The sequence below is a fragment of the Mesorhizobium sp. WSM4935 genome (assembly GCF_029625735.1).
Lineage (GTDB): Bacteria > Pseudomonadota > Alphaproteobacteria > Rhizobiales > Rhizobiaceae > Mesorhizobium.
In genome coordinates this window covers 395594-451099 of sequence record NZ_JARTVR010000002.1, presented here as the reverse complement: position 1 = coordinate 451099, position 55506 = coordinate 395594, and the positions used below count along the sequence as shown (strand labels likewise).

Below are 55506 nucleotides of genomic sequence, written 5' to 3'. Positions count from 1 at the left end.
GACTGGACGGGCTACCGCGGCGATTTCGAGCGCGAGGCGAGCGCCATCCTCGGCCGCAAGGTGACCGTGAAGGGCGATGCCACCGCGCGACTGTTGCCATTTCCGTCGGTGACCTTCTCGAATGTCGAGGTCGCGGGCGGGCCGCAAGGCAAGCCCGCGATGACGGTCGAGACCTTTTCCATGGATGCGGAGCTCGCGCCGTTCCTGCGCGGCGAGGTGCTGATCTTCGACATGCGGCTGGTGCATCCCAGGGCTATCATCGATGTCGCCGGCGACGGCACCGTCGACTGGGCGATCCGGCCGTCGACGCCCTTCGACCCTGGCCAGATCGCCATCGAAAAGCTGTCGGTAACCGACGGGCAGATCGAACTTCGCCATGCCGCCGGCGGACGCAGCCATCTGATCTCGGAAATCAACTCGACCATTTCGGCCAAGGCGCTCACCGGTCCATGGCGCATGGACGGAACGCTGCGCTTCGATGGCCTGCGCACCGACGTCTCGGCCTCGACCGGCAAGGTGGAACCGGACGGCCAGATGCGGCTCAGGCTGAAAGCCGATCCCGATGCCTATCCGCTGATCATCGAAGCCGACGGCAATGCCGGCATCGTCAAGGGCGCCGCTGTCTATTCCGGCCAGTTCAAGATCTCGGGTGCGGACAAGAACGATGTCGACAGGAATTCGGTCGAGCTGCGCGGCAATGACGGCGAGCCGGTCAAGATCAGCACCGGCAAGCCCGACCCTGGCTTCCGGCTGAACGGCAAGTTCGCGCTCGACCACCAGAAGCTCAATGTCGACGAGTTCCGTTTCGAGACCGGGCCGCTCGACAATCCCTATACGGCCGATGGCAAGGCCTCGGTCGATCTCGGCCTGAAGCCGCATTTCGTGGTCGAGGCGAGCGGAGCCCAGGTGCAGTTCGATGAGGCTGTCGGCGGAGCCACCGGCTCAGGCTTCACGCTCGACCAGCGCATCGCGGCATTCGAGCAGACGCTGCAGCACATGCCGAAGCCGACGATACCGGGCACGCTCGAGGTTCGGCTGCCGGCGGTGGTGGCCGGTGACACGACGGTGCGCGACGTGCGGCTGTCGGCCGAGCCGGTCGCAGGCGGCTGGGCGGTCAAGTCGCTTGCCGCGACGCTGCCGGGCCGCACGACGCTCGAAGCCGACGGCATGCTGAGCGTCGAGGATCATTTCGGCTTTACCGGCTCGTTGCTGCTGGCCGTCGGGCAGCCTTCCGGATTTGCCGCGTGGCTGTCCAAGGATGTCGACGAGGCCATCCGCAGGCTGCCCGCGGCAGGTTTCAAGGCTAAGGTCGATCTCAGTGAGAACCGACAGTCTTTCGGCGATCTCGAACTCATCCTCGGCAAGGCGAAATTTTCCGGCAGCATCGATTCCAGCCAGCCGGATGGCGCCAGGCCATCGGTGCTGATGCGGCTCACCGGCGGCGAGATGGACCTGGATGGGCTTGCGGCCTTCGCCTCGATCTTCATCAGCGACAAGGGCGCCAACCGCTTTTCCGATCGCGATCTCGATTTCCAGATCAAGGCGGGACCGGTGAGCGCGGGCGGGCTCAGGGCCGACACTGTCGACACGGCGCTGCGGCTGCGCGAGGGCCTGCTCGAGATCGACCGGCTTTCGATCGGCGGCCTGGCCGGCGCCTCGATCAGCGCCACGGGCCGCATCAAGGATTTCCCGCAGAGCCCGACAGGCAAGCTCAACGCGTCCGTGGTGGCGGTCGATTTGAAGCCGCTAATCGATGTCGCGGCCCAGCACTATCCCGATAATGGCGTGCTCAAGGGACTGGCCAGCCGTGCGGCCGCCTATCCCGAACTGTTTCAGGACGCGCGCATCGATCTCTTGACCAGCGCCGCCGACAATGGCGACGGCACCACCGGCCTGGCGCTCTCAGCCCAGGGCAAGGCAGGCGGCTCGGCCTTCTCGGCCTCGCTTTCCGGCAGGGGGACGGCGGACAAGCTCTCCGAGGCGCCGGTGTCGATCACCTTCAACGCCGGCAACGACAATGCCACAACGCTGCTTGCGCTTTACGGCCTGCCGGCGCTGCCGCTCGGCATGCTCGGCCACGCGAACACCGACGTCTCGGCGAAGGGCTCGGTCGCCGGCGGTCTCGCCACCAGCTTCAACCTGACGGCCGACGATTTCAGGGCAAGCTTCGACGGGACCGTCGCCGACACCGCGCAAGGCCCCACCGCCAAGGGCAAGGTCAATCTCAATGCTGCCGATATCGAGCCGTGGCTGATGACGACGGGGGTAGGCCTGCCCGGCATGGGAACCGGAACATCGACGTCGCTGACGGCCGACGCCGATTTCGGCAACGGGCTCCTGGTGCTGAGCGGCCTCACCGGTTCGATCAACAAGGCGGCAGTGTCGGGCGACGTCAACATCGATGCCAAGGACGGGCTGCCGCATCTTGCGGGAGCGCTGGCGCTCGACGAGCTCGACCTCGATCCGCTGGCGGTCTCGCTGTTCGGCGACCAGTCCTTCGCTCCGGCCAAGGGCGGGTGGCCGACCACGCCGTTCAGCCAGAAGTCGGCCCTGCCGTTCAACGCCGATCTCGATCTCAACACCTCGGCGCTTGACGTCGGGTCCTTCGCCACGGCGCATGACGCTTCATTGTCGCTCAAGCTCGACCGCGAAGGCATCCACGTCTCCGACCTGAAGGCAAAGCTCTATGGCGGCGATTTAACCGGCCTGTTCGATTTGAAGAACACGGAGGGCACCGGCCTGTTCTCCGGCCAGATGAAGCTCGCCGGCGGCGATCTTTCCGCGGTTCTGCCCGGAGCCGGTATCGGCGGCCGCGGCGATCTTTCGGCGGCGCTGTCGACCAGCGGCAAATCGGTCGATGCCATGATCGCCGCCTTGTCCGGATCGGGCACCGCGGCGCTGAAGGGATTGAAAGTGGACGGCATCAATCCGGACGGCTTTGGCGCCATCATCGCCAAGGCTGATGCGATCGGACGCGATATCGACGCTGCCAAGACGGCGGAGTTCGCGCCGCAAATCGCCGGTGAGGGCAGCTTTGCCGCGGGGGACGCGGATGTGGCCTTCACCGTCGCCAACGGCACGCTGCGGGCGCCGCCGATCAGTCTCGACAATCCCGGCGCGACCCTGTCCGCCGACGTGACCGCCGATCTCAACACGAGCACCGTCACGGCGAAGGGGACATTAACCTATCGCCCCGGGGACGAGGCGCTGGTCGGTTCCGAACCGGCTGTCAATTTCAGCCTGGCCGGTCCGCTCGGGGCGGCCGCCCCCCAATTCGACAGCGGTCCGCTGGCGCAATTCCTGACGCAGCGCGCGCTGGAAAAAGAACAGCAGCGGGTCGAGGCCATGCAGGCGGCGCTGCTCGAGAAGCAGCGGCTGCGGCGCGAGGCGCGCTATTACGCGGCGCTGCAGACGGAGCGCGACAGGGCGGCCGAGGAGCTGCGCCGGCAAGAGGAAGAGGCGCGGCAGAAGGCCGAGGCGGAAGCCAGGGCGAAAGCCGAGGCTGAAGCCCAGGCTCAGGCTGAAGCCGAGGCAAAAGCCAAAGCCGACGAAGAGGCGAGGGCAAAAGCGGAAGCCGACGCCAAGGCCCAGGCCGAAGTGGACGCCAAGGCCAAGGCCGATGCGCAGGCGAAGGCCGAGGCAGAGCAGCGGGCCGCGGACGAGGCAGCCAAGGCGCAGGCCGAGGCCGATCGCAAGAAGGCGGAGCAGGCGAAGCTGGACGCAGCACGCAAGGCGGCCGAGCAAGCGCGGAAGGTCGACGGGTCGCTGCCCGGCGTCAATGACGGTTCGACCCCAGCACCGCCGAAGCCCAAGGCCAATCCGTTCACGATCGACAATCTGTTGAAGTCGCTCGACGGCGGTTGAGCTTTACGCCGCGCGCGTGGCGGAACTGATCCGAATATCCCGGGGAGCCTATGACTCTTCCTGGCGCGAGAGCAGGCGCCGCAGCATCGGCTCGATGCGCGACAGCTCGTCGAGATGCGCGGCCGACAGTTCTGCCAGGCGATCGTCGGCCAAAGGAGTGAGCTGCAGCAAGACGCGGCGATGGTCGCTCTTGTCCTGATCGCGCGTGACCAGACCGGCCTCGGCAAGGCGGTTCACCAGTTCCACTGCGCTGTGGTGGCGGATGCGCAGCCGCTCGGCGAGATCGCCCACAGCCACAGGTCCGCCGCTTGGAAATCCCTTGATCGCCAGCAGCGCCTGGTGCTGGCGCGGCGTGAGGCCCGCCTCATTGGCCTGGACCTGGCTGAATTCGAGAAAGCGGCGGATCAGGTAACGGAACTGCGACAGCCGCTGGTAGTCGGCCTGGCTGATGGCGGGGCGTGATTTCGGCGGCGTCATTCCCCGACTTATGGTCCTTTCCCGCAAAAGCTCAACAGCTCGTCGCGATCCCTCTCCAAAATGACGCGGAGCAGGTCACGAAAACGGCTTGAAGATTTATATCGTATTACGATATGAGGCCACCTGAAACGGACGGCCTTCGCGCCGCCAGAAAGTTCGGGCTCCCAACATGAAATCCGCTCATGCCGGCAACGGCCATCTTCGCGACTTCACGACCGATCCGCGCGTGCTCCTCATCGCAGCCATCGCCGTGGTGGTGGCGACCGCCGGGCTCTTCGCCGGCATCGTGCTCCTCCAGCTTATCAGGCTTGCCACCAACATCGCTTATTTCGGGCAGTTCTCCCTGGCCGAACTCAAGCTCGAGGACTCGCCCCTTGGGCTCGCCGCCGTGATCGTGCCTGTGATCGGCGCGCTGATCATCGGCCTGATGGCGCGCTTCGGCAGCGAAAAGATCCGCGGCCATGGCATTCCCGAGGCCATCGAGGCGATCCTGCTCGGGCGCTCGCGGCTCGACGCCAAGGTCGCGGTGCTGAAGCCGCTGTCGTCGGCGATCTCGATCGGCTCGGGCGGACCGTTCGGCGCAGAAGGCCCGATCATCATGACCGGGGGCGCCATCGGCTCACTGATCGCGCAGATGCTGCCGGTCAGCGACAATGAGCGCAAGACGCTGCTGGTGGCGGGTGCCGCGGCCGGCATGACGACGGTGTTCGGCACGCCGATCGCGGCCATCATGCTCGCCGTCGAATTGCTTTTGTTCGAATGGACGCCGCGCAGCTTCATCCCGGTCGCCGTCGCCGCGATCGTCGCGGAAGTCGAGCGCACCCTGCTGCACCTGCCGGGCCCGATCTTTCCGTTCTCCGGCACCATGGAGGCGTCGATCGCCGGGCTGGGCGGTTGGGTGCTGGTCGGCATTGCCGCCGGGCTGCTTTCAGGACTGCTGACGCAACTGGTCTATGCCTGCGAGGACGCTTTCCTGAAGCTGCCGATCCACTGGATGTGGTGGCCGATGATCGGCGGCCTGGTGGTCGGCATCGGCGGCTTGATCGAGCCGCACGCGCTTGGTGTCGGTTACGACAACATCGCCAACATGCTCGACGGCCGCACGGTCGCCGCCGCGGCGCTGCTGCTTCTGGTGGTGAAAGCCGTCATCTGGTCGGTCGCGCTGGGTTCGGGAACCTCGGGCGGCGTGCTGGCGCCGCTGCTCATCATGGGCGGCGCTATGGGCGCGGTGCTCTCGGGCATGCTGCCCGAGGCGAGCCCCGGCTTCTGGCCGCTGCTGGCGATGGCGGCGACCATGGGCGGCACCATGCGCGCGCCGCTCACCGCGACCTTCTTCGCCACCGAGCTCACCGGCAACACGCATGTGCTGGTGCCGCTGATCGCGGCCTGCGCTACCGCGCATGCCGTCACCGTGCTGTTGATGAAGCGCTCGATCCTGACCGAGAAAGTGGCGCGGCGCGGGCATCACCTGGTGCGCGAATACCGCGTCGATCCTTTCGCCCTGACCAGGGTCAAGGAGGTGATGACGACCAAGGTCGAGAGCGTGCCGGCGACGATGACGCTGCATGGCGCGGCGACCTTCCTGACCGCGCCGGACACTCGGCATCCGAGCTTCCCGGTGATCGATGAAGCGGGACATGTGCTCGGCGTCATCGATCCGCCGGCGATCCTGCGCTGGCGCCGTAACGGCAAGCACCGCAAGGCGACCCTCGGCGAACTGCTCGCCGGCAGCAAGATCACACTCGCTTATCCGGACGAGTATCTGGAGGCGCTTTCCGACAAGCTGCTCAACGCCAATATCTCGCACCTGCCGGTCGTCTCACGCGAGGATGAACGGCTCATCGGCTATATCGGCTGGAAAGACATGATGCAGGTAAGGTCGAAAAAGCAGGCGGAGGAGCGCGACCGCACCGCCTTGCTCAGCTTCGGCGTAAAGCGCAAGGCGCCCCAAGGCGTCAGCGACAGCGCGATTTAGGTCGCGCTACCGCCGCGTTTCGCCCAGGCCAGCACATAGAGCCTCAGCGCGGACGAAAGGTTCGCGTCCCGCGTACGCGTCTCGTCGATCTCGGCGACCAGGGCCGCGAGCGACAGCGAACGCTGCTCGGCGATGGCGATGAGGTCGTCATAGAAGGGCTGCTCCAGGGAAAAGCTGGTGCGGTGACCGCGGATCGTTACCGAACGTTTTTCGACCGCGGCCATTGCAGGATTCAGCGCTTGCCGGGGTCGTCGGGTTTTTCCCGGCGATGGCCGGCCACGAATTTCTCGGCCTTCTGCGACGTCAGCCGGTCACGCTCGCGCTCCGTCTTCGAGCGGCCGTGCAGTGCCCGGTTCTCGCCCGCCTGGCGTTCCTTCTCGATGCGCGCCTTCTGCTTGCGGGCCTGGCGGAGATTGACGACCTCGCCCATGACGCCGCGCTACTTCTTGCGGAAGGCGTCGAGCGAGACGACGTCGGCGCCCTTGCCGCCGGTCTCGGCGGCCGCCGGCTTCTTCTCGGCCTCGGCGGCCTTCTTCTTCGTTTCCGGCTTCTTCTCCGGAACGACGGTAACCGGCTCGGGCGCCGGAGCGGCAGCCTCGTCTTCGGCGTTCTCCGTCTTGACGTCGAATTCGAGTTCGAAATTGACCGACGGATCGTAGAAGCCGCGCACGGCGGAGAAGGGGATTTCGAGCTTTTCGGGAACGTCGGAGAAGGAAAGCCCGACCTCGAAGCCGGCATCCGTCACCTTCAGATCCCAATACTGGAACTGGATGACGATGGTCATCTGCTCCGGATAGCGCTCGCGCAGCCTCGACGAGATGCGCACGCCTGGCGCGCCGGTCAGGAAGGTGATGAAGAAATGATGATTGCCCGGAAGGCCAGTGCGCGCGACCTCGGCCAGGACCTTGCGCATGACGCCGCGCAGAGCCTCCTGGGCCAGAATGTCGTAGCGGATGTGGTCGTCGGCCATGTGATGGTCGGGTTCCGTTGAATCGTCCGCATAGCTGTAATCAAGCTTGAGCGCGGCGTAAACCGCATATAGGCGCAAAGGCGTGAGGCCAAGAGGGGTGCCGGCGATTTGATCGTTCAGGCGTGAACGAGCGCCGCCTGTTTGCCGGCTGGCGACTTCTTCCTGGCGAAGGCGCTGAGAAAGGTCCGCACGCCGTTGGTGGCGGAGCGCAGCACTTCTTCCTCGGTCGGCATCCCACCCAGCATGAAAGTGATCTGAAGTTCGGCGTTGACGAGGGCGAGGAACTGACGCGCCGCGACGTCGGGGTCGCCGATCGCGAGATGCCCGGCGAAGGCAAGCCGGGCGAAGCGCGCGGCAAGCGCCGACCAGGTGCGGCCCGGGCCCTGTTCGCGCCATTCGGCAAACAGTTCCGGATAACGCTCGCCTTCGGCCTGGATCAGCTTGCGCAAGAAACGGCCGTCGCGGTTGCAGATGCAATTGCGGTTCATGCGCACGGCAAAGGCGATCAGGTCGGCTTCCAGGTCCGTGGGCTGGTCGGGGAAGCTGGCGATGGTGGCGAAGATGCCGGCGTTGCAGCGCTCCGTCAGGTCGCGCACGACGGCCACGAAGAGCTTTTCCTTGTCGCCGTGATGATTATAGACGGTCTGGCGCGAGACGCCGGCCTCGGCCGCGATCAGGTCGATATTGGCGCCGGCATAGCCTTCGCGGCAGAAGACGGAAGCGGCGGCATCCACCACCGACACGCGTTTGGCCTCGTGGCTGCGTGGCGGGAAGGTGTCAGGAGAAACGCCGTGCTTCATGAAAATCTATATAGCGGTGATTGACGAATTGGACAAGCCTGTCTAAATTTGTGGACACAACAAAGGGGAATCCCATTGGAGAGACGAATATCATTCGCCCTGACAGGCGAATGAGTTCGCTCTGGAATGTAGGATTTCCGCGGGATGGAACGTCCTGGGTTCAGACGCCGGTATTCGCGGCGGCAACCAGATCCGAAAAGAGCCTTATCATGAGTCCCAAATTCCTCCGCATCGCGGTCGTGCTCGGCTTGTTGTCCGCGATCGGGCCGTTCGCGATTGATATGTATCTTCCCGCGCTGCCTTCGATCGGCCAGGACCTGCATGCCGGCACCGCCGCCGTGCAGATGAGCCTGTTGATCTTCTTCCTGTCGATGGGTTTCGGTCAGATCGTCGTCGGGCCGATCTCCGACATGGTCGGCCGCAAGGCGCCGCTTTATGCCGGCCTCGCGCTGTTCATGGTCGGCGGCGTCGGCTCGGCGATGGCACCTAACATCGAGTGGCTGATCGCTTTCCGCTTCCTGCAAGGCCTCGGCGCCAGCGCCGGCATGGCGGTGCCGCGTGCCATCGTGCGCGACCTGCACACCGGCAATGAGGCCGCCAAGCTGATGTCGCTTCTGATGCTGGTGTTCTCGGTTTCGCCGATCCTGGCGCCGCTGACCGGCAGCCAGATCATCGAAAGTTTCGGCTGGCGCGCCGTGTTCTGGACCGTCACGGGCGCCGCGGCGCTTGCAACGATCCTGCTTGCCACCTCGCTCAAGGAGACGCGACCGGTCGAAGAGCGCGCCGGCTCGTCGTTCGGCACGGCGCTTGCCGGCTACCGCTACCTGATGGGCGACCGCAACTTCCTCGGCCTGGTGGCGATCGCCGGCTTCGGCATTGCGAGCTTCTTCGTCTACCTGTCGAGTTCGTCCTTCATCCTGATCGACCATTACGGCCTGTCGCCGTCGGTCTATAGCGTGTTCTTCTCGATCAACGCGGTCGCCTTCATCGGCATGTCGCAACTGACCGGGATGCTCGCCGACCGCTTCGGGTTGAAGCGCGTCGTTTGGGTGGCGGTCACCGGCTATGCCACGGTTATGGTCGCGCTGTTCGCGATCATGGCCTCGGGCGTCGACCGGCTCGACGTGTTGGCCGCGCTGCTCTTCGTCGGCTACGGCTTCCTCGGCCTTGTCATCCCGACCACCTCGGTGTTGGCGATGGAAGAGCATGGCGAGATCGCCGGCACGGCCTCGGCGTTGATGGGCACGCTGCATTTCGCCATCGGCGCGCTGGCGATGGGCGTCGCCGGCATCTTCTTCGACGGCACGCCGCTGCCGATGGTGGCGGGCATCACGCTCTGCGCCGTGATCTCGTTCACGCTGGCCAAGCTCACGCTCGGCCGCTCACGCGAAGCGGTGGAAGCGCCGGCGGAGTAGGGCGCCTCGAAACAACCCCCAAAGGCCGGCTTGTCCGGCCTTTTTTATTGCAGGCCTGTTTGATCGATAACGAAGCGCACCCGCTCTTCGAGCGAAGCAAGGGGCAAGGTGGCCAATTCGTAGCCGAGCTCCGCATAGGCGCCGGTGACGAAACGGAACGTGCGCTCGGCCTCCTCGAGCGTCTGCTTGCGCTCCTCGTCCTGGGTGAAGATCTCCGGCCATGGCGGCGCGACGAAGACACGGGGCGCGTAGCGGAATTTTTGCGCCGCGCTTGTGACGTGATCGGGCACCGGCAGGCCGCAGAGCCTGAGATAGCCGACCGTGTCGGGCACGCCGCGATCAAAGAAGACCGGGCCGGGTTCGGCATGCGCGGCGTGCCAGGAGCGCAGCTCCCACGCCAGCATCAGCTCGGCAAAAAGCGCGCGGTCCTGCCAGGGAAGGGCGGGGCCGCCGATCGCCATCTGGTCGCGGATGATGCCGCGCCCGGCCTCGGGGACCGTCGCAAAGCCTTGGGTCCGCAGCGCCTCGATCAGCGTGGTCTTGCCCGAGCCTGGGCCGCCGGTCAGCACGAAGAATCGGTCGGAATCGTTTTGCATCGCTTCTCCATGGGTGGTGAGCGGCAAGGCTGTGCGCCGCGCATCGAGCGCCGGACCAGGCTTGGCCGTTCGGTCGATTGGGAAGAAGCAAAAGGAGGGGGAAGGTGGAGGTTTCTGTTGCCAGGTACCTCCGAACCCCGCCTAGAAGTGCGAACCGCTAGGACTTGATTTGAAGCGTTCGCGCCGCATTAAGCAGCGAGACGAGCTTCCGCATAGTTGTCGTTGGCAACTATAAGTTTAGCCCGATGACGGTGGTACAATGCCGGGCGAAAGTACGATCTTTACACCTTCGTCGATCCTATTTCGCCCCCAGCAAAAGCCGCTCCGTCAGCCAGAGCGGTTTTTGGTGGAGGCGCCGGGTACCGCCCCCGGGTCCGAACGGCTTATTTCATCGCCTGTTTATCGCCATAGTCGGTCAAGCCGACGAAGCGAATATAGGGAGCGATGAGGGAAAAATAAAGGCCAAACCGGCGCTTATCCGGTTATGCCAAACTGTGCAGCCAAGGGTTGACTTGCGCGCCTGCTCAATCAAATCTCGCTCCCGGTGAGGAGTCTCTGACCTAGCGCACAGGTTGCGCGGCGCGCCACAACCCTCACCGATCGGATCGGTGGCGCCGACGAGGGGAAGTTTGATGGCCGACTATCTTGCGGATGTGAAGAAATACGATGCCGGCGCCAGCGCCGAGGCGGTCGATAAGATCGTCAAGCATCTGGGTATTGCGCTGAGGAACCGCGATTCCTCGCTGGTGTCCTGCACCGACCCGAAGGAACTCGACCGCGTGCGGGAGAACTGGATCGGCAAGAAGCTCGGCGTTGCCGATGCCGCAAAGGCCAACGCCTCGATCGAGAAAACCTGCAAGGCGATGCATGCCGACAACACCAAGAGCCGCGTGACCTTCTACTATCTGGTCGCGAAGGACCTCGGCAAACTCGGCTCTCTGTAAGCCACAGGCACCCGGCGGCCGGCACGAAACCGTGCCGGCACCCTGGATTTTTGGGTGCGATCCGCATCCGGAGCCTGCTTTGCGGTGTTCGACCGGCTGTCGGTCGGGTATGATTGCCTGTCACCCGAATCGAGGCAGAGCCGATGCGCCAATATCTCGACCTGTTGAAGCATGTGCTGGAGAACGGCGTCGACCGCGGCGACCGTACGGGCACCGGCACGCGCTCGGTGTTCGGCTATCAGATGCGCTTCGACCTTTCGCGCGGCTTTCCCGTCACGACCACCAAGAAGCTGCATCTGAAGTCGATCATCCACGAGCTTCTGTGGTTCCTGGCCGGCGACACCAACATCAAATATCTCAACGACAACGGTGTCACCATCTGGGACGAATGGGCCGACGAGAACGGCGATCTCGGCCCGGTCTATGGCAAGCAGTGGCGCTCATGGCCGGATGGGCATGGCGGCGAGATCGACCAGATCGCGAATCTTTTGAAGGAGATACGCCGGAATCCCAACTCGCGCCGGCTGATCGTGTCGGCCTGGAATCCGGCCGAAGTCGAGGCGATGGCGCTGCCGCCCTGTCACTGCCTGTTCCAGTTCTATGTTTCAGAGGGCCGGCTCTCTTGCCAGCTTTACCAGCGCTCGGGCGATATCTTCCTCGGCGTGCCGTTCAACATCGCTTCCTATGCCCTGCTCACCATGATGGTGGCGCAGGTGACAGGGCTGGAGCCCGGCGACTTCGTCCATACGCTGGGCGACGCGCATCTTTATTCGAACCATTTCGAGCAGGCGCGCGAGCAGATGCAGCGCACGCCCAAGGCTCTGCCGACGATGTGGATCAACTCGGAGGTGAAGGACCTCTTCGCCTTCCGCTTCGAGGACTTCCGCCTTGAGAACTATTTTGCGGATGCAAACATCAAGGCGCCGATCGCCGTTTAACTCTCAGTCGATGCCAACCATGACGTCCGAGGCCTTGATCACCGCATAGGCCTGCTTGCCTTTTTCGAGCGCAAGATCGGCGACCGCCTCGTTGGTGATCGAGGAGGTGACGATGACGCCGCCGCCGATGTCGATCCGGACATGCGAGGTGGTGGCTCCCTTGACGATCTCCGTGACCTTACCCTTCAGGATATTGCGGGCGCTGATCTTCATACGTCTCTCCTTCGAGCTTCACCGTCCCGTTTCGCATTCAGCGTAGGCCGCACCGGCGCACAATGCCACGACAGGCGAAAAACCTTTCCTTGTTATGTTCATCCGGATATATCGATCGGAGGCTTTTGGCCGAACGGATTTGAAACCAGGGAGAGACTTCATGACGGGCAAGGGTTTCAGGCTGAAGGCGGCCGCTGTGGGCGGCCTGACGGCAATGCTGATGGCGGCGGCACCGGCGGCCCATGCCGACGACAAGGTGGTCGTCTTTGCCGCGGCGAGCCTTAAGGACGCGCTCGACGCCGTCAACAAGGCCTGCGAGCCGGAAGTCGGTGAAGCCGCCACTATCTCCTACGCGGCAAGCTCGGCGCTGGCCAAGCAGATTGAAGGCGGCGCACCGGCCGACGTGTTCGTATCGGCCGATCTCGACTGGATGAAATATCTTTCCGACAAGAAGCTGACCAAGCCTGACACCGAGGTGAAGCTGCTCGGCAACCAGATCGTGCTGGTGGCGCCGAAGGACTCCACGGTCGAGGCCAAGGTGGAGAAGGGCTTCGACCTTGCCAAGCTGATCGGCGACGGCAAGCTTGCCATGGGCGATTTCAAGGCCGTGCCGGCCGGCAAATACGGCAAGGCGGCGCTGGAATCGCTGGGCGTCTGGTCGTCGGTCGAGGGCAAGGTCGCGCAGGCCGAGAATGTGCGTGCAGCGTTGAAGCTGGTGTCGACGGGCGAGGCGGCGCTGGGCATCGTCTACGCTACTGACGCGCATGCCGAAAAGGGCGTCAAGGTGGTAGGCACCTTCCCGGAAGATTCGCACCCGCCGATCATCTATCCGATTGCCCAGACCGCCGATTCGAAGGACAAGGGTACGGCTGCCTTCCTGAAATGCGTCGAGTCGGCCAAGGCCGCCGAGCTCTTCAGGGAGCAGGGTTTCACGGTGCTCGCGCCGAGCAACTGAGAAAGACCGCGCAAACGCAACTATGAACTGGCTGCTGGACCTCACTCCCGACGAATGGAATGCGGTCCGCCTGTCGATCAAGGTGGCGTCGGTGGCGATGATCGCCAGCCTGCCGCCGGGCATCCTGCTTGCGCTCCTGCTCGCGCGGGGGCGTTTCTGGGGCAAGACTCTGCTCAACGGGCTGGTGCATCTGCCGCTGATCCTGCCGCCGGTGGTGACCGGCTATCTGCTTCTGCTCACCTTCGGCCGGCGCGGCCCGGCCGGCGCCTTCCTGGCCGAGCATTTCGGCATCATCTTTTCCTTCCGCTGGACGGGCGCGGCACTGGCCTGCGGCGTCATGGGTTTTCCGCTGATGGTGCGGGCGATCAGGCTCTCGATCGAGGCCGTCGACCGCAAGATGGAGGCCGCCGCCGGAACGCTCGGCGCCAATCCGCTTTGGGTGTTCGCCACCATCACGCTGCCGCTGATCCTGCCCGGCCTGATCGCCGGCGCGATCCTTTCCTTCGCCAAGGCGATGGGCGAATTCGGCGCCACCATCACCTTCGTCTCCAACATCCCCAACGAAACGCAGACGCTGCCTTCGGCGATCTATACGTTCACACAGGTCCCCGGCGGCGACGAGGGCGCGCTCCGGCTGACGCTGATTTCGATCGCCATCTCGATGGTCGCCCTCATCGCCTCGGAAGTGCTGGCGCGGCGCGTCGGCCGGCGGATGGACATCGAATGACGCTCTCCGTCGATATCGACCATCAGCTGGGCGATTTCGCCCTGGAAGCGCGTTTCGAGAGCGCCGGCCGGCTGACGGCACTGTTCGGGCCGTCAGGCTCCGGCAAGTCGACGCTGATCAACCTGATCGCAGGCCTGATCCGCCCGGACAAGGGCCGCATCGGCGTCGACGGGCGGGTGCTGGTCGACACCGACGCGCGGATCTTCGTGCCGATGCACAAGCGCCGGATCGGTATGGTGTTCCAGGATGCGCGGCTGTTCCCGCATATGAGCGTCGCCGGCAATCTGCGCTACGGCCGCTGGTTCACGCCGTCCTCCGAGCGCTACGCCAAGATGGACGCGGTGGTCGACCTGCTCGGCATCGGCCATCTGCTCGACCGGCGGCCGGCGAAACTGTCGGGCGGTGAAAAGCAGCGCGTCGCCATCGGCCGCGCGCTGCTTGCCAGCCCGAAACTGCTTCTGATGGACGAGCCGCTCGCCTCGCTCGACGAGGCGCGCAAGGCCGAGATCCTGCCTTATATCGAACGCCTGCGCGACGAGACGAAGATCCCGATCGCCTATGTCAGCCATTCCGTCGCCGAGGTGGCGCGGCTGGCAAGCGACGTCGTGGTGCTTTCCCAAGGCAAGCTGGCGGCCGCGGGGCCGACCGAGGCCATCATGCAGCGGCTGGATCTTTTGCCGGCGGAGGAGCGCGGCGAGGGCGGAGCGGTGCTCGACACCAAAGTCCTGCGCCATGACGAGGCTTTCGGTATGACGGTGCTTGCCTCGCAGGCCGGCGAAATCCGCGTGCCGAAACTGGCGCAGACGGCGGGCGCTCCGGTGCGCATTCGCATCCGCGCCCGCGACGTCATGATCGCCACCGAGCAGCCCGCGGGCCTCAGCGCGCTCAACATTCTGGCGGGAACGATCACAGCCGTCAGACCGGGCATCGGGCCGACGGTGGAAATCGCCGTCGACTGCAATGGCGCGATCGTGCTGGCGCGTATCACCGAACAATCCAAACACACCCTTCGTCTGGCGCTTGGCCGCCAGGTGTTCGCGGTGATCAAGACAGTGAGCTTCGACAGCGCGACGACCGGGGCAGGGCTGCCGGCTGAGGCGCATGGTTGACGAAAGAGCATATCGCTATGTTGATTTGGAATAGCGATCTGGCGGCGGAGAAGGTAATTTCGGCATGATCGCGGAGGACAGGACATGCCATCGTTGAGCCTGCGGATAAATCTCGACCCCGACGGCCGGATCGGCCCGGGCAAGATCGAATTGCTGGAACAGATCGCCGCCTTCGGCTCGATCTCGGCCGCGGCGCGCGGGATGGAGATGTCCTACAAGCATGCCTGGGACCTGGTCGAGGACATGAACCGCGTCTTCGGCAAGCCGTTGGTCGCGGCGCAGACCGGCGGCCGCAAAGGCGGCGGCGCGCAACTGACATCGGTGGGATTAGCGGTCGTCAGCCGCTTTCGCGCCATAGAGCGAGCCGCTTCATCGGCCGCCGCCGTGCATATGCAGGCTCTGCAGGCGGAGATCGATGCGGGATGAGGCAGTAGGCAGTAGGCAGTAGGCAGTAGGCAGTAGGCAGTAGGCAGTAGGCAGTAGGCAGTAGGCAGTAGGCAGTAGGTGTCATGTTCTGGAGCCGCTTGATGCGATACCGGTAAGTTCGCTGCTCCCTACCGCCTATTTATTCCCTACTGCCTACTGCCTATTGCCTATTTCTCCGGCTTTCTCAGCAGATAAGTATCCATGATCCAGCCCTTCTTGCGCCGGGCTTCTTCGCGCATTTTCTCGATCTCGGCGCCGACATCACCCAGGCGGCCGGAAATGACGATCTCGTCCGGCGTGCCGAGATAGGCGCCCCACTGGATGATGAGGTCCTTGTCGGCAAGCGTGTTGAAGGCGCATTTGCCGTCGAGCATGACGACCGTGGAGCCGGCATTCACGGGCAGTCCTTCTTCGGTCAGCCGGCGGCCGGTCGTCACCAGGATCGAATCGCCGATGCGGTTGAGCGCCGTCGCGTGGGCGGCGGCCAGCGCCTGGATCGCTGTGATGCCGGGGATGACTTCGAGCTCGAACCCGACATTGCCCCTCAGGCGAACGCGTTCGAGGATGCGCAGCGCGCTGTCATAGAGCGACGGGTCGCCCCAGATCAGGAAGGCGCCGCAGCCGTGTTCGGCGAGCTCGTCGCGGATCAGGGCTTCGTAGATCTCGGCGATCGCTTCGTGCCAGTCGTCGACCGTCACGCGATAGGAAGATGTCGGTTCGGCCCGAACCGGCACATCGAACTCGACCCGGCGCGATTTCGGGTTGGTGACGAAGCGGTCGCAGATATGCCGGCGCAAATCGGCAAGATCGTTCTTCTTCGCTCCCTTGTCGGGAATGAACAGCACGTCAGCGCGGTTCAGGCCGTCGATGGCCTGTACCGTCATGTGGTCGGGGTTGCCGGCGCCGATGCCGATGACGAGAAGCTTGCGCATGGCGATCTCCTGCCCGATCGGCGGCGCGGTGTCCAGAAGTACCCGTGACGAAGGGCTTTGAAACGCCGCACCGAGACGGTAGATGAAAAGATACCGTTATCGCCGTCGAGGAGGGGTCCATGGTACGCATCGTACTGACCGCAGCGCTGGCAGTCCTGGCCGCGCCGGCCTTCGCCAATGATTCCGTCGCCGAGCTTGGCACCGGCGGCCTGATCCTGTCGCGCAGCGACGCCGTGGCCATGCAGAGCGAGGATCTTTTCATCTCGCCGGAAAAAGTGACGGTCGACTATGTCTTCCGCAACAACACCGACAAGGATGTCAGCTCCATCGTCGCGTTCCCGATGCCCGACATCGAGGGCGATCCCAACGAGATGCCGGCGATCCCGGAGGCGCAGAGCGACAATTTCCTCGGCTTCGAGGTGACCATCGACGGGGTCGACGCGAAGCCGCAGCTCGAGCAAAGGGCGTTCGCGCTGGGCATCGACATCACCGCCGACCTCAGGGCCCAGAACGTGCCGCTCTATCCGTTCGGCGATGCCGCCAAGGCGGCGCTGGCGAAGCTGCCCAAGGATGTCGCCAAGGACTGGGAAGACCGCGGCATAATCATCGAGGATACCGCCGACGACGGCTCGGGCATGCAGACCGCCTATGTGCCGTTCTGGCAATTGCGCTCGACCTACTGGTGGCGCTCGACCTTCCCGGCCAACAAGGACGTCCATGTCTCGCACCGCTACAAGCCCAGCGTCGGCGGCACCTCCTCGGTCAGCTTCTTCTCGGACGGCCAGTTCCAGAACCCGCAATATCAAAGCTACAAGAGCCGCTATTGCATGGATGAGACGTTCGACAACGCGGTGCGCAAGGCGGCCAAGGCGAATCCGGACGGCTATCCGAAATATTACGAGAGCCGGATCGCCTACATCCTGACCACGGGGGGCAACTGGGCATCCGGCATCATCGGCAATTTCAAGCTGACCATCGACAAGGGCAGCCCCAAAAACCTCGTCTCCTTCTGCGGCGACAATGTCAAAAAGGTCGGGCCGACCACATTTGAGATCACCGCGAAGGATTTTTATCCCGAGCGAGACATCGACATCCTGCTGCTCGAGCCGTCGGACAATGGCGGGAGCGGCGGCTGATGGACATCGCGATCTATGTCGCCATTGCTGCAAACGGCGTGATCGGCCGCGAAGGCGGCCTGCCTTGGCGGCTTTCCACCGATCTCAAGCGCTTCAAGGCCGACACGATAGGCAAGCCGATCATCATGGGCCGCAAGACCTATGAAGGCATCGGCCGGCCGCTTCCCGGCCGGCTCAACATCGTAGTGACGCGCGACAAAGCCTGGCGCGCCGAAGGCATCGAGGTGGCCCACTCGCTGGATGACGCGGTCGCGCTGGCCAAGGTGCGCGGCCGCTGCATGGCGGGGGCGGAGGAGATCTGCGTGGTCGGTGGCGGCGAGATCTATGCCCAGGCCTTGCCGCTTGCCGACCGGCTGCATGTGACACATGTGCTGGCCAGCGTCGACGGCGATGCGCATTTTCCGCCGATCGACCCAAGCATCTGGCAGGTCGTCAGCGCCGAGGATTTTCCCGCCGGCGAGAAGGACAGCCACGCGACGCGCTACACCGTCTATCAACGCCGTCGCGACGGTCATTGACGACGACAAACGGTCGCTACCGGCCCAAATCGGACGGTGGCGGTGGCACATCGCGTTGAAAGCGTGCCAAGGCGTCCCTATAGAAGAACGGTGTTACAGCGCCGCGCGTCCAGCCGGACGCGCAAAAGGACGCGGTAAAACTTTGATTTGGCGCATGATTCCTTTCCGAAAACCGAATTTCGGTTTTCGGGGTCATGCGCTAGGATTGCGCCGCAAGGCTTGAGGGAACCGAAGCGAAAGGACATTCATGCCCTGGAACGACAAGAGCGGTGGCGGCGGCCCGTGGGGCGGCGGCGGCAATCAGGGGCCCTGGGGGCAGGGACCGAAAGGGCCAAGCGGCCCGCAGGGTTCGCCTCCCGATCTCGAGGACATCATCCGCCGCGGCCAGGACAGGCTGCGGCGCGCGCTTCCGGGCGGCGGCGGTGCCAGCCCGGCCGTGCTCGGGCTGATCGCGCTGGCCCTCATCGTACTATGGGCCTTCAAGGCGATCTACACCGTGCAGCCCGACGAGGTTGCCGTCGAATTGCGTTTCGGCCAGCCGAAGGCCGAGCTCTCGCAGCCAGGCCTGCATTTCCACTGGTGGCCGGTCGAAACGGTCGAGACCGCCAAGATCTCCGAACAGCTCGTCAGCATCGGCGGCGGCGCGACCAGCGGCTCCGGGCTGATGCTCTCCGGAGACCAGAACATCGTCAACGTGCAGTTTTCGGTCGCCTACCAGGTCTCCGATCCCAAAGCCTATCTGTTCGACGTCTCCGATCCCGACGGCATGCTGACCCAGGTGGCCGAGAGCGCCATGCGCGAAGTCGTCGGCCGGCGTCCGGCGCAGGACATCTTCCGCGATGATCGCCAGGGCATCGCAACGGCGGTGCGCGAGATCATCCAGGGCACGCTCGACGGCTACAAGACCGGCCTCCAGGTCAACGCGGTCTCGATCGAGGACGCAGCACCCCCGCGCGAGGTGGCGGATGCGTTCGACGAGGTGCAGCGCGCCGAGCAGGACGAAGACAAGTTCGTCGAGCAGGCCAACCAATATTCCAACCAGAAGCTCGGGCAGGCGCGCGGCGAGGCGGCGCAGATCCGCGAAGATGCGGCGGCCTACAAGAACCGGGTCGTTCAGGAGGCGGAAGGCGAGGCGCAGCGCTTCATCTCTGTCTACAATGAATACGCCAAGGCGCCCGATGTCACGCGCAAGCGCCTTTATCTGGAAACGATGGAGAGAATCCTGAAGGACTCGAACAAGGTCGTCGTGGAGCAGGGCAACGGGCAGGGTGTGCTGCCCTATCTGCCGCTGCCCGCCTTGCAGCCCAAGGCGCAACCCGCGCCGCCCACCATGGGCGCCACCACGGGAGGTAACCAGTGATGGCCAACCGTCTTCCCATCATCGCCGTCATCGCGGCCGTCCTTCTGTTTTTGCTCTATTCCTCGGTGTTCGTGGTCAATGCCGGCCAGCAGGCGATCGTGCTGAGGTTCGGCGAGATCATCGACGTCAAGAACGAGCCCGGCATCTACTTCAAGGCGCCGTTCGCCTTCTTCGACGCCGACAGCGTGCAGATGGTCGAGAAGCGGGTGATGCGTTTCGACCTCGACAACATCCGCGTCCAGGTCTCGGGCGGCAAGTTCTACGAGGTCGATGCTTTCATCGCCTATCGCATCTCGGATCCGCGCACGTTCCGCGCGGCGGTGTCCGGGCAGGTCGAACTGGCCGAGGCGCGTCTGAAGACGCGTCTCGACGCGGCGCTGCGCCGTGTCTATGGCCTGCGCGACTTCGAGGCAGCTCTTTCGGAAGAGCGCGGCAACATGATGCGCGAGGTGCGCGATCAGCTTCGTCCCGACGCGACCTCGCTCGGCCTCGACATCGAGGATGTGCGCATCCGCCGGACCGATCTGACGGCGGAGGTCTCGCAGCAGACCTATGACCGCATGAAGGCCGAGCGCCTGGCCGAGGCCGAGCGTCTGAGGGCGCGCGGCAACGAGGCGGCGCAGCGCATCAGGGCGCGAGCCGACCGCGAGGTCGTCGAGATCGTCGCCGAGGCGCAGAAGGAATCGGAAATCCTGCGCGGCGAGGGCGAGGCGCAGCGCAGCGCGACTTTCGCGGATGCCTATAAGCGCGATCCGGCCTTCTTCGATTTCTATCGCTCGATGAACGCCTACGGCACGGCGCTGGACAACACCGGAACGACGATGGTGCTCTCTCCCCAGTCCGAGTTCTTCCGCTACTTCCGCGATCCGGACAGCAAGCCCGTGCCGGCACCTGCCGCGCCACCGGCTGCATCCGCCGCGCCTGCGACGGCACCTGCCGCGCCCGCGACGCAACCCGGCGCTACCCAGTAGCGGGCGGTGCAGGATTTTCTGGCGGCAATCGGCCTGGTCCTGGTGATCGACGGGCTGGTCTATGGAGGGTTTCCGGCTTTGGCCCGGAAACTCGCCGCCGAGGTGCTGTCGATGCCGGAAAATATGCTGCGGATCGGCGGGCTGGCGGCGATCGCCATCGGCGTCTGCATCGTCTGGCTGGTCCGCGGCTAGTTGTTTGCTTTTATGCAATTCCGGAGCGAACCTATGGCGAAGGCACCGAGCCCAACCGCTAAGCACTTCCTGGAATTGCTCGAATGAAAATTCCTTGGTGCCGCAGCGATTGACGATTTATCTTTCGCCGATAGCTATAGCCGCAAACGTGCCTTATTTCTTGCCAACATGAACAGGACAGGCGCCTTTGCGGATGCGCTTTTCCTTTTCAGAACCACCTGGAGGCCACGATGATATCCGACACCCTGTTGCGCGCGGCGCGGCGCATGGTTTTCGCCGGCGCCACGGCATTCGCGGTCGGCATTGTCGCCGTGCCGTCCTTCGTCACGCCGACGATCGCCTCCGACGGACCGCCTTCGGTCGCGGATCTCGCCGAGCGCCTGCTCGGCGCGGTGGTCAACATCTCGACCTCGCAGACGGTGAAAGGCACGGAAGGACCGGGCGCGGTGCCGATGCCGCAACTGCCCGAGGGTTCGCCGTTCCAGGACTTCTTCGACGATTTCTTCAAGAACCGCGGCGGCGACAAGGGCGGCGGGCAGAAAGTGCAGTCGCTCGGCTCCGGTTTCGTCATCGACGCCGAGCAGGGCATCGTGGTGACCAACAACCACGTCATCGCCGACGCCGACGATATCGAGGTCAATTTCTCCGACGGCATCACGCTGAAGGCGACGCTTGTCGGCACTGACACCAAGACCGATGTCGCGGTGCTGAAGGTCGATCCCAAGGGCCACAAGCTGACGGCGGTGAAATTCGGCGATTCCACCAAGATGCGCGTGGGCGACTGGGTAATGGCGATCGGCAACCCGTTCGGCCTGGGCGGCACGGTGACGGTCGGCATCGTCTCGGCACGCAATCGCGACATCAATTCCGGCCCCTATGACGACTTCATCCAGACCGACGCCGCCATCAACCGCGGCAATTCCGGCGGTCCGCTGTTCAACGCCGCCGGCGAAGTCATCGGCATCAACACCGCGATCATCTCGCCGTCGGGCGGCTCGATCGGCATCGGTTTCTCCATCCCCTCGCAGCTCGCCGCGGGCGTCGTCGACCAGCTTCGCCAGTATGGCGAGACGCGGCGCGGCTGGCTTGGCGTGCGCATCCAGCCGGTGACTGACGACATCGCCGAAAGCCTCGGCATGGCGACCGCCAAGGGCGCGCTGGTGGCCGGCGTCATCAAGGGCGGGCCGGTCGACAACGGTTCGGTGCAGGCCGGCGACGTCATCATCAAGTTCGATGGCAAGGATATCCATGAAATGCGCGACCTGCCGCGCGTCGTCGCCGAAAGCCCTGTCGGCAAGGCGGTGGACGTGGTCATCGTGCGCAAGGGCGTCGAGCAGACCGTCAAGGTGACGCTCGGCCGGCTCGAGGACGGCGAGAAGCTCGCCAGCGGCGGCGAAAACGGCAACACCGACCAGGACAAGGGCGACAAGACGGCGCCTCCGGTATCGACGGCCTCGGTGCTCGGCATGACGGTCGGCGAGCTCAACGATCAGACGCGGCAGAAATTCGGTATCGCGGCCGATGTGTCCGGCGTGGTCATCACCGACGTCGCCAAGGAATCGGCGGCGGCCGAGCGCGGCATCCAACCCGGCGAGGTGATCACCGAGATCGCGCAGGAATCGGTCGGCACGCCGAAGGACGTGATGGACCGGATCGGCGCGCTGAAGGAGCAGGGCCGCAAGAACGCACTCCTGATGTTGGCCTCGAAGACCGGCGAACTGCGCTTCGTCACGATCCGGATGGATTGAGCGCGGAAACGCGCCTAACCAACTGGATTTCAATGAAAAGGGCGGCTAGCGAGCCGCCCTTTTTCGTGCCTGCCAGGCCTCTCGCGACAGCCTGTAGAGGACATGCCGCTTGAGATGCGGGTGGCCGTCGGGGACAGCGGGATGATCGAAATCGGCGCCTGCGTCGGCTTGCATGCCGAGCCGCTTCATGACGGCGATCGAACGATGATTGCCGGCGACCGCGAACGATACGATTTCGTCGACGCCCAGCGTGTCGAAGCCGTAGGCGAGCCAGGCCTCCGCCGCCTCGGTGACATAGCCCTTGCCCCAGTATTCCGGTGCCAGCCGCCAGCCGATCTCGATCGTGCCCGCCGGCAGGGAGGGCACATGATCGGTTTCGAGGAGGCCGACGAAGCCGATGCACTCGCCGGTGGCCGCGATCTCGGCGGCGGCAAAACCATAGCCGTCCTCGGCGATCCAGGAGTGGAACTCATCCATTATGGCGTCCGCCGCGGCGCGGTCGCGGCGGAACGGGAAGAACTCCATCACGCGCTCGTCGGAGTTGATGCGGTGGAAAAGCTCGCGGTCGCGCTCTTCCCAGTTGCGCAGGATCAGCCGTTCGGTGCGGATCGGCGTCATCGGAGACCTCAAAAGACGAACTCGTCCCGGCGATAGCCCTGTAGATAGAGCAGCGCGGTCAGGTCGCCGTGATCGATGCGGATGCGCGCCTGCTCCGCCACCGCCGGCTTGGCGTGGAGGGCGACGCCGGTGCCGGCAAGACGGATCATATCGAGATCGTTGGCGCCGTCCCCGACCGCGATGGCATCCTCGGTCGTCAGCCCGAGCCTCTTGGCGATGTCGAGCAGCGCTTCGGCCTTCGCGGCGCGACCGAGGATCGGCTCGGCCACCATGCCGGTGAATTTCCCGTCTTTCTCGATCAGGCGGTTGGCCCGGTTTTCCTGGAACCCCAGCTTGGCTGCGATGCGGCTGGTGAAGACGTCGAAGCCGCCCGAGACCAGCGCCGTCCAGGCGCCATGGGCGCGCATCGTCTGCACCAGGGCGCGACCGCCGGCGGCGAGCGTCAGCCGTTTGGCGATGATGCGGTCGACCACGGCGGTATCGAGGCCCCTCAGCAGGGCGACGCGCTCGCGCAGCGCGGGCTCGAAGGCGATCTCGCCATTCATCGAGCGCGCGGTGATCGCCGCCACATGATCCTTGACGCCGATCTCGTCGGCAAGCTCGTCAATGCATTCCTGGTCGATCATGGTCGAATCCATATCGGCAAGCAGGATCTTCTTGCGCCTGCCTTCGGCGGGCTGGACGACGATGTCGACCGGTTCGGACGCCAGCGCGGCCCGCAGATTGGCGGTCATTTCGCCGATATCCGGCGTCTGCGGCAAAACGAGATCGCAGGCGACGTCCTCGGCGAGCCAGTGAACGGCGCTTGCGCCGGCGGCCCGCAAGGCCATATTCGCAAGCGAGGCCGGCACGGCGCGGGCTTCTGGACGGGACACTAAAGTGGCGATCAGCGGCATCGAACATTCCGGCAGGCAGGCGGGCGAAGGCCGCATCAAGAACGCGATCCTGATAGCCGGGCCGACCGCCAGCGGCAAGTCGGCGCTGGCGCTCGATGTTGCCGAACGCAATGGCGGCGTCATCGTCAACACCGATTCGATGCAGGGCTATTCGGTGCTCGACGTCCTGACGGCGCGGCCGAGCGCCGCCGAAATGGCGCGCGTTCCGCATTTCCTTTACGGCCATGTGCATCCATCCACGGCCTATTCCACCGGCGCCTGGCTGCGCGACGTGACGAAGCTGATCGACGATGGCGTCCTGTCGGGCCGGCCGGTCGTTTTCGTCGGCGGCACCGGGCTTTATTTCCGCGCGCTGGTCGAAGGCATTTCGGACATGCCGGACATTCCGGCGGCCGTCCGCGAGCGCTGGCGCTACGAGCTCAAGGAACAAGGGGCCGAAAGGCTGCATCGCCTGCTGATGCACGAGGATTCGGCTATGGCCATGCAGCTCAGGCCGACCGACGGCCAGCGCATCGTGCGGGCGCTCGAGGTGCTCGACGCTTCGGGTCGGTCGATCCTCGAATGGCAGGCGGCGCGCGGCCGGCCGCTGATCGATCGCGACAGTGCGCGCTTTCTGGTCATCGAGCCGGATCGGCAACAGCTGGTCCGGCGCATCGAGGCGCGCTTCGATCAGATGCTCGACAAGGGCGCGCTCGACGAGGTGCGGCAGCTCATCGCGCTCGGCCTCGACCCCGACCTGCCGGCGATGAAAGCAATCGGCGTGCGCGAGCTGCAGGCGGCAATGGCCGGACAGTCGGGTTTTCCCGAAGCGATCGAACGCGCCAAGATCGCGACGCGGCAATATGCCAAGCGCCAGTCCACCTGGTTCAGGCACCAGCTGGGCGCGGAGTGGCGCAGGCTGCGGCCGGGCGATGAACCGGCTGCCCTGGACTGACCAAAAGCTTTTTCAATCAGTACCTTAAAGTCCCCGGTTCTAATTCTCGCCAAGGTTGTCCGGATTAACCGTCCGTAAGGCCCGCCATGCCATAACCTCAGTGGGCTGCAGTGCCGCGGGGAGCAGATGCGTTTCCATAAGGCGGAATCCGCATTTTTCGTGTTTATTTTTGTGATCCTGGCCGCGGGCCTGGTGACCTTCCATGCCTATGGTCAATTGCAGGAAATAGCCGCCGACCTCGATGCCGCATCGCGCGTCGATAAAATTGTCTATCTCAACAAATTGCTGTTCGTTACCGGAGCGCTTCTGGCGACGGCGCTGTTCTTCGGCACCTTCTTCATCTACCCGCTGATCCGCGGCCAGGTGCGGGAGGAGGGCAAGCTCAGGGCCATGACGGTCTCGCTCAGCGCCCGTTCGCAAACGCTCGAGCAGGCGGCGCTCACCGACGGTCTGACAGGCATGCAGAACCGCCGCTATTTCGACGATGCGCTGCGCGAATATCTGCATGAGTTTCGCCGCATCGACAGGCCGGTCGGGCTGATGATCCTCGATCTCGACCATTTCAAGCAGGTCAACGACACGCATGGCCACGATGTCGGGGACGAGGTGCTGAGGGCCGTCGCCACCTGCCTGAGAGGCATGACGCGCTATCACGATGTGGTGGCGCGGTTGGGCGGCGAGGAGTTTGCCGTCGTCACCCCAAACATGGATGTCGAGCTGCTCGCCAGGTTTGCCGAGCGCATCCGCAAGGCGATCGCCAATTTGTCGATCATGTCGGGCAATGTGCGGCTCAAGGTCACCACCAGCGTCGGTCTTGCCGTCTGGGACCACAAGGAGAGCGCGGAGGATTTTTATCGCCGCGCCGACCGCCAGCTCTATGAGGCGAAGAAGCAAGGCCGCAACCGTGTCTGCGCCTAAAATTCCGACATGAATTCATGAGGCCGGTCGACTGCCGCGCCTTTCTCGACTTCCGGTGCTCACGGACTAAATGTCCGCTTCCGCTCCGGCTTCTCGAAAGCCACGCCATTCGATCCGGCCTGATGAATTCCTGTTCGGAATTTGGCTGTGCTTACGAGGCTGGTTGTTCAATCATTGAATTGGCGCATGCCGAAGGTCGATGGCTTCAGGCCGTAGCGTGTGTCGAAGTCGTCGTCGGGCTGGACGCGGGGCGCGGCGGTGGCCGGCTTCTTGTAGTCCGGGTCGCCAGCTTGACGAGTCGAGTCCACGGTCTCGGCGAAAGCCATGGACTGCTGCGGCTTCGGCACGTTGCGAAGCCGCTCGACGATCATGGCCAGATCGACATCGCTGCCGTCCACGGAGGGCTCGATGTGCTCGCCTTTCGCGGTGCCGGGGATGAATTGCTGCGGCAACTTCTCGAATTTCAGCCGCATGGTCGTCGCCACGCCTTCGCCGAAAGCGATGGCTTCGCGCTGCCCCATCGAGGACAGGAACGCCAGCGTCGAGGCCGAGGAGTCGGCGATGGCCGAACGGATGATCGCCTGGTCCTGCTCGTTGGCAAGCCGCATGGCGAAAAAGGTCGAGCACTGCGACAGGATCGTCGGGTCGAGCTCGCCCGGGCGCTGGGTGACGACGCCCAGATAACAGCCATATTTGCGGCCCTCCTTGGCGATGCGCGACAACGCGTGCCTGGTCGGCGCGAAGCCGAGACGCGGATCGGCCGGCATGTAGCGGTGGGCTTCCTCGCAAAGCAGGAGCAGCCTCAGCCGTCCCTCGCTCCACAAGGCCAGGTCGAAGGCCAGGCGTGCCAGCACCGAGCAGACCGAATTGACGACTTCCGAAGGCATGCCGGCCATCTCGAAGCAGGTGACCGGGCGGCCGTGGCTGGGGACGCGGAAAATATTGCCGATCGTTTCGTGGATCGTGTCCTCGATCAGGCGCGAATTGAACATGAAGCGGTAGCGCGGGTCGGCGGCGGCCGATTCGATGCGCGTCTTCAGCGATTTCAGGATCGGGCGGTCGTTCTTGGCTTCAAGCATGCCCATGCGCTCGTCGATCTGCTTGATGAGATCGGCAATGCGGTAGGGCATCGGCGTGTCCGCCGTCAGCGCGTCGCTGCCGCGCCGGATATAGGTGCCGGAATTCGGGTTGCGGTAGAGGTTCTTGGCGGCCGGGATCAGGTCGCGCAGGACATCCACTTCCTCGGGCACCGTCTCGCGGCCGCGAAACAGCACTTCGGCGAACTCCTCGAGCCTGAACATCCAAAACGGCAGGTCGAGCGTCTTGGAATCGACCTTCACACAATATTCCGGCAGCGAGGCGGCAAACTCGTTGTGAGGGTCGAGGATGAGCACGCGCAGATCCGGACGCGCCTCGATCGTCTTGCGCAAGAGCAGCGAGACCGCCGTCGATTTGCCGACGCCGGTCGTGCCGACGATGGCGAAATGGCGCGCCAGCGTGTCGTCGATGGCGATGTTGGCATCGATCGACTCATCCTGCGACAGCGTGCCGATGGTCACCGAATGGCGCCCGGCCAGATCGTAGACCGCCTGCAGGTCGCGGCTGCGGATGCGATGGGCGACGGCGCCGATATGCGGATAGGTGGTGATGCCGCGATCGAACACCGGCTTGGCGCCGGGCTCGGCACCGTCGCGCACTTCGCCGACCAGCTCGACGCTGACCTCGATCAGATTCTGCCCATCATGGTTCCAGTGAAGGTCCGACTTGCCGATAGCGTAAACAAGGCCGACCGTTCTCGTCGAGCCGAGATTGATGGAGATCATCCTGCCGACAGTCCAGAGGCCGGTGACCGTGCCTTCGGCGTCCTCGGCATGCGCGCTGATGGTGGCGCGCGCGCCGTCGCATTGCACGACATTGCCCAGAATGCGCTTGTCGTTCTGTTGGATGTTGCGGCGCTCCTGCGAGATCGGTTCGCCAACGGAGGCTTCGCGTTCGACAAACATGGCTGTCCCGGTTCCATTCCCCTGGAGCGGGAACCTTATCCAATCGGGGTTAAAGTCACGTGAGGCCGGATGGTGTAGGTCGCGTTAAGCCAGCCGCGACAATTCGATCGAACGGCCTCTTCCCAATCTGCGCAATTCCTATATATTGGACGAATGGACGATATATCGAATAACATCACAGCCACGATCGGAAAGCGCATACGCTCCGAAAGGACGGTGAGGAACTGGTCGCTGGCCGAATTGGCCGAGCGCTCGGCTGTCTCGAAGGCGATGCTGAGCGCCATCGAACGCGGTACGACCAGTCCGACCGCGGCGCTCTTGGTGCGCATCGCGGCCGCCTTCGGCATGACGCTGTCGACGCTGATCGCACGGGCCGAGATGCAAGGCGGCGGCGTTTCACGAAGGGACGAGCAGCCGGTCTGGCAGGACCCGGCAACGGGCTACATCCGGCGGCATCTGTCGCCGGCATCGCACATGCCATTGGAACTGGTTAGGGTCAGCCTGCCGGCAGGCGCCACGGTAAGCCTTCCGGCCGCATCCTACGCCTTTATCAAGCAGCAGATATGGCTGATCGACGGAAGGCTGGATTTCACCGAAGGCGATGTGGTGCACAGGCTCGAGCCCGGCGACTGCCTGGCGCTCGGCGCGCCCTCGGATTGCGTCTTTCATGCTCCCGGACCGGATGCGGCGGAGTATCTCGTGGCGCTGGTCAGGGACTGACTCCGATGTCTCGCCGGCCAAAGCGCTCGCACAATGGCGGGCCGCCGCTCGACGACTATGACGGTCCGCCTTGGGGCAAGGGTGATGCCTACATTTTCCTCGCCTGGCGCGCCGCCCACGACAAGGCCTGGAAGGCACCAAGCCATGCCGTCATGCTGATGCGGCTGGAGAGGGCCGAGCGGCTCGGACTGACCTATGAGGAATATACGCTCGAGATTCTGGAGCGTGGCCGCCATCTCAGCGAGGATGACTCCGACCGTATCGCCGAAATCCGGCGGACGCGCCGGCGCAAGCGGACCAGCCATTTCGAATGACCTTATCCCCGATACTTCTGGAGAGCACCAGCATGGACTCCCTTGAAATCCAGGCGTTGAGCGACGATGCGGCGACCATCGCGATGCTCGCCGATCTGTTGATCGAGACGGTCGCCGCCGGCGGATCGGTGAGCTTCATGCATCCATTGTCGGCGGAGGCTGCGCGGGATTTCTGGCGCAAGTCGCTTGCCGCGGCCGCGCGCGGGGAAAGGGCGGTGCTGGGCGCATGGCGGGGCGGGGCGCTTGCCGGCACCGTCACCCTGCTGCTCGACTTTCCCCCCAATCAACCGCACCGCGCCGAGATCGCCAAGCTGATGACCGGCCGCGACTATCGCGGCAAGGGCGTCGCGACCCGCCTGATGCGCGCCGCAGAGGAACTGGCCGTCGAGACAGGCCGCACGCTGCTCGTGCTGGACACGGCAAGTGAAGAGGGCGCGGCGGGCCTCTATGAGAAGCTTGGTTTCACGCTGACCGGCGAAATCCCCGATTTTGCGCTCAAGCCGCATGGCGGCCTGACCGGCACGCTGATCTATTGGAAGCGGATAGGGCGAGATCGACGCCCTAAGTTGCGCCAATATGAGACTGCCCTGACGGGCAGGGCGGAGTTCTAAGCGCATGATAGATGGAAGCTCGTTGCGGGCTTCCATCCTGTTGCAAGCGTCCGGCTTCAAGCCTTGTGGTAGACTTCCTGCAGCCCATAGACAGGCGTCGGCAGGCCGACCTGCCTGGCTTTGAGCTGCAGCGACAGATACTGCGAATAGTGGCGCGACTGGTGCAGGTTGCCGCCGTGGAACCAGAGCGCTTCCTGCTGCGTCGGCTTCCACATATTGCGCTGCTCGCCCTCCCAGGGGCCGGGATCCTTTGTGGTGTTGGAACCCAGACCCCAGACCTTGCCGACCTTATCCGCCACCTCCTGGGAGATGAGGTCCGCGGCCCAGCCATTCATCGAGCCGTAGCCGGTGGCATAGATGATGAGATCGGCCGGCAACTCGGTGCCGTCGACGAATTTGACGCCGGTTTCGGTGAGTTCCTGGACCGCGGCGCCAGGTCCGCTTTTCAATTTGATCGAGCCGTCGATGACGAGGTCGCAGGCGCCGACATCGATATAGTAGCCGGAGCCGCGGCGCAGATATTTCATGAACAGGCCGGAGCCGTCGTCGCCCCAGTCGAGCATGAAGCCGGCCTTTTCCAGATCCTCGTAGAATTTCGCGTCGCGCTCCTTCATCTGCTGGTAAAGCGGAATCTGGAATTCGTGCAGAATGCGGTAGGGGAGCGAAGCGAAGATCATGTCGGCCTTGCGCGTCGTCATGCCGTTCTCGACCGCCTGCTCGGAATAGAGCGCGCCAAGGCCGATATCCATCAGCGTATCCGACTTGACGATATGAGTGGATGACCGCTGCACCATGGTCACGTCGGCGCCGCCTTCCCACAGCGCCGCGCAGATGTCGTGCGCCGAATTGTTCGAGCCGATCACCACCACCTTCTTCCCGCGGTATTTGTCCGGGCCGGGATGGGTCGAGGAATGCTGCTGCTCGCCCTTGAAGATATCCTGGCCTTTGTATTTCGGCCAGTTCGCCTTGCCGGACATGCCGGTCGCCAGCACCAGTTGCTTCGGTTTCAGCACGATTTCCTTGCCGTCGCGCTCGACGACGACTGTCCATTCCTTGGCCTTCTCGTCGTATTTGGCGGATTTCGCGGTGGTGGAGCTCCAATAGTTCAGCTCCATCACCTTGGTGTACATCTCCAGCCAGTCACCGATCTTGTCCTTCGGCGCGAAGACCGGCCAGTTCTTCGGAAAGTCGATATAGGGCAGGTGATCATACCAAACCGGGTCGTGCAGGCAGAGCGACTTGTAGCGCTTTCGCCAGGAGTCGCCCGGACGCTCGTTCTTCTCGATGATGATGGCCGGCACGCCGAGCTGTTTCAGTCTTGCCCCGAGCGCAATTCCGCCCTGGCCGCCGCCGATGATGACGACATAGGGTTGCCTGGTATGGCCGAGCTCGGCGATCTCGTCGTCGCGCTCCTCGCGCCATGTCTTGCGGCCCTTGCCGTGTCCGTGCTTGGCACCGAGGGGACGGGTGAAGCCCGCTTTCTCCTCATGCCCTTTCAGCTCCGCCATCGTGGTGAGCAAAGTCCAGATCAGGTCGCCCTTGAACCGCACAAGGCCAAAGCCGCGCGCCACATTCGTCTCGAAGGTGATCCAGGCGGTGATGACGCCGCCATCCTCGCTCGCTTCCTCGCCTTTGGCCACCGACCAGCCGGTCGGCTTGATGCCGGCCAGCGTCGCCTGCAGCATGTCGCGGATCTGGTCCTGCCCCTCCATCGTCTTCAGGTTCCAGGTGAAGGTGACGAGATCGCGCCAGTAGCAATCGGCCTGGAAGCAGTTGACGGCGCTGTCGATGTCGCCGGCTTCCAGTGCGTTGCCGAACTTGTCGAGCAGCGCCTGCGCTTTGGTGGTGGGTGTTCTCTCGAGCATTTATTCTCCTCCGGGTTTGCTTCTTGGGTGAGCGCACCGCCGGATTGGGCTTTCCGGCATCCGCGAATTATTTCGGCAAAACCTGAGAGGCGTCACGCCCTCCAATAGTTTGGCGCGTTTTCAATGGCTTGATCGGGAAGCCGCGTTAAAGGCGCCATTTTACCCGTTGACAGGCTGCCGTACCCGCCTCTAGTGTCCGCGCCCATGAAAACGGCACTCATTCTCGTAGGCTGGCGCGTGGGCAAGGCGGTGTAACCGCCGGGCGAAAACCTCCCATGCGCATCCCACAGGCTCCCTCGGGGGCCTTTTTTATTGCCTTCAACCGAACTAAACGACCAGCAAATCGCCAGACGGCGGACAGTACGGGACCAGACCGATGAGCAACGGACAGAACGAGCGGCGCGAAATGACGGGCGCGGAGATGGTGGTGCAGGCGCTGAAGGACAACGGCGTCAAGCACGTCTTCGGCTATCCGGGCGGCGCGGTCCTTCCGATCTATGACGAGATATTCCAGCAGGACGAGGTCGAGCATATCCTTGTCAGGCACGAGCAGGGCGCCGGCCACGCGGCGGAAGGCTATGCGCGCTCGACCGGCAAGGCCGGCGTGCTGCTGGTGACGTCCGGCCCCGGCGCCACCAATGCGGTGACGCCGCTGCAGGATGCGCTGATGGATTCCATTCCCCTGGTCTGCCTCACCGGCCAGGTGCCGACCTCGCTGATCGGTTCCGACGCCTTCCAGGAATGCGACACAGTCGGCATCACGCGGCCATGCACCAAGCACAACTGGCTGGTGAAGGACGTCAACGAGCTCGCCGCCACCATCCATGAGGCATTCCATGTCGCGACGACCGGGCGGCCCGGTCCCGTCGTCGTCGACATCCCGAAGGACGTGCAGTTCGCCAAGGGCATCTATGTGCCGCCGCAGACTGCGCCGCGCACCAGCTACCAGCCGAAGGTCCAGGGCGACCTGGAAAAGGTGAAAGCTGCCGTCGAGCTGATGGCCGGCGCGAAGAAGCCGATCATCTATTCGGGCGGCGGCGTCATCAATTCGGGACCGGAAGCCAGTCATTTGCTGCGCGAGCTGGTCGACCTGACCGGCTTTCCGATTACCTCGACGCTGATGGGGCTCGGCGCCTATCCGGCATCAGGCAAGAACTGGGTCGGCATGCTCGGCATGCACGGCACCTACGAAGCCAATATGGCGATGCATGACTGCGACGTGATGGTCTGCATCGGCGCGCGCTTCGACGACCGCATCACCGGCCGGCTCAACGCCTTCTCGCCGAATTCGAAGAAGATCCACATCGACATCGATCCGTCCTCGATCAACAAGAACGTCCATGCCGATGTCGGGATTCTCGGCGATGTCGGCCGCGTGCTGGAGGATCTGGTGCGGCTGTGGCGGGCGACCGCCAAGACCGACAAGAAGGCGCTCTATCCGTGGTGGGAGCAGATCGCGAAATGGCGGGCGCGGGATTCGCTTGCTTACAAGATGAACAATGACGTCATCATGCCGCAATATGCGATCCAGCGGCTCTATGCGCTGACCAAGGACATGGACACCTACATCACCACCGAGGTCGGCCAGCACCAGATGTGGGCGGCGCAGCATTACCATTTCGACAAGCCGAACCGCTGGATGACCTCGGGCGGCCTGGGCACGATGGGGTACGGACTGCCGGCGGCGCTCGGCGTGCAGATCGCGCATCCCGACGCGCTGGTCATCGACATCGCCGGCGACGCCTCGGTGCAGATGACGATGCAGGAGCTGAGCTCGGCGGTGCAGTATGAGGCGCCGATCAAGATCTTCATCCTCAACAACCAGTACATGGGCATGGTGCGCCAGTGGCAGCAGTTGCTTCATGGCAACCGGCTGTCGCATTCCTACACCGAGGCGATGCCGGACTTCGTCAAGCTGGCGGAGGCCTATGGCGGCCACGGCATCCGCTGCGACAAGCCGGACGAGCTGGACGATGCCATCAAGGAGATGATCTCGGTGAAGAAGCCGGTGCTGTTCGACTGCCGCGTGGCGACGCTTGCCAATTGCTTCCCGATGATCCCGTCGGGCAAGGCGCATAACGAGATGCTCCTGCCGGACGAGGCGACCGACGAGGCCGTGGCCAACGCCATCGACGCCAAGGGCAGGGAACTGGTTTAGAGCATGATGCCGAAAAGTGTGAAGCGGTTTTCGGGCAACATCATGCTCCATCCGTAACACCAGCCGCTGGGGCAGGGCTGTCGTGAGAAGCCGTGCGCAAACAGAGAATTAGCTCAAAAGTCTGAAATCGAGATTCATCTTATGAACGCACAACACCTTCAACCGACCGGCTCCGCCTATTTTATCGCCAAGGAAACCGAGAAGCCGGAAACGCATACGCTCTCCGTGCTGGTCGACAACGAGCCGGGCGTGCTTGCTCGCGTCATCGGCCTGTTTTCCGGGCGCGGCTACAACATCGAAAGCCTGACCGTTTCCGAGACCGAGCACGAGAAGCATCTGTCGCGCATCACCATCGTGACGCGCGGCACGCCGCATGTGATGGAGCAGATCAAGAACCAACTCGAGCGCATCGTGCCGGTGCACCGGGTGGTCGACCTGACCGTGCGCTCGCATCAGCTTGGCCAGGAACGGCCGCTGGAACGGGAACTCGCGCTGGTCAAGGTCGCCGGCACCGGCGACGCCCGGGTCGAGGCGCTTCGCCTTGCGGATGCTTTCCGCGCCTCGGTCATCGATGCCAACACCGAGCATTTCATCTTCGAGATCACCGGCAAGGGATCCAAGCTCGACCAGTTCATCGCCATCATGAAGCCGCTCGGCCTGGTCGAGATCTGCCGCACCGGCGTCGCCGCCATGAACCGCGGTCCGCAGGGCATGTAATCAGGACGACCATCCTGTTTCCAGCTTTGGCCCGGCGATTGCCCGTTTCTGGCTTTTGCATACTTGCTAAAAGGACAGTAAGGCTGACATATCCGGGAGGATAACATGTCGCTTGACGGATTCCTTGCCCTGCTGGTCTATGCCTTCGTGACGTCGATCACGCCGGGGCCGAACAACCTCATGCTGCTCGCTTCCGGCGTGAATTTCGGTATCGCCAGGACGGTTCCGCACATGCTGGGCATCAGCATCGGGTTTTTGGTCCTGCTTTTGGCGGTCGGCTTCGGGCTCGGCGCGGTGCTGACGGCGTTGCCTGTGCTGCATACGGCGTTGAAGATCGCCGGCGCGGCCTATCTGCTCTACCTCGCCTGGAAGATCGCCATGTCGCGCTCGATGAGCGACGGAAAAGGGGTGGAAGGGCGGCCGATGCGCTTCATCGACGCCGCTGCCTTCCAGTGGGTCAACCCCAAGGCATGGGTGATGGCGATCACCGCGATGGCCGTCTACACCAATGCCGATCACCCGTTCGTCTCGGTGGCGCTGATCTCGATCGCCTTCACCATCGTCAACCTGCCCAGCGTGTCGGTATGGGCCGGCTTCGGCACAGCGCTGCGCGGGTTCCTGTCGGATCCGGTGCGGCTGAAATGGTTCAACATCGCCATGGGTATGCTGTTGGCGGCGACGCTTTGGCCCATGCTCCGTTAGGTATATCAGCATCCAGGTGCCTGCAAACGCCGGCTCTCTGCGCTGAATCTCAACTCATTTAGGCAGCTTCTTCGGACCGGCCGCAGCGGCCTCCGCTGCCTCTTAGCCGGCTGCCCAACATTTGTGCACTGCACATTAAATCTTCGTAATGCCGTGTTTTGACCCTTTTCCGCCCGAGCCTTGTCCTATCTATTCGGCGAAAATCGCGGCGAAGAGCCGTGAATCGAGCTACAATGGACCACCGAGATCGGCGTGTCGCGAGTAGAGGGCTTGTTTGTCGATGCGCGGAAAAATCGCCTTTGCAGTTGTTGCGGTCGCCTGTCTGGCGGGCGCCGGGCTCTACTATTCGCCCACGACGCTGGCCCCCACAATGCTGGCCAAGGTCCAGCAGCTGATTTCGGGCAAGCAGGCCAGCGTGGCCGCCGCGGACAAGACGGCGAGCGGCGATAAAGCGGCCGCCGCCTCTGACAATGCAAAAGGCGGCAATGCGAAAGGCGGCGGGCCGCGTTCGGCCTCAATCGTCTCCGCCACCGCGACGACCGCCGATTTCCCGATACGCCGCTATGCCATCGGCTTCGTCTCGTCGCCGGAGGTGGTCAATATCAATGCCCGCGTTTCCAGCCAGATCGTGTCGATCGCGGTCAAGGACGGGCAGATGGTCAAGGCTGGCGATCTGCTCATTTCGCTCGATGACCGCGCGCTGAAGGCGCAGCTTGCCAAGGACCAGGCGACGCTGGCCAAGGACCAGGCGATGCTGGTGAGCGCCCAGGCCGATCTGCAGCGCGCCAAGGACCTTGTCGCCAAGCAGGCCGGCACGCAGCAGACCTACGATCAGGCACTGGCGGCGCAGAAGGCCGCGGCCGCCACAATCGACGCCGACAAGGCGACCATCGATGCCGACACCGTGCAATTGAGCTACGCGACGATTACGGCGCCGATCTCGGGCCGGCTCGGCGCCATCAACGTCTCGGTCGGCGATCTCGTCACCACCAGCAACGGCAGCTCAGCCAGTTCGACGCCACTGGTCACCATCACGCAGATGGATCCGCTGCAGGTGAACTTCACGCTGCCGGAGAGCAACCTTGCCTTGCTGCACAAGGCGCTCGCCGACCCACAGCAAGGCGACGTGACGCTGACCAAGGACGGTGATCCCACGCCGATCGGCAAGGGCACGCTCGATTTTGTCGATTCCAGCGTCGATACGGCTTCCGGCACCATCGCGACGCGGGCGAGCATACCGAATCCCGATCTTTCGCTGTGGCCCGGCCAATATGTGAACGTGGTGCTCGAAGCAGGCACGATGCCGCAGATGACCTCGGTTCCGACGGTCGCGGTGCAGCCCAGCCAGAAGGGACCCTTCGTTTATGTGGTCAAGCCGGACAACACCGTCGAGATGCGGCCGGTGCAGGTGGCCCTGACGGAGGGCCAAAACAGCGCCATCAGCGATGGTCTCAAGAGCGGCGAGAAGGTCGTCGTCGAAGGCCAGACACGGTTGAAGAACGGCGCGGCGGTGCATGAAGGCAAAGCCGCGGCCGGATCCGGCGATCAGGCGTCGCCCAAGGTCGCGGAGGCCGACAAGGCCGGCGGGGCGAGCCAATGATCTCCGAATTCTGCATCCGCAAGCCCGTCGCCACCCTTTTGATGTCGTTCGCCCTCATTCTGGGCGGTATCTTTGCCTACAAGTTCCTGCCGGTGGCGGCACTGCCCAGCGCCGAATTTCCGGTGGTCAACGTTTCGGCCAGCCTGCCGGGGGCCTCGCCGGAGACGATGGCGACTTCCGTTGCGACGCCGCTGATCAAGCAATTCGCGACGATCGCCGGCATCGATTCGATCTCGACCACCAATTCGCTCGGCCAGACCTCGATCGCCATCCAGTTCGTGCTCAACCGCGACATCGACGCGGCGGCCGCGGATGTCCAGGCAGCGATAGCGCGCACGCAAAAATCGTTGCCGCCGGAGATGACCGCGCCGCCAAGCTATCGCAAGGTCAATCCCGCCGACGCGCCGATCCTCCTGATGTCGCTGGTCAGCGACACGGTTCCGCTGACGGACCTCGACGCCTTCGCCGAAAACGTCATCTCGCCGTCGCTGTCGACCATCGACGGCGTGGCGCAAGTCTCGATCTTCGGCCAGCAGAAATATGCTGTGCGCATCCAGATCGATCCGACGGCGCTTGCCGCGCGCGGCATCTCGATCGATCAGCTGCAGGCCGCGATCACCTCGGCCAACAGCAACACGCCGCTCGGCGTGCTGCAGAACAACAAGCAGCAGCTGACCATCACCGCCAACACCCAGCTCGGCAATGCCGCCGCCTTCTCCAACCTCATCATCGCCACCAAGAACGGCCATCCGGTGCGGCTGGGCGAGGTGACGCGCGTCGTCGATTCCGTGCAGACCACGACGACGGCGAGCTGGTACGACGGCACGCGCGCGATCATCCTCGCGGTCCAGCGTCAGCCGGACGCCAACACCGTCGAGGTGGTCGACAAGGTCAAGGCGATGCTGCCGTCCTTCCAGGACCAGATGCCGGCGGCAGCCAGCATCAAGCTGCTCAACGACCGGTCGACCTCGATCCGGCAAGCCGTCGACGACGTCCAGTTCACGCTGCTCCTGACCATTGCCCTGGTGGTGATGGTGATCTTCGTGTTCCTGCGCAGGGTGACGGCAACCATCATCCCGGCCGTGGCGGTGCCGATCTCGCTGATCGCCACGCTCGGGGCGATGTTCCTGTTCGGCTTCTCGATCGACAACATCTCGCTGATGGGATTGACTTTAGCCGTCGGCCTTGTCGTCGACGACGCCATCGTCATGCTGGAAAACATCTTCCGCCACATGGAAGAAGACGGTTTGTCGGCCTTCGACGCCGCACTGAAGGGCGCGCGCGAAATCGGCTTCACCATCATCTCGATCTCGATCTCGCTGGTGGCCGTGTTCATTCCGGTGCTTCTGATGGGCGGCGTCATCGGCCGCATCTTCAACGAATTCGCCGTGGTGGTGACTGTCGCCATACTGGCCTCGATGTTCGTGTCGCTGACGCTGACGCCGATGCTCTGCTCGCGCCTGCTCTCGGTGACCAAGGCCGATCGCGAAAAGCACGCCCCCGGTCACAGGCCGGACCTCATCACGCGCGGTTACGACCGGATCCTGGGCTTCTGCCTGCGAAACACTTTCCTGGTGTTCCTCGTCTTCGTTGCCACCGCGGCAGCGTCGGTGTGGCTGATCCAGGTTTCGCCGAAAGGCTTCTTCCCGCAGGAGGATATCAGCCAGATCTCGGTGACCACCCTTGCGCGCCAGGACATCTCTTTCGACGCCATGGTCAAGCTGCAGGGGCAGGTGGCCAGCGTGTTTTCGAAGTCGCCCTATGTCGACCATGTGGCCTGGTCGGCGGGTAGCGGCAACAACGCACTCAACCAGGGCCAGCTCTTCGTCCAGCTCAAGGGCAAGGATCAGCGACCCAACATCGAGAAGGTGCTTTCGGATCTGAGACGCCAATTGGCCGGCGTGGCGGGTATCGAGACCTATATGCAGCCTGTGCAGAACCTGCGGCTGGGCTCGCGGTCATCCGCCAGCGCCTATCAGCTCGTGGTGCAGGGCCTGGATACCGGCCAGACCGACATCTGGGCGCAGAAGCTGAACGACGCGATGGCCGCCGACCACACGATGTTCACCGACGTCACCAGCGATTTGCAGAACAACGCGTTGCAGGCGTCGCTGGTGATCGACCGCGACAAGGCCGCCCAGCTCGGCATCGATACCGACACGCTTCGTTCCGCCCTCTATGGCGGCTTCGGCACCGACCAGGTTTCGACGATCTTCGGTTCGGCCGACAGCTATGAGGTTATCACCGAGCTCGATCCCAAGATCGAATGGTCGCCGGAGCGGATGCTCGCCATCCAGATGCGGACGGCGAGCGGCAGCCTGGTGCCTCTCGGCGCCTTCGCCCATGTCGATCGCACGGCCGGCGCGCTGACGGTCAATCAGCTCGGCCAGCTTCCGGCGGTGACGATCTCCTACAATCTGCCGCAGGGCGTGTCGCTCGGCGACACGGTGACCCGCATCGATCAGCTCAAAGAGCAGATCGGCATGCCGAAGGAGATATCGACGAGCTTTGCCGGCACGGCCAAGACCTTCCAGGATTCGCTGGCCAACCAGGGCTTCCTGATCGGCGGCGCGATCCTGACGATCTATATCGTGCTCGGCATGCTCTATGAGAGCTTCATCCACCCGCTCACCATTCTCACCGGCTTGCCGTCGGCAGTGCTCGGCGCCGTGGTGGCGCTGCGCTTCGCCGGCATGGACCTGTCGGTGATCGCAGTGATCGGCATCCTGATGCTGATCGGCATCGTCAAGAAGAACGGCATCATGATGGTCGACGTCGCGCTGGAACTCAGGCGACAAGGCATGTCGGCGAAGGAGTCCATCCACAAGGCCTGCCTGATGCGTTTCCGGCCGATCATGATGACGACGCTTGCCGCGTTGATGGGTACGTTCCCGATCGCGCTCGGCACCGGCGCCAGCGCCGAATTGCGCCAGCCGCTCGGCGTTGCCGTGGTCGGCGGTCTCCTCGCCTCGCAGGCGCTGACGCTGTTCGTGACGCCGGTGATCTATGTCTATTTCGAGAATTTCTCGGGCTGGCTGCTCAGCTTCTCGTCGAGAAAGAGCCGGCCGGCGCTGCATGTGGTGGAAAGCGGCGAGCAACGCTCGCTGTTCGATGGCGAACCCGAGCCGCACAAGACGGCAGCCGAGTAGATCGCTCCGGCTGGCCCAAGCCCTGGCGCTTGCGGCCGACCGCCGCCGATCCTAATCGGTGGCCATGTCCCATGATCATGACCACGACAACGAACTCGATCCGTTCGCGGCGCGCGTGCGCGCGCTGGAGACGATCCTGACCCAAAAGGGCCTGATCGACCCTGCGGCCATCGACGTCATCGTCGATACCTATGAGACGAAGATCGGCCCGCGCAACGGCGCGCGGGTGGTGGCGAAAGCCTGGAACGATCCGGCCTATGCCGAATGGCTCAAGCGCGACGCGACCGCTGCGATCGCATCGCTCTCCTATACCGGCCGCCAGGGCGAGCACATGCAGGCCGTGTTCAACACCGAGGAGACGCACAATCTCGTCGTCTGCACGCTCTGTTCCTGCTATCCATGGTCCGTGCTCGGCCTGCCGCCGGTCTGGTACAAGGCGCCGCCTTACAGGTCGCGGGCGGTGATCGATCCGCGCGGCGTGCTCGAAGAATTCGGGCTGACGCTGCCGGCGGAGAAGAAGATTCGCGTCTGGGATTCTACCGCCGAGCTTCGGTATCTGGTGGTGCCAATGCGGCCGAAAGGCACGGAGGGCTGGAGCGAGGAGCAGCTTGCAGGGCTGGTCAGCCGCGACGCGATGATCGGCACCGCGCTTGCCAAAGAGCCGGAAGGGGAGCCGGCATGAACGGGCCGCAGGATCTCGGCGGGCAAATGGGTTTCGGACCGGTCGCGCCCGAAAAGGACGAGCCTTATTTCCATGCGGCATGGGAAAAGCGGGCCTTGGGCGTGACGCTGACAGCCGGCGCCATGGGCGCCTGGAACATCGACGAGAGCCGGCATGCACGGGAATCGCTGCATCCCGCCGATTACTATTCGTCGAGCTACTATCAGATCTGGATCAAGGCGCTGGAGACGCTACTGAAACGCCACGGCTTCGTCACCGAGCGCGATCTTGCCGCCGGCAAGGCGGTCGATGCGGCCGCGACGCCGAAAAGAGTGCTGAAGGCGGCGGATGTGCCGGCCGTGCTCGCCAAGGGCAGCCCGTGTGACAGGCCGGTCGCCACGCCGGCGCGGTTCCAAGCGGGCGATCGGGTGCGGACGAAGAATTTCAACCCGACCGGCCATACGCGCCTGCCGCGCTATGCGCGCGACAAGACGGGGACGATCGAGGCGGTGCGGGACGGCTTCGTCTTCCCCGACAGCAACGCGCATGGCAAGGGTGAGAACCCGCAATGGGTTTATACCGTGGTGTTCGACGGGGCCGAAATCTGGGGCGAGGGCGCCGATCCGACCCTCAGCGTCTCGATCGACGCCTGGGAGAGCTATCTTGAACCGGCATGAAGGCGCGTTGCCGGCGGGTTTCGACGAGCCAGTCTTCGCCGAGCCCTGGCAGGCCGAAGCCTTCGCGATGACTGTCGCGCTGCACGACCGGGGCCTGTTTTCGTGGAGCGAATGGGCGGAGGCCTTGTCCGCCGAGGTCAAGCAGCCCGGCGCGGCAAGCGACGGGCATGACTATTACGAGCATTGGCTGGCGGCGCTGGAGAAGCTCTTGTCGCGAAAGGGGATCGCCGGCAAAAGCGAGGTGGACGAACTCGCCGCCGCCTGGGAACGCGCCGCGCATGCGACGCCACATGGCAAGCCGATCTTGCTGGAAAACGATCCCGGCGCGGGGAGATAGAACGGCTTTGTTCTCTTTACGTTCCGATTTGTGGCTGATAGCCTGAGCTGTCGGAAGCGCGAACGTCCGCAGCCGACAACGGTCGGTATAGCGGCCAACCTTGTCTTTCGTCAGCGAATCCGGTCTGTCGCACTGATGGAATTTTCTCCCCAACAGGATGAGGGCCTGAAAGCGGTCGGGCGCTGGCTCAAGGAAGGCCGGCCGCAAGTCTTTCGGCTGTTCGGCTATGCCGGTACCGGCAAGACCACGCTGGCGCGCTATTTCGCCGAGCATGTCGACGGCCAGGTGCAGTTCGCCGCCTTCACCGGCAAGGCGGCGCAGGTGCTGCGCTCGAAGGGAGCGACCAATGCCCGCACCATCCATTCGTTGATCTATCGGCCGAAGGGTGAGGAATCGGTCGAGGACGAGGTCACCGGCAAGACATCGATGTCGCCGACCTTTTCGCTCAACCGGCAAAGCCCGATTTCGCGAGCCAAGCTTGTCGTCATCGACGAATGCTCGATGGTCGACGAACAGCTCGGCCGCGACCTGATGAGCTTCGGCACGCCGATCCTGGTGCTTGGCGATCCGGCGCAGTTGCCGCCGATCTCGGGCGGCGGCTTCTTCACCGAGCATGAACCCGACGTGCTGTTGACGGAAATCCACCGCCAGGCGCGCGACAATCCGATCATTCGGCTGGCGCTCGACGTGCGCGAAGGCCGGGAGTTCATGCATGGCGACTATGGCACTGCGCAGGTGATCGGCAGGGAAGCAGTCAACCAGGACCTGGTGCTCAAGGCCGACCAGGTGCTGGTCGGCACCAATCGCACGCGCCGCCGCTACAATCAAAGGCTTCGCGAGCTGAAGGGGTTCAATGCCGACTTTCCGCAGGCCGGCGACAAGCTGGTCTGCCTGCGCAACGACCCGGCCAAGGGGCTGCTCAACGGCTCGCTGTGGAAGGTGATGACCTCATCGCGCGAGACGGTGAAGCCCGGCATCAACCTGCTGGTTTCGCCCGAAGAGGACGATCCCGACCGCGGCGTCGCCAAGATCAAGTTGCTCAAGGCTGCGTTCGAGGATCCCGACGCGGAGATCCCTTGGCAGCAAAAGAAGCGCTTCGACGATTTCGACTACGGCTATGCGCTGACGGTCCACAAGGCGCAGGGCTCGCAGTGGAACGACGTGGTGCTGTTCGACGAGAGCTGGGCCTTCAAGGAGACAAGGCAGCGCTGGCTCTATACGGCAATCACCCGTGCCGCCGAGCGGCTGACGGTGGTGCGCTAGGGGCCTTGGGAATTCAGGTGAGGCCGCCCTAGTCCGTTGGCCTTGCGCCAAGCCACCGCCAGGCGGCTTCCTCATCGTCGACATCGAAGCGTCTGAATTCGAAAGGCAGCGTTTTCGGGAAGACGCCGGCGACGAGGGAGGCCCAACTTGGCTCGCCGATGACCGCGCAGCGCACGACATGTTGCATCGCGTCGGCAACCCCCTGGCGAAGCGTGTCTTTCGAAATATTAGCCCAGTCCACGCTTTCCTCGTCGGTCAACCTGACCAGCACGTCGATCCTCGGATGCAGCGCGTAGGCGGCCTCCAGCAGGCCGAAGAGGTTTTCCGCATCGGCCGGCGTGACATCGCCGACGACGTCGATGGCGAAAAGCGCGTCGCGATTCGTCTCGATGCGGCGGATCGCCGGCACGGCTTCGAGGAAATTCACTGGCAAATCCTCATGTTAATCTCCATCGATCCCTGGAACACGCGAAACCCTCTATCTGTTCCCGTCAAAGGCGGTATAGATGCCCGCCGATCCACTGGACGCCCTTTCATGCCCGCCAAGCTCTCGGTCAACCTCAACGCCATCGCCATGCTGCGCAACCGCCGCGACCTGCCATGGCCGAGTGTCACCGGACTTGGCCGCATCGCGCTTACCGCCGGCGCGCATGGGCTGACGGTGCATCCCAGGCCCGACGAGCGGCACACCAGGCATTCCGACCTGCCCGAGATCAGGGCGCTGATCGATGACGAGTTTCCGGGCGCGGAGTTCAACATCGAGGGCTATCCGACCGAGGATTTCCTGTCGCTTGTCGAGAAGAACCAGCCCGAACAGGTGACGCTGGTGCCGGACGACCCGGCGCAGGCGACTTCTGACCATGGCTGGAACTTCGTTGCCCAGGCGGCGTTCCTCACTCCGATCGTCAAGCGGTTGAAGAAAGGCGGCTTCCGCGTGTCGCTGTTCTCCGACGCTGATCCGGACGGGGTCAATGCGGCTCGCGATACCGGCGCCGACCGCATCGAGCTCTATACCGGGCCATATGGAGGTTTCCATTCCGATTCCGCAAAGGCGGCGAAAGAATTGGAAAGACTGGGAAAAACCGCCGACGCCGCATTCAAGGCCGGGCTCGGCGTCAATGCCGGTCACGATCTGACGGTGAAGAACCTGCCGGCGCTGGCCAAACGGATCCCGGCATTGGCCGAAGTATCGATTGGACACGGGTTGACAGCGGATGCGCTGGAGTATGGCATGGCCGGGACTGTCGGGCGGTTCTTGAAGGCCTGCGGATGGTAGGGGACTTTGAGTAGTTTCGGCAGTCTTGGTGCGTCCCGCCTGTCGCGGCGACCGTGGAGCGTGACGAATCCGGTGAAGTGGGGTTCATGGTGCTAGCCAACGCCGGCGAAACGGAATCCCTCGAACGTTCGGGCCATGCCGAAACCGAGCGGCAGCACAGCACCAAGGTGCTGATGCTTGGCGCGCTGGGCGTCGTCTATGGCGACATCGGCACAAGCCCGATCTACGCGTTCCGCGAGGCGCTGCATGCCTCGTCCAGCTCGGTCGCCCGCCATGACGTGCTGGGCGTGCTGTCGCTGATCGTCTGGGCGCTCACCATCATCGTCACGATCAAATATGTCGCCTTCGTGCTCAGGGCCGACAACAAGGGCGAGGGCGGCACGCTGTCGCTGATGTCGCTGGCGCGCAGCGCCTATCCGCCCGGGTCACGCCTCATTCTGGTGATCGGCCTTTGCGGGGCCGCACTGTTCTTCGGCGATTCGATCATCACGCCGGCGATCTCGGTGCTGTCGGCGGTCGAGGGCCTGGAAGTCGTCACGCCGGCGCTGGATGCCTATGTGGTGCCGATCACCCTGATGATCCTCGCGGTGCTTTTTGCCGTGCAGCGCTTCGGCACAGGCAAGGTGGCGGCGGTGTTCGGACCTGTAACTGCGACATGGTTCGTGGCGATCGGCGCGGCCGGCCTCTATCATATCGTGGACGACCCGTCCGTTTTCCTGGCGATCAATCCCTATTACGCGATCTATTACCTGGCCACCACGCCGACGGGTGCCTTCGTCACCGTCGGTGCCGTGTTCCTGGCGGTGACCGGCGCCGAGGCGCTCTATGTCGACCTCGGCCATTTCGGCCGCAAGCCGATCGTGCTGGCCTGGTTCGCAATCGTCTTCCCTTGCCTGCTCTTGAATTATTTCGGGCAGGGCGCCTTCGTGCTCTCGCATGGCGGCAAGCCCACCAACCCGTTCTTCCAGATGCTGCCAGAATGGGCGCTGATGCCGATGGTGGGCCTCGCGACTGCGGCCACAGTCATCGCCAGCCAGGCCGTCATTTCCGGCGCCTTCTCGCTGACAAGGCAGGCGGTGCAGCTCAATCTTCTGCCCCGCATCGAGGTGCAGCACACTTCCGAGATGCAGAGCGGTCAGATCTATATGCCCAGGGTCAACCTATTGGTCGCGCTCGGCGTGATGCTCCTGGTCGTCGGCTTCGGCAGCTCGAGCGCGCTTGCCTCCGCTTACGGCATTTCGGTGACCGGCGAGATGCTGATGACGACGGTGCTTCTGTTCGTCGTCATGCGCTGGCTCTGGAAATGGCAGCTGGCGCTGGCATTGGCGCTGGCGATGCTGTTCGGCGTCATCGATCTCGGCTTCTTCTCGGCCAATGTCGTCAAGATCGTCGAGGGCGGCTGGGTGTCGATCACGGTCGCCTCCGTCATGGGCCTGATCATGTGGACCTGGATCCGCGGCAGCCGCTATTTGTTCGACAAGACCCGCCGCAACGAGATCCCGCTCGATTTCTTGGCGGCAAATCTCCTGAAGAAGAAGCCGCAATTGGTCTCGGGCACCGCCGTGTTCCTGACCAGCGATCCGCTGAGCGCGCCGACCGCGCTGATGCACAGCCTGAAGCACTACAAGGTCCTGCACGAAAAGAACGTTATCCTGTCGGTGGTGACGGCGCCGCAACCGGTGGTGCCCGACAGCGAGCGCGTGAAGCTGGAGACAGTCAACGAGCTGTTCATGCGCGTGACACTCACCTTCGGCTATATGGAGCAGCCCAACATTCCGCGTGCCTTGGCCATTTGCCGCAAGCAAGGCTGGAAGTTCGATATCATGACGACGTCCTTCTTCCTGTCGCGGCGTTCGCTGAAGGCATCGCCCAATTCCGGCATGCCGGTCTGGCAGGACCGGCTTTTCATCGGCTTGGCGCGAACGGCGGCGGACGCGACGGAGTATTTCCAGATCCCCACCGGACGCGTGGTCGAAATCGGTACGCAGGTCGCGATCTGACGAAAACCGATTTTGCCGGATGAAGCGGCCCGGCCGTTCCATAACCTGAAAGCCGTGCGCCGGCGGCATAGGAGCCCTCACGTCAGGGCACTTGATATTGCACTGCAGCAAGCGTAGAGCACCGCGCGTTTTATCGGAGTGTCGTCCATGGCCCTTGCCAATGGTGGTGCAGACGCAGAACCCGCCGACCTGTCGAGCCACGCGGAAATCGAGCAGCACAGCACCAAGGTGCTGATGCTTGGCGCGCTGGGCGTCGTCTATGGCGATATCGGCACGAGCCCGATCTATGCGTTTCGCGAAGCGCTGGTGGCGTCCTCGCGCGGCGACGTCGCCGATCGCGGCGACATTTTGGGCGTGCTGTCCCTGATCATCTGGTCGCTGACGATCATCGTCACGATCAAGTACATCATGTTCGTGCTGCGCGCCGACAATCGCGGCGAGGGCGGCGTGCTGTCGCTGATGGCGCTGGCGCGCAGCAGCTTTTCGACCCGCTCGGCAGTCATCCTCGGCGTCGGCATTGCCGGCGCGTCGCTGTTTTTTGGCGATGCCGTCATAACGCCGGCCATCTCCGTGCTGTCGGCGGTCGAAGGCATGAATGTCGTCACGCCGGCTTTCCAGCCCTATGTCGTTCCGCTGACCCTGCTCATCCTCGCGATCCTGTTTGCCGTGCAACGGTTCGGCACGGGGGGAGTGGCAATGATCTTCGGTCCGATCACGGCCGTCTGGTTTCTGGCCATCGGCCTTTCCGGGCTCAATCACATCATTGCCGATCCGGAGATCCTCTGGGCGATCAGCCCGCATTACATCGTCGCCTTCCTGATCCACTCGCCCGATGTCGCCTTCGTCACCATCGGCGCGATCTTCCTGGCGGTCACCGGCGCCGAGGCGCTCTATGCCGACCTCGGCCATTTCGGCCGCAAGCCGATCGTGCTGGCATGGCTGGCGATCGTGTTTCCCTGCCTGCTTTTGAACTATGCCGGGCAGGGCGCCTATGTGCTCGCCAAGGGCGGCGCGGTCGGCCATCCGTTCTTCGAAATGAACGAGGGCTGGGCGCTCGTTCCCATGGTGGTGCTGGCGACGGCGGCGACCGTCATCGCCAGCCAGGCGGTGATCTCCGGCGCTTATTCGCTGACGCGGCAGGCGGTGCAGCTCAACATGCTGCCGCGGCTCGAGATCCTGCATACGTCGGAAAAGCAGTCCGGGCAGGTTTATATGCCGCGCGTCAACATGCTGCTGGCACTGGTTGTGATGCTGCTGGTGGTCGGCTTCGGCGAATCCAGCAAGCTCGCCTCGGCTTACGGCATCTCGGTCACGGGCAACATGCTGGTGACGACGGTGCTGCTTTTCGTGGTCATGACCCGCATCTGGAAATGGCCGCTGTGGCGAGCCGTGGCGCTGACCGTGCTGTTCGCCTTCATCGACATCGGCTTCTTCGCCTCCAACATCGTCAAGGTGTTCGAGGGCGGCTGGGCGTCGCTTGCGGTCGCTTTCGCCATCATCCTCGGCATGTGGACCTGGGTGCGCGGCAGCCGCTATCTGTTCGACAAGACCCGCCGCAACGAGATCCCGCTCGATTTCCTGGCGGCAAACCTGTTGAAGAAGAAGCCGCAACTGGTCTCGGGCACCGCCGTGTTCCTGACCAGCGATCCGCTGAGCGCGCCGACCGCGCTGATGCACAGCTTGAAGCATTACAAGGTGCTGCACGAAAAGAACGTCATCCTGTCGGTGGTGACGGCGCCGCAACCCGTTGTGCCCGACAGCGAGCGCGTCAAGCTGGAGACGGTCAACGAGCTGTTCATGCGCGTGACACTCACCTTCGGCTATATGGAGCAGCCCAACATCCCGCGCGCCTTGGCGATCTGCCGCAAGCAAGGCTGGAAGTTCGACATCATGACGACGTCCTTCTTCCTGTCGCGGCGTTCGCTAAAGGCGTCGCCCAATTCTGGCATGCCGATCTGGCAGGACCGGCTGTTCATCGGCCTCGCGAAAACGGCGGCGGACGCGACGGAGTATTTCCAGATCCCCACCGGGCGCGTGGTGGAGATTGGCACGCAAGTCGCGATCTGACAGACTGCGCCGCATAGGCTGACGTCGCGCAATTCAGGACGGAAGACGCAGTTTCCCAGCAGTTGCTTTCGAAGAGGGCGGGCATGAGCGGCGAGTTGGTGCTTGTGACCGGCGGGTCGGGCTTTCTCGGCGCTCACTGCATCCTCGCGCTTTTGAAGGCGGGCTTCCGCGTGCGCACAACCGTCCGCTCGGCCAGCCGCGAGACCGATGTTCTTGCCATGTTGAAGGTCAGTGGTGCCGAGCCGAGCGATGCGCTTTCCTTCGCGCATGCCGATCTGATGAGCGATACGGGCTGGCCCGAAGCGGTGGCCGGATGCCGGTACGTCCTTCATGTCGCTTCGCCTTTTCCGCCCGGCGTGCCGAAACACGAGGACGACCTGATCGTTCCGGCCAGGGAAGGAGCGTTGCGCGTGCTGCGGGCAGCGCGCGATGCCGGCGTCGAACGCGTCGTGCTCACCTCGTCCTTTGCCGCCATCGGCTATGGCCAGACACCGGTGGCCGGGCAGCCGTTCACGGAGGAGAACTGGACCAATCTTTCGGAAAAGGTCAGCGCCTATGTGAAGTCGAAGACGCTGGCCGAGCGCGGGGCCTGGGATTTCATCAATCGCGAAGGCGGGTCACTGCAGTTGGGGGTCGTCAATCCGGTCGGCATCTTCGGGCCGGTTCTGGGACCGGATCATTCGACCTCAACGGATTTCATCAGGCGCCTGATGGATGGCGAGATGCCCGGTCTGCCGCGCATGGTGTTCGGCGTGGTCGATGCGCGCGACGTGGCGGATCTGCATCTGCGCGCGATGACCGATCCCGCTGCCAAGGGCGAGCGGTTCCTAGCCGTCAGCGGCGATTTCATGACGACGCGGGAGGTCGCACGGGCGCTGAAGGCGCGGCTGGGCAACGCAGGATCGCGCATCACGATCAGAGTTCTGCCGGACTGGCTGGTCCGGATCGTCGGGCTGGTCGACCGGCAGGCGGCCCAGATCGTGACCGAGCTGGGCAAGCCGAGAAACGCAACGAGCGCCAAGGCCATGCGCCTGCTCGGCTGGACGCCGCGATCGCAGGAAGACGCGCTTGTCGCGACCGCTGAGAGTCTTATCCGGCTTGGGTTGGTCAAACGGTCGAGGTGAGGCGCGCCTGGGAGGAAGCGCTCTCGGGCGCGCCGGTTTTCAGCCGAGCAGGGTAGACTTGTTCGCTTCGAGGAACTGGCTCAGCGTCCGCGGCTTGCGGCCCGAGAGTCTTTCGACGGCATCGGTCACCTCGCCTATGCGGCCGGCGCGGGTATTGGCATCGAAGGAGACGATGATGCGGGCGAAGTCCTCGGGAACGCCCGCCGCCTTGACGCCCTCGGTCAGCGCTTCGTCCGGCAGTTGGATGACCTCCAGCGGCTTGCCGGTCACCTTGCTGACCAGCGCTGCAATTTCGTTCGTGGTGTAGGCCTGCGGGCCGGTCAGCGTGTAGATATGGCTTTCCTTGGAGTCGGACGCGAGGCCGGCGGCGATTGCGGCCGCCATATCGTCGCGCGCGCCGTGGGCGACGCGCCCGTCGGCGGCCGACGTGTACCACTTGCCCGATGAAATGGCGTGCGGCAGCGACATGAACAGGTTCTCCTGATACCAGCCGTTGCGGAAGATGGTGTAGGGGATGCCGCTTGCCTCGATCGCCTGCTCGGTGCCGTAATGGTCGCCGGCAAACAGCACGGGCGAGCCCGGCTCGGGATTTGGCATCGAAGTGTAAAGCAGGTGCGAAACGCCTGCCGCCTTTGCCGCGGCCACCGCCGTCTGATGCTGTTTCAGGCGCCGGCCTGTCTTGAGGTCGAGGTCGCTGGTCGAGATGATCAGCACCCGGTCGGCGCCGCTGAACGCCTTTTCCAGCGAAGCCGGATCGTCGAAGTCGGCCACCCTGACCGTGATGCCCTTGGCGGCCAGATCGGCGAGATTTTCGGGGTTGCGCGTGGTGGCGATGATGCTTGAGGGCGCAATTTTCTGTTCGCCCAGCAGGTGATTGATAACGGCGCGGCCAAGATGACCGGAAGCGCCGGTGACGAGAAGGGTTTCGGACATTGGGGATCCCTTGAATTGCAAGAGGCGGGTCGAGTTTAGTGGTCTCAAAAAGAGACCAGCACTAAAATAAGAATTGACCCCAAGCCGTAAAGAAGGCAGTTTTGCGGGAGGTAGGCACAGCCAGGGAACCACCCCGGCCGGCCTAAAAGCGCGTCGCGATCTTTCAGCGTCGCTCCATGCGCTTTAGGTTTTGACTTCACGCATGTCCCGAAACCGGTTCCCTCGGGAGACATGCTTTAGTTTCGATCAGCGGATGTCGCCATGGACAGCAAAATCTTCAACCTGAAAGCCAAGCTCGAGGTCTACAAGGCCATGACGAACGGCGCCAATTTCGCCGACTGTCCGGTCCGCGACGTGATCCAGGGCATCAGCGGCAAATGGAGCTCGCTGCTGGTGATGGCGTTGGCCGAGAAGCCCTACCGCTTCGGCGAGCTGCGCCGGCTGGTTCCCGACATCTCGCAGCGCATGCTGACGCAGACGCTCTACGACCTGCAGCGCGACGGGTATGTGCATCGCGAGGTTTTCCCGACCAAGCCGCCAAGCGTCGAATACAGCTTGACCGATCTTGGGCGCTCGATGTTCCTGCCCCTGCAGCAGCTCATTCAATGGGCCGAACTCAATCATGACGCGGTGCGCGCCGCGCGCGCCGCCTTCGACGCCACCCAAGGCTGATTTCTCGATATAAGCGTCAAAGCGCCCGCTTGATCCGGCGCGTTCCAGGCGGGATTCTCCCCCTCGGTTCGGGTTGGGGGACGATGCGCAAGTCTTACGAGATCGCGATTGCCGGCGCTGGTCCGGCCGGGCTGGCGGCAGCTCTTTACCTCAGGCGGGCAGGGCACAAGGTCACCATCTTCGAGCGCTTCGACGAGCCGAAGCCGGTCGGTTCCGGCCTCATCCTGCAGCCGACGGGGCTGACCGTGCTCGCTGATCTCGGCTTGCTCGATGAGATCCTTTCCCTTGGTAGCCGCATCGAGCGGCTGCACGGCACCGATGCCAAGAGCGGACGCACGGTGCTTGAGATCCGCTACGACGCCCGGCGCGGCCGCCGCTTCGGCCTCGCGGTCCACCGGGCGGCACTGTTCGGCGTGCTTTACCGCGCTGCCTTGCGCGAAGCGATCGCCATCGAGACCAGTGTCGAGGTGGAAATCCCGGAGACGGCCGAGCGCGCGACACTGGTCTGCGGCAACGGCAGGCGGCTCGGACCGTTCGACCTCATTGTCGATGCCAGCGGTGCACGCTCGAAACTGCGGCGCTATCTCGGCGAACCCGCCACGCCGCGACCGCTCGCCTATGGCGCCTTCTGGGCGTCGCTCGGCTGGCGGGGCGGCTTTGACAGAAGCGCGCTGCTGCAGCGCTACGACAAGGCAAGCATCATGGTCGGCGTGCTGCCGATCGGCCGGCCGGAGCCTGGCGCAGAAGACATGGCGGCCTTCTTCTGGAGCCTCAAGCCGGCAGACGTGGAACGGGTAAAGACCGAGGGGCTCGAAGCATGGAAGGCGAGAGTGGTTGCGGTATGGCCTGAGTGCCAGGCCTTCACCGGCCAGATCGACAGCTTCGAGCAGCTCTCACTCGCCCGCTACGGCCACCACACGATGACGCTGCCTGCCGGCCGGCGGCTTGCCGTCATCGGCGATGCCGCGCATTCGACCAGCCCGCAACTGGGGCAAGGCGCGAATATGGCGCTGCTCGACGCCGCAGCGCTCGGCCACGCGCTGGCGCGAGCGGACAGCATCGATGATGCGCTGGCGACTTATGCCAGCGCACGCCGTTGGCATGTGCGCGTCTTCCAGGCGCTGTCGTTGTCGCTGACGCCGTTCTATCAGTCCGACTCCGCAGCCCTGCCCTTTATCCGCGACCGCATGGTGGCGGCGCTGGCGAGGATTCCGCCGGGGCCGCAATTCCTTGCCGCCATGGTCGCCGGAACCGTGATCGACCCGTTCAGGCGGATAGGGCTTGCGGAGCTGCAATGGCCTGCCGCCTGATGATCCCGGACAGGTAAGATCCCTTTGCCCGAAGGAAGGCGTGCAGACGCTGCGGATAGTCCGCGCCGACCGCCTCCTTGACCGATTGCCGCCTGCTCAAGGCCGCGCGCCATGCCTGAACGAGCGGCTTGCTGTCGAGAATGCCGAAATCGCCGATGCGGTCGAACGTGTCGATATAGCGGAAGACCGGCCCATAGACGGCATCGACCAGCGAGAAGCGCTCGCCGGCGAACCACGGGCCGCTTTGCCTTGCGGAGAGTTCCGCCTCCACGCGCGCGAACATCTCGGACAAGCCTCTGCTTTCATGGAGGAAAGCGGCTTCGTCGGGAGCGCAATAGAAGCGGCCGATCGCATTGAGGATGGCCGAGCCGAATTCGATCCAGGCGCGATGCCTGGCTCGCGCCAGCGGATCGGTCGGGTGCAAGGGATTGGCCTCGGTCTCCTCGAGAAATTCGAGGATCACGGCGGACTCGAAAATCACATCTTCCGCACTGCCGTGCCGGACGCGGAGCAGCGGCACCTTGCCGAGCGGCGAGATGGCTTTGAACCAATCCGGCTTGTCGGAAAGGTCGACATAGATCCGCTCGAACGGCACGGCTTTTTCGGCCAGCGAGATCGCCGCCCGCTGGACGTAGGGGCACAAATGATGGCTGACGAGGGTGAGGCTGGCGGTCATCTCACTCTCCCCAGACATAGTTCAGCGCGCCATCTTCGACGCGGGTCGACAGGAACATCAGGCGCGAGCCCTTCGGCGCCGGCCCTTCGAGACGCTCGCCGTTATCCATGTCGAACTTCGCGCCATGCCATTGGCAGACGAGTGAGCCGTCCTTGCACTCCAGTGGTCCGCCGAAATGCAGGCAGACATTGGCCGCGGCGCGGATGCGCTCGCCGCTGCGCCAGACATGGACCTCGCGGCCGAAGAAGGGCGCGATTAGGCTGCCGATCTGCGGGATATCGGCGATCTTGCAGATTTCATGTTTCATCGGAGAACTCCTTGTAGATGCAATTGCATCTATATGAATGCATTTGCATCGATCGTCAAGCTTGATGCAGTTGCATCTATCAACTAGGCTGTGCCGATGACCAAGAAATCTCCATCGCCGGAAGCTATCGCCGCCTGGGCGCGTCTCGTGCGCGTCTCGCGCCAACTGATCGAGAGGACCGAGGACGCGCTGAAGGCAAACGGCCTGCCGCCGCTCGCCTGGTATGACGTGCTCCACGAACTCGCCGAAGCGGGCGAGGGAGGGCTCAGGCCGTTCGAGCTGATCGATCGCGTGCTGCTGGCGCAGTACAATGTCTCGCGGCTGCTGGCGCGGCTGGAAGCGGATGGCCTGGTCGAAAAGCTGCCGGTCTCCGACGATGGCCGCGGGCAGACCGTTCGCATCACCGCAAACGGCCGGGAGATGCGCCGCCGCATCTGGGCGATCTATGGCGCTTCCATCGCCGAGCTGTTGGGAGCGAGGCTCTCGGCCGAAGAACTCAGGACGCTGGCGGCACTGCTCGGACGGCTGCGGCATCCGCCGACCAGCGATTAGCTGGCGAGCCTTCGCGGTTCCGCCGGGTCATTTTCGTCGAGGGCCCTTGCATCGGAAACCGGAATGCGCAATAAGCCGAACCGTAACGTACGGTACGCCATTGGGCGGCCACAGAGGCGGAAAAGAACGTGCTGCAGGCAGGCGCCGACATCGACAACAGCGAAACGCTGACGGAGCGCCAGCAGGCCGTTCTCGATGCAGCGCTTCGTCTGCTGGTGGAGGAGGGCGACAACCTCACCATGACCGCGGTGGCGCGGCGGGCCAGTTGTTCCAAGGAAACGCTCTACAAATGGTTCGGCGATCGCGACGGCCTGCTGACGGCGACGGTGCAGTGGCAGGCCTCGAAGGTGCGCGTGACACCGGTCGATCGCAAGGGTCTCGACCTCGCGTCGCTGACGGCAAGCCTCGAACGCTTCGCCTCCGACTGGCTCAAGGTGATCTCCAGCGATACGTCGATTGCCCTCAACCGGGTGGCGGTCGGCCATGCCGGCTCCGGTAAGGATGACCTCGGCGCCATCGTGCTACAGAATGGCCGCTTCGCGCTCGCCAGGCGGCTGAAGCCGGTGCTTGAAGCCGGCCGGCAGGCCGGGCTGCTCGATTTCGAGGACGCCGAGACGGCGTTCCGGACTTTTTTCGGCCTGGTCGGCCGCGACGTGCAGATCCGTCTGCTGCTCGGCGACCAAGTGGAATTGACTGAGGCGACGATCGGCGGCGATGCCCGCCGCGCGACGCGGCAGTTTCTCGCTCTTTTCGGAGCAAACAACCGGCCGCAAGGCTTCTGATCTTCAAACGGGAAGGAACACCAAAATGCGTGTCTATTACGATCGTGACGCCGATCTCAATCTGATCAAGGGCAAGAAGGTCGCCATCATCGGCTATGGCAGCCAGGGCCGGGCGCATGCGCTCAATCTCAAGGATTCCGGCGTCAAGGAGATCGCCATCGGTCTCAAGGCCGGCTCGGCGACCGCCAAGAAGGTCGAGGCCGACGGGCTCAAGGTGATGAGCGTGGCGGACGCCGCCAAATGGGCCGACCTGATGATGATGGCGACGCCCGACGAATTGCAGGCCGACATCTATAAGAACGAGATTGCGCCGAACATCCGCGACGGCGCGGCGATCGCTTTCGCGCACGGTCTCAACGTGCATTTCGGCCTGATCGAGCCGAAGGCTTCGGTCGACGTCGTCATGATCGCGCCGAAGGGCCCGGGCCACACGGTGCGCGGCGAGTACCAGAAGGGCGGCGGCGTGCCGTGCCTGGTCGCCGTCAACCAGGATGCTTCGGGCAATGCGCTTGATCTGGCGCTCTCCTATGCCTGCGGCGTCGGCGGCGGCCGTTCGGGCATCATCGAGACCAATTTCCGCGAGGAGTGCGAGACCGACCTCTTCGGCGAGCAGGTTGTGCTGTGCGGCGGGCTGGTCGAACTGATCCGCGCCGGCTTCGAGACCCTGGTGGAAGCCGGCTACGCCCCGGAAATGGCCTATTTCGAGTGCTTGCACGAAGTGAAGCTGATCGTCGACCTGATCTATGAAGGCGGCATCGCCAACATGAACTACTCGATCTCGAACACGGCCGAATGGGGCGAATATGTCTCGGGCCCGCGCATCATCACCGCCGAGACCAAGGCCGAGATGAAGCGCATCCTGAAGGACATCCAGACGGGCAAGTTCACCTCGGAGTGGATGCAGGAATACCGGGCCGGCCTATCGCGCTTCAAGGGCATCCGCCGCATGAACGACGGCCACCAGATCGAAGAGGTTGGCGCCAAACTGCGCGCCATGATGCCGTGGATCGCCAAGAACAAGCTGGTCGACAAGGCCAAGAACTGAGGCGATCCACGTTTTTTGTCTGCGCGTCCTCGGGCTTTGCCCTGCGGTCGCGCGGGTAATCGCCAAGAACAAGCTGGTCGACAAGGCCAAGAACTGAGGCGATCCACGTTTTTTCTGCGCGTCCTCGGGCTTTGCCCTGCGGTCGCGCGGGTAATCGCCAAGAACAAGCTGGTCGACAAGACGAAGAATTAATTCTCGACTTCGTTGTTTATCCGACGGGGCCGGCGGAGCGATCCGCCGGCTCTTTTCTTTGCGAGCAAGCCGGTCGTCGCTCTTCAGCCGTAATGCCAGTGCGGCTTGGGCTCAGTGCCGGTGAACTCGACGCCGATGCGATCCTCGCGGCGCCAACGCAC

The 55506-nt window shown here is 63.9% G+C and carries 55 protein-coding genes and 1 other RNA gene (2 of these 56 only partly in view); 38 read left to right on the top strand and 18 right to left on the bottom strand.

Features of this window, described 5'->3' with window-relative positions; genetic code table 11:
- Window positions 1–3864: the 3' portion of an AsmA family protein gene (locus P9273_RS06455; protein WP_278048142.1), read on the top strand. The gene continues 81 nt to the left of window position 1, outside the view; 3864 of the gene's 3945 nt are visible here — the last part of the coding sequence; its start codon lies off the left edge, out of view; it ends in the stop codon at window positions 3862–3864.
- Window positions 3865–3912: 48 nt separating this feature from the next.
- Here P9273_RS06455 and P9273_RS06450 read toward each other — a convergent pair whose 3' ends face one another.
- Window positions 3913–4341 (bottom strand): MarR family winged helix-turn-helix transcriptional regulator, encoded by a 429-nt coding sequence (locus P9273_RS06450; RefSeq protein ID WP_278048141.1) that lies wholly within the window; start codon window positions 4339–4341, stop codon window positions 3913–3915.
- Window positions 4342–4510: 169 nt separating this feature from the next.
- Here P9273_RS06450 and P9273_RS06445 point away from each other — a divergent pair, with 169 nt between their 5' ends.
- Entirely contained in the window at window positions 4511–6316 is a 1806-nt protein-coding gene (locus P9273_RS06445) for a chloride channel protein (RefSeq protein ID WP_278048140.1), read from the top strand.
- Here P9273_RS06445 and P9273_RS06440 read toward each other — a convergent pair.
- The 4 genes from P9273_RS06440 to P9273_RS06425 all read right to left on the bottom strand — a co-directional run bounded on the left by P9273_RS06440 (window position 6313) and on the right by P9273_RS06425 (window position 8086).
- Entirely contained in the window at window positions 6313–6540 is a 228-nt protein-coding gene (locus P9273_RS06440; RefSeq protein ID WP_278048139.1) for a ribbon-helix-helix domain-containing protein, read from the bottom strand. The two genes, P9273_RS06445 and P9273_RS06440, sit on opposite strands and share 4 nt — an antisense overlap.
- A gap of 8 nt (window positions 6541–6548) precedes the next feature.
- A complete protein-coding gene (locus tag P9273_RS06435; RefSeq protein WP_278048138.1) occupies window positions 6549–6746 on the bottom strand; it encodes a DUF4169 family protein in 198 nt (65 codons plus the stop codon).
- Between the two features lie 9 nt (window positions 6747–6755).
- A complete protein-coding gene (locus P9273_RS06430; RefSeq protein ID WP_278048137.1) occupies window positions 6756–7286 on the bottom strand; it encodes an SspB family protein in 531 nt (176 codons plus the stop codon).
- 116 nt (window positions 7287–7402) lie between these two features.
- Window positions 7403–8086 (bottom strand): TetR/AcrR family transcriptional regulator, encoded by a 684-nt coding sequence (locus tag P9273_RS06425; RefSeq protein ID WP_278048136.1) that lies wholly within the window; start codon window positions 8084–8086, stop codon window positions 7403–7405.
- Window positions 8087–8295: 209 nt separating this feature from the next.
- Between P9273_RS06425 and P9273_RS06420 the strand changes: the two genes are divergently transcribed.
- The gene (locus tag P9273_RS06420; protein WP_278048135.1) at window positions 8296–9501 is read left to right on the top strand and encodes a multidrug effflux MFS transporter; all 1206 of its coding nucleotides are present in this window, start codon (window positions 8296–8298) and stop codon (window positions 9499–9501) included.
- A 44-nt stretch (window positions 9502–9545) separates the two neighbouring features.
- On the opposite strand, the gene P9273_RS06415 is transcribed toward P9273_RS06420, so the two are convergent.
- A complete protein-coding gene (locus P9273_RS06415; protein ID WP_278048134.1) occupies window positions 9546–10097 on the bottom strand; it encodes an AAA family ATPase in 552 nt (183 codons plus the stop codon).
- Between the two features lie 103 nt (window positions 10098–10200).
- Window positions 10201–10561: a transfer-messenger RNA gene (gene ssrA / locus P9273_RS06410) on the bottom strand.
- A gap of 168 nt (window positions 10562–10729) precedes the next feature.
- On the opposite strand from ssrA, the gene P9273_RS06405 reads away from it, so the two are divergent.
- Both P9273_RS06405 and P9273_RS06400 read left to right on the top strand, forming a co-directional pair.
- Window positions 10730–11041: a DUF2853 family protein gene (locus tag P9273_RS06405; protein WP_278048133.1), complete on the top strand. Its 312-nt coding sequence runs from the start codon at window positions 10730–10732 to the stop codon at window positions 11039–11041.
- Window positions 11042–11184: 143 nt separating this feature from the next.
- Window positions 11185–11979 carry a thymidylate synthase gene (locus P9273_RS06400; RefSeq protein WP_278048132.1) on the top strand — a complete coding sequence of 265 codons (795 nt, stop codon included), beginning with the start codon at window positions 11185–11187 and terminating at the stop codon, window positions 11977–11979.
- Window positions 11980–11982: 3 nt separating this feature from the next.
- Here the strand turns inward: P9273_RS06400 and P9273_RS06395 are convergent, their stop codons facing one another.
- Window positions 11983–12192, bottom strand: coding sequence for a TOBE domain-containing protein (locus P9273_RS06395; protein ID WP_040995706.1), 210 nt, complete (start codon window positions 12190–12192; stop codon window positions 11983–11985).
- Window positions 12193–12352: 160 nt separating this feature from the next.
- Here P9273_RS06395 and modA point away from each other — a divergent pair, with 160 nt between their 5' ends.
- The 4 genes from modA to P9273_RS06375 all read left to right on the top strand — a co-directional run bounded on the left by modA (window position 12353) and on the right by P9273_RS06375 (window position 15409).
- On the top strand, window positions 12353–13147 hold the full coding sequence (gene modA / locus P9273_RS06390) for a molybdate ABC transporter substrate-binding protein (protein ID WP_278048131.1): 795 nt from the start codon (window positions 12353–12355) through the stop codon (window positions 13145–13147).
- Window positions 13148–13169: 22 nt separating this feature from the next.
- The gene (gene modB / locus P9273_RS06385) at window positions 13170–13874 is read left to right on the top strand and encodes a molybdate ABC transporter permease subunit (protein WP_278048130.1); all 705 of its coding nucleotides are present in this window, start codon (window positions 13170–13172) and stop codon (window positions 13872–13874) included.
- Window positions 13871–14983, top strand: a complete 1113-nt coding sequence (gene modC, locus P9273_RS06380) for a molybdenum ABC transporter ATP-binding protein (protein ID WP_278048129.1) — start codon at window positions 13871–13873, stop codon at window positions 14981–14983. Before modB ends, modC begins: the two co-directional genes overlap by 4 nt.
- Before the next feature lie 84 nt (window positions 14984–15067).
- Window positions 15068–15409: a winged helix-turn-helix domain-containing protein gene (locus tag P9273_RS06375; RefSeq protein ID WP_040982165.1), complete on the top strand. Its 342-nt coding sequence runs from the start codon at window positions 15068–15070 to the stop codon at window positions 15407–15409.
- Between the two features lie 167 nt (window positions 15410–15576).
- Here P9273_RS06375 and cobF read toward each other — a convergent pair whose 3' ends face one another.
- Window positions 15577–16341, bottom strand: coding sequence for a precorrin-6A synthase (deacetylating) (gene cobF, locus P9273_RS06370; RefSeq protein ID WP_278048128.1), 765 nt, complete (start codon window positions 16339–16341; stop codon window positions 15577–15579).
- 119 nt (window positions 16342–16460) lie between these two features.
- On the opposite strand from cobF, the gene P9273_RS06365 reads away from it, so the two are divergent.
- From P9273_RS06365 to P9273_RS06340, 6 genes are all read left to right on the top strand, one after another.
- Window positions 16461–17477, top strand: a complete 1017-nt coding sequence (locus P9273_RS06365) for a DUF4424 domain-containing protein (RefSeq protein ID WP_278048127.1) — start codon at window positions 16461–16463, stop codon at window positions 17475–17477.
- On the top strand, window positions 17477–17995 hold the full coding sequence (locus tag P9273_RS06360) for a dihydrofolate reductase (RefSeq protein ID WP_278048126.1): 519 nt from the start codon (window positions 17477–17479) through the stop codon (window positions 17993–17995). Before P9273_RS06365 ends, P9273_RS06360 begins: the two co-directional genes overlap by 1 nt.
- Window positions 17996–18242: 247 nt before the next feature.
- A complete protein-coding gene (gene hflK / locus P9273_RS06355; RefSeq protein ID WP_278048125.1) occupies window positions 18243–19355 on the top strand; it encodes an FtsH protease activity modulator HflK in 1113 nt (370 codons plus the stop codon).
- On the top strand, window positions 19355–20326 hold the full coding sequence (gene hflC, locus P9273_RS06350) for a protease modulator HflC (RefSeq protein ID WP_278048124.1): 972 nt from the start codon (window positions 19355–19357) through the stop codon (window positions 20324–20326). Before hflK ends, hflC begins: the two co-directional genes overlap by 1 nt.
- Window positions 20327–20332: 6 nt before the next feature.
- Window positions 20333–20518 carry a DUF2065 domain-containing protein gene (locus P9273_RS06345; RefSeq protein WP_278048123.1) on the top strand — a complete coding sequence of 62 codons (186 nt, stop codon included), beginning with the start codon at window positions 20333–20335 and terminating at the stop codon, window positions 20516–20518.
- A 230-nt stretch (window positions 20519–20748) separates the two neighbouring features.
- Window positions 20749–22266, top strand: a complete 1518-nt coding sequence (locus P9273_RS06340; RefSeq protein WP_040999018.1) for a DegQ family serine endoprotease — start codon at window positions 20749–20751, stop codon at window positions 22264–22266.
- A 45-nt stretch (window positions 22267–22311) separates the two neighbouring features.
- Here P9273_RS06340 and P9273_RS06335 read toward each other — a convergent pair whose 3' ends face one another.
- Window positions 22312–22884 carry a GNAT family N-acetyltransferase gene (locus P9273_RS06335; protein WP_278048122.1) on the bottom strand — a complete coding sequence of 191 codons (573 nt, stop codon included), beginning with the start codon at window positions 22882–22884 and terminating at the stop codon, window positions 22312–22314.
- An 8-nt stretch (window positions 22885–22892) separates the two neighbouring features.
- The gene (gene serB, locus P9273_RS06330; RefSeq protein ID WP_278048121.1) at window positions 22893–23780 is read right to left on the bottom strand and encodes a phosphoserine phosphatase SerB; all 888 of its coding nucleotides are present in this window, start codon (window positions 23778–23780) and stop codon (window positions 22893–22895) included.
- Between serB and miaA the strand changes: the two genes are divergently transcribed.
- Window positions 23770–24714: a tRNA (adenosine(37)-N6)-dimethylallyltransferase MiaA gene (gene miaA, locus P9273_RS06325; protein ID WP_278048387.1), complete on the top strand. Its 945-nt coding sequence runs from the start codon at window positions 23770–23772 to the stop codon at window positions 24712–24714. The two genes, serB and miaA, sit on opposite strands and share 11 nt — an antisense overlap.
- Window positions 24715–24840: 126 nt before the next feature.
- A complete protein-coding gene (locus P9273_RS06320) occupies window positions 24841–25632 on the top strand; it encodes a GGDEF domain-containing protein (RefSeq protein ID WP_278048120.1) in 792 nt (263 codons plus the stop codon).
- Window positions 25633–25799: 167 nt separating this feature from the next.
- Here P9273_RS06320 and P9273_RS06315 read toward each other — a convergent pair whose 3' ends face one another.
- Entirely contained in the window at window positions 25800–27635 is a 1836-nt protein-coding gene (locus tag P9273_RS06315) for an ATP-binding protein (RefSeq protein WP_278048119.1), read from the bottom strand.
- Between the two features lie 153 nt (window positions 27636–27788).
- On the opposite strand from P9273_RS06315, the gene P9273_RS06310 reads away from it, so the two are divergent.
- Genes P9273_RS06310 through P9273_RS06300 form a run of 3 tightly spaced genes read left to right on the top strand, consistent with a single transcriptional unit; the run spans window position 27789 to window position 29280 of the window.
- A complete protein-coding gene (locus P9273_RS06310; protein ID WP_278048118.1) occupies window positions 27789–28355 on the top strand; it encodes a helix-turn-helix domain-containing protein in 567 nt (188 codons plus the stop codon).
- A gap of 5 nt (window positions 28356–28360) precedes the next feature.
- On the top strand, window positions 28361–28669 hold the full coding sequence (locus tag P9273_RS06305) for a hypothetical protein (protein ID WP_278048117.1): 309 nt from the start codon (window positions 28361–28363) through the stop codon (window positions 28667–28669).
- 32 nt (window positions 28670–28701) lie between these two features.
- The gene (locus P9273_RS06300) at window positions 28702–29280 is read left to right on the top strand and encodes a GNAT family N-acetyltransferase (RefSeq protein ID WP_278048116.1); all 579 of its coding nucleotides are present in this window, start codon (window positions 28702–28704) and stop codon (window positions 29278–29280) included.
- A 56-nt stretch (window positions 29281–29336) separates the two neighbouring features.
- Here P9273_RS06300 and P9273_RS06295 read toward each other — a convergent pair whose 3' ends face one another.
- Window positions 29337–31145: an NAD(P)/FAD-dependent oxidoreductase gene (locus P9273_RS06295; protein WP_278048115.1), complete on the bottom strand. Its 1809-nt coding sequence runs from the start codon at window positions 31143–31145 to the stop codon at window positions 29337–29339.
- Window positions 31146–31521: 376 nt separating this feature from the next.
- Here P9273_RS06295 and P9273_RS06290 point away from each other — a divergent pair, with 376 nt between their 5' ends.
- The 9 genes from P9273_RS06290 (at window position 31522) to P9273_RS06250 (ending at window position 42409) form a co-directional block, all read left to right on the top strand.
- Entirely contained in the window at window positions 31522–33303 is a 1782-nt protein-coding gene (locus tag P9273_RS06290; RefSeq protein ID WP_278048114.1) for an acetolactate synthase 3 large subunit, read from the top strand.
- Between the two features lie 141 nt (window positions 33304–33444).
- Window positions 33445–34020, top strand: a complete 576-nt coding sequence (gene ilvN / locus P9273_RS06285; RefSeq protein WP_041007722.1) for an acetolactate synthase small subunit — start codon at window positions 33445–33447, stop codon at window positions 34018–34020.
- A gap of 105 nt (window positions 34021–34125) precedes the next feature.
- Window positions 34126–34722 (top strand): LysE family translocator, encoded by a 597-nt coding sequence (locus tag P9273_RS06280; RefSeq protein WP_278048113.1) that lies wholly within the window; start codon window positions 34126–34128, stop codon window positions 34720–34722.
- 280 nt (window positions 34723–35002) lie between these two features.
- Window positions 35003–36322, top strand: a complete 1320-nt coding sequence (locus tag P9273_RS06275; RefSeq protein ID WP_278048112.1) for an efflux RND transporter periplasmic adaptor subunit — start codon at window positions 35003–35005, stop codon at window positions 36320–36322.
- On the top strand, window positions 36319–39471 hold the full coding sequence (locus P9273_RS06270) for an efflux RND transporter permease subunit (RefSeq protein ID WP_278048111.1): 3153 nt from the start codon (window positions 36319–36321) through the stop codon (window positions 39469–39471). The genes P9273_RS06275 and P9273_RS06270 overlap by 4 nt, the downstream gene beginning before the upstream one ends.
- 64 nt (window positions 39472–39535) lie before the next feature.
- Window positions 39536–40153: a nitrile hydratase subunit alpha gene (gene nthA / locus P9273_RS06265; RefSeq protein WP_040999041.1), complete on the top strand. Its 618-nt coding sequence runs from the start codon at window positions 39536–39538 to the stop codon at window positions 40151–40153.
- Complete coding sequence (gene nthB, locus P9273_RS06260; protein ID WP_278048110.1) at window positions 40150–40809, top strand: nitrile hydratase subunit beta; 660 nt, start codon at window positions 40150–40152, stop codon at window positions 40807–40809. The genes nthA and nthB overlap by 4 nt, the downstream gene beginning before the upstream one ends.
- On the top strand, window positions 40796–41146 hold the full coding sequence (locus P9273_RS06255) for a nitrile hydratase accessory protein (protein WP_278048109.1): 351 nt from the start codon (window positions 40796–40798) through the stop codon (window positions 41144–41146). Before nthB ends, P9273_RS06255 begins: the two co-directional genes overlap by 14 nt.
- Window positions 41147–41281: 135 nt before the next feature.
- A complete protein-coding gene (locus tag P9273_RS06250; protein ID WP_278048108.1) occupies window positions 41282–42409 on the top strand; it encodes an ATP-dependent DNA helicase in 1128 nt (375 codons plus the stop codon).
- Between the two features lie 28 nt (window positions 42410–42437).
- On the opposite strand, the gene P9273_RS06245 is transcribed toward P9273_RS06250, so the two are convergent.
- Window positions 42438–42836 (bottom strand): STAS/SEC14 domain-containing protein, encoded by a 399-nt coding sequence (locus tag P9273_RS06245; RefSeq protein WP_278048107.1) that lies wholly within the window; start codon window positions 42834–42836, stop codon window positions 42438–42440.
- Between the two features lie 108 nt (window positions 42837–42944).
- On the opposite strand from P9273_RS06245, the gene P9273_RS06240 reads away from it, so the two are divergent.
- From P9273_RS06240 to P9273_RS06225, 4 genes are all read left to right on the top strand, one after another.
- A complete protein-coding gene (locus P9273_RS06240; protein ID WP_278048106.1) occupies window positions 42945–43685 on the top strand; it encodes a pyridoxine 5'-phosphate synthase in 741 nt (246 codons plus the stop codon).
- An 86-nt stretch (window positions 43686–43771) separates the two neighbouring features.
- Window positions 43772–45685 (top strand): potassium transporter Kup, encoded by a 1914-nt coding sequence (locus P9273_RS06235; protein WP_278048105.1) that lies wholly within the window; start codon window positions 43772–43774, stop codon window positions 45683–45685.
- A 147-nt stretch (window positions 45686–45832) separates the two neighbouring features.
- Window positions 45833–47752, top strand: a complete 1920-nt coding sequence (locus P9273_RS06230) for a potassium transporter Kup (protein ID WP_278048104.1) — start codon at window positions 45833–45835, stop codon at window positions 47750–47752.
- Window positions 47753–47835: 83 nt separating this feature from the next.
- On the top strand, window positions 47836–48876 hold the full coding sequence (locus tag P9273_RS06225) for an SDR family oxidoreductase (RefSeq protein ID WP_278048103.1): 1041 nt from the start codon (window positions 47836–47838) through the stop codon (window positions 48874–48876).
- A gap of 39 nt (window positions 48877–48915) precedes the next feature.
- On the opposite strand, the gene P9273_RS06220 is transcribed toward P9273_RS06225, so the two are convergent.
- Window positions 48916–49809: an SDR family oxidoreductase gene (locus P9273_RS06220; protein ID WP_278048102.1), complete on the bottom strand. Its 894-nt coding sequence runs from the start codon at window positions 49807–49809 to the stop codon at window positions 48916–48918.
- A gap of 261 nt (window positions 49810–50070) precedes the next feature.
- Between P9273_RS06220 and P9273_RS06215 the strand changes: the two genes are divergently transcribed.
- Both P9273_RS06215 and P9273_RS06210 read left to right on the top strand, forming a co-directional pair.
- Window positions 50071–50481, top strand: a complete 411-nt coding sequence (locus P9273_RS06215; protein ID WP_278048101.1) for a winged helix-turn-helix transcriptional regulator — start codon at window positions 50071–50073, stop codon at window positions 50479–50481.
- An 83-nt stretch (window positions 50482–50564) separates the two neighbouring features.
- Entirely contained in the window at window positions 50565–51791 is a 1227-nt protein-coding gene (locus P9273_RS06210) for an FAD-dependent oxidoreductase (protein ID WP_278048100.1), read from the top strand.
- Here the strand turns inward: P9273_RS06210 and P9273_RS06205 are convergent.
- Window positions 51748–52467 (bottom strand): glutathione S-transferase family protein, encoded by a 720-nt coding sequence (locus tag P9273_RS06205; protein ID WP_278048099.1) that lies wholly within the window; start codon window positions 52465–52467, stop codon window positions 51748–51750. The two genes, P9273_RS06210 and P9273_RS06205, sit on opposite strands and share 44 nt — an antisense overlap.
- 1 nt (window position 52468) lies before the next feature.
- The gene (locus P9273_RS06200; RefSeq protein ID WP_040999064.1) at window positions 52469–52774 is read right to left on the bottom strand and encodes a Rieske (2Fe-2S) protein; all 306 of its coding nucleotides are present in this window, start codon (window positions 52772–52774) and stop codon (window positions 52469–52471) included.
- Window positions 52775–52870: 96 nt separating this feature from the next.
- Here P9273_RS06200 and P9273_RS06195 point away from each other — a divergent pair, with 96 nt between their 5' ends.
- The 3 genes from P9273_RS06195 to ilvC all read left to right on the top strand — a co-directional run bounded on the left by P9273_RS06195 (window position 52871) and on the right by ilvC (window position 55153).
- Window positions 52871–53326: a MarR family winged helix-turn-helix transcriptional regulator gene (locus P9273_RS06195; protein ID WP_278048098.1), complete on the top strand. Its 456-nt coding sequence runs from the start codon at window positions 52871–52873 to the stop codon at window positions 53324–53326.
- A 131-nt stretch (window positions 53327–53457) separates the two neighbouring features.
- Window positions 53458–54108 carry a TetR/AcrR family transcriptional regulator gene (locus tag P9273_RS06190; RefSeq protein ID WP_442920196.1) on the top strand — a complete coding sequence of 217 codons (651 nt, stop codon included), beginning with the start codon at window positions 53458–53460 and terminating at the stop codon, window positions 54106–54108.
- Window positions 54109–54133: 25 nt separating this feature from the next.
- Window positions 54134–55153: a ketol-acid reductoisomerase gene (gene ilvC / locus P9273_RS06185; protein WP_040982094.1), complete on the top strand. Its 1020-nt coding sequence runs from the start codon at window positions 54134–54136 to the stop codon at window positions 55151–55153.
- 275 nt (window positions 55154–55428) lie between these two features.
- On the opposite strand, the gene P9273_RS06180 is transcribed toward ilvC, so the two are convergent.
- A protein-coding gene (locus P9273_RS06180) for a PilZ domain-containing protein (protein WP_278048096.1) crosses the window boundary here: on the bottom strand, window positions 55429–55506 show its end. It continues 207 nt past the right edge of the window; 78 of the gene's 285 nt are visible here — the last part of the coding sequence; its start codon lies off the right edge, out of view; its stop codon occupies window positions 55429–55431.

Excerpts from the sequence above, each read along its gene's own strand:
- P9273_RS06450 (WP_278048141.1), bottom strand. The coding sequence starts at position 4,341 with ATGACGCCGCCGAAATCACGCCCCGCCATCAGCCAGGCCGACTACCAG.
- P9273_RS06445 (WP_278048140.1), top strand. The coding sequence starts at position 4,511 with ATGAAATCCGCTCATGCCGGCAACGGCCATCTTCGCGACTTCACGACC.
- P9273_RS06440 (WP_278048139.1), bottom strand. The coding sequence starts at position 6,540 with ATGGCCGCGGTCGAAAAACGTTCGGTAACGATCCGCGGTCACCGCACC.
- P9273_RS06435 (WP_278048138.1), bottom strand. The coding sequence starts at position 6,746 with ATGGGCGAGGTCGTCAATCTCCGCCAGGCCCGCAAGCAGAAGGCGCGC.
- P9273_RS06430 (WP_278048137.1), bottom strand. The coding sequence starts at position 7,286 with ATGGCCGACGACCACATCCGCTACGACATTCTGGCCCAGGAGGCTCTG.
- P9273_RS06425 (WP_278048136.1), bottom strand. The coding sequence starts at position 8,086 with ATGAAGCACGGCGTTTCTCCTGACACCTTCCCGCCACGCAGCCACGAG.
- P9273_RS06420 (WP_278048135.1), top strand. The coding sequence starts at position 8,296 with ATGAGTCCCAAATTCCTCCGCATCGCGGTCGTGCTCGGCTTGTTGTCC.
- P9273_RS06415 (WP_278048134.1), bottom strand. The coding sequence starts at position 10,097 with ATGCAAAACGATTCCGACCGATTCTTCGTGCTGACCGGCGGCCCAGGC.
- P9273_RS06405 (WP_278048133.1), top strand. The coding sequence starts at position 10,730 with ATGGCCGACTATCTTGCGGATGTGAAGAAATACGATGCCGGCGCCAGC.
- P9273_RS06400 (WP_278048132.1), top strand. The coding sequence starts at position 11,185 with ATGCGCCAATATCTCGACCTGTTGAAGCATGTGCTGGAGAACGGCGTC.
- P9273_RS06395 (WP_040995706.1), bottom strand. The coding sequence starts at position 12,192 with ATGAAGATCAGCGCCCGCAATATCCTGAAGGGTAAGGTCACGGAGATC.
- modA (WP_278048131.1), top strand. The coding sequence starts at position 12,353 with ATGACGGGCAAGGGTTTCAGGCTGAAGGCGGCCGCTGTGGGCGGCCTG.
- modB (WP_278048130.1), top strand. The coding sequence starts at position 13,170 with ATGAACTGGCTGCTGGACCTCACTCCCGACGAATGGAATGCGGTCCGC.
- modC (WP_278048129.1), top strand. The coding sequence starts at position 13,871 with ATGACGCTCTCCGTCGATATCGACCATCAGCTGGGCGATTTCGCCCTG.
- P9273_RS06375 (WP_040982165.1), top strand. The coding sequence starts at position 15,068 with ATGCCATCGTTGAGCCTGCGGATAAATCTCGACCCCGACGGCCGGATC.
- cobF (WP_278048128.1), bottom strand. The coding sequence starts at position 16,341 with ATGCGCAAGCTTCTCGTCATCGGCATCGGCGCCGGCAACCCCGACCAC.
- P9273_RS06365 (WP_278048127.1), top strand. The coding sequence starts at position 16,461 with ATGGTACGCATCGTACTGACCGCAGCGCTGGCAGTCCTGGCCGCGCCG.
- P9273_RS06360 (WP_278048126.1), top strand. The coding sequence starts at position 17,477 with ATGGACATCGCGATCTATGTCGCCATTGCTGCAAACGGCGTGATCGGC.
- hflK (WP_278048125.1), top strand. The coding sequence starts at position 18,243 with ATGCCCTGGAACGACAAGAGCGGTGGCGGCGGCCCGTGGGGCGGCGGC.
- hflC (WP_278048124.1), top strand. The coding sequence starts at position 19,355 with ATGGCCAACCGTCTTCCCATCATCGCCGTCATCGCGGCCGTCCTTCTG.
- P9273_RS06340 (WP_040999018.1), top strand. The coding sequence starts at position 20,749 with ATGATATCCGACACCCTGTTGCGCGCGGCGCGGCGCATGGTTTTCGCC.
- P9273_RS06335 (WP_278048122.1), bottom strand. The coding sequence starts at position 22,884 with ATGACGCCGATCCGCACCGAACGGCTGATCCTGCGCAACTGGGAAGAG.
- serB (WP_278048121.1), bottom strand. The coding sequence starts at position 23,780 with ATGCCGCTGATCGCCACTTTAGTGTCCCGTCCAGAAGCCCGCGCCGTG.
- P9273_RS06320 (WP_278048120.1), top strand. The coding sequence starts at position 24,841 with ATGCGTTTCCATAAGGCGGAATCCGCATTTTTCGTGTTTATTTTTGTG.
- P9273_RS06315 (WP_278048119.1), bottom strand. The coding sequence starts at position 27,635 with ATGTTTGTCGAACGCGAAGCCTCCGTTGGCGAACCGATCTCGCAGGAG.
- P9273_RS06310 (WP_278048118.1), top strand. The coding sequence starts at position 27,789 with ATGGACGATATATCGAATAACATCACAGCCACGATCGGAAAGCGCATA.
- P9273_RS06305 (WP_278048117.1), top strand. The coding sequence starts at position 28,361 with ATGTCTCGCCGGCCAAAGCGCTCGCACAATGGCGGGCCGCCGCTCGAC.
- P9273_RS06300 (WP_278048116.1), top strand. The coding sequence starts at position 28,702 with ATGGACTCCCTTGAAATCCAGGCGTTGAGCGACGATGCGGCGACCATC.
- P9273_RS06295 (WP_278048115.1), bottom strand. The coding sequence starts at position 31,145 with ATGCTCGAGAGAACACCCACCACCAAAGCGCAGGCGCTGCTCGACAAG.
- P9273_RS06290 (WP_278048114.1), top strand. The coding sequence starts at position 31,522 with ATGAGCAACGGACAGAACGAGCGGCGCGAAATGACGGGCGCGGAGATG.
- ilvN (WP_041007722.1), top strand. The coding sequence starts at position 33,445 with ATGAACGCACAACACCTTCAACCGACCGGCTCCGCCTATTTTATCGCC.
- P9273_RS06280 (WP_278048113.1), top strand. The coding sequence starts at position 34,126 with ATGTCGCTTGACGGATTCCTTGCCCTGCTGGTCTATGCCTTCGTGACG.
- P9273_RS06275 (WP_278048112.1), top strand. The coding sequence starts at position 35,003 with ATGCGCGGAAAAATCGCCTTTGCAGTTGTTGCGGTCGCCTGTCTGGCG.
- P9273_RS06270 (WP_278048111.1), top strand. The coding sequence starts at position 36,319 with ATGATCTCCGAATTCTGCATCCGCAAGCCCGTCGCCACCCTTTTGATG.
- nthA (WP_040999041.1), top strand. The coding sequence starts at position 39,536 with ATGTCCCATGATCATGACCACGACAACGAACTCGATCCGTTCGCGGCG.
- nthB (WP_278048110.1), top strand. The coding sequence starts at position 40,150 with ATGAACGGGCCGCAGGATCTCGGCGGGCAAATGGGTTTCGGACCGGTC.
- P9273_RS06250 (WP_278048108.1), top strand. The coding sequence starts at position 41,282 with ATGGAATTTTCTCCCCAACAGGATGAGGGCCTGAAAGCGGTCGGGCGC.
- P9273_RS06240 (WP_278048106.1), top strand. The coding sequence starts at position 42,945 with ATGCCCGCCAAGCTCTCGGTCAACCTCAACGCCATCGCCATGCTGCGC.
- P9273_RS06235 (WP_278048105.1), top strand. The coding sequence starts at position 43,772 with ATGGTGCTAGCCAACGCCGGCGAAACGGAATCCCTCGAACGTTCGGGC.
- P9273_RS06230 (WP_278048104.1), top strand. The coding sequence starts at position 45,833 with ATGGCCCTTGCCAATGGTGGTGCAGACGCAGAACCCGCCGACCTGTCG.
- P9273_RS06225 (WP_278048103.1), top strand. The coding sequence starts at position 47,836 with ATGAGCGGCGAGTTGGTGCTTGTGACCGGCGGGTCGGGCTTTCTCGGC.
- P9273_RS06220 (WP_278048102.1), bottom strand. The coding sequence starts at position 49,809 with ATGTCCGAAACCCTTCTCGTCACCGGCGCTTCCGGTCATCTTGGCCGC.
- P9273_RS06215 (WP_278048101.1), top strand. The coding sequence starts at position 50,071 with ATGGACAGCAAAATCTTCAACCTGAAAGCCAAGCTCGAGGTCTACAAG.
- P9273_RS06210 (WP_278048100.1), top strand. The coding sequence starts at position 50,565 with ATGCGCAAGTCTTACGAGATCGCGATTGCCGGCGCTGGTCCGGCCGGG.
- P9273_RS06205 (WP_278048099.1), bottom strand. The coding sequence starts at position 52,467 with ATGACCGCCAGCCTCACCCTCGTCAGCCATCATTTGTGCCCCTACGTC.
- P9273_RS06200 (WP_040999064.1), bottom strand. The coding sequence starts at position 52,774 with ATGAAACATGAAATCTGCAAGATCGCCGATATCCCGCAGATCGGCAGC.
- P9273_RS06195 (WP_278048098.1), top strand. The coding sequence starts at position 52,871 with ATGACCAAGAAATCTCCATCGCCGGAAGCTATCGCCGCCTGGGCGCGT.
- ilvC (WP_040982094.1), top strand. The coding sequence starts at position 54,134 with ATGCGTGTCTATTACGATCGTGACGCCGATCTCAATCTGATCAAGGGC.